Genomic DNA, 57,671 nt, shown 5'->3' with positions numbered 1-57,671 from the left:
TGCTGAAAGCGCTGATCGCTGAAGGAGTAGATACTATCTTCGGTTATCCGGGTGGGCAGGCGATACCAATTTACGATAGTTTATACGATTACAGAGATCAGTTAAAACATATTCTGGTGCGCCACGAACAAGGTGCAACACATGCTGCACAGGGATATGCCCGTGTTTCCGGAAAAGTGGGAGTAACGGTGGTTACTTCGGGTCCCGGGGCAACCAATACCATCACTGGTATTGCCGATGCGCTGATGGACAGTACACCGATGGTGGTGATTGCCGGCCAGGTTCCGTCTCCGCTGCTTGGAACAGATGCTTTCCAGGAAGTTGATGTGATCGGTATCACACAACCGATTACCAAATGGGCTTACCAGATACGCCGCCCGGAAGAAATTGCTTGGGCCGTTTCCCGTGCTTTCTATATCGCATCGACTGGTCGCCCGGGACCTGTGGTACTGGATTTGGCGAAAGATGCACAGGTGGGTTTGGTAGATTATGAGTATCAGAAAGTGGATTATGTTCGTAGTTACCAGCCTGAACCGGATATCAGGGAGGAACGTATCGAGGTGGCTGCTTCATTGATAAATAATGCCAAAAAGCCATTCTGTCTGGTAGGGCAGGGGGTTATCCTGGGAGGAGCCGAAGAAGAACTGAAAGAATTCTTGTTGAAAAACGATATACCAGCCGGTTCTACCGTATTGGGCTTGTCTGCATTACCTTCGGACTTCCCATTAAATAAAGGTATGTTGGGGATGCATGGAAATGTCGGACCGAACCGCAAGACAAACGAATGTGACGTGCTGATTGCTATCGGTATGCGTTTCGATGACCGTGTAACCGGCGACCTGAAGACTTATGCCAAGCAGGCAAAGATTATCCACCTGGATATCGACAATTCGGAGATCGGAAAGAATGTGCCGGTCGACGTGAAAGTGCTGGGAAATGCCAAGCATACGATTCCGATGATTACGGCTTTACTGGAAGAACGGAAGCGTCCGGAATGGAATGCTGAATTCGAACCAGATGAAAAAGAGGAATATAATAAGGTAATAGAAAAAGAACTCTATCCTACCGAAGGCCAACTGAAAATGGGCGAAGTAGTCCGTAAGGTTTCCGAAGCAACCGATAATGATGCGATTCTGGTTACGGATGTAGGTCAGAACCAGATGATGGGTGTTCGCTATTTCAAATATAAACAAACACGCAGCGTAGTTACTTCAGGAGGTTTGGGAACGATGGGCTTTGGCCTTCCCGCCGCCATTGGAGCGAAGCTGGGAGCGCCTGACCGTACGGTCTGTTTCTTTACCGGCGACGGTGGTATCCAGATGACTATCCAGGAGTTGGGAACTATCATGCAGGAAAATCTGAATGTAAAGATCATCGTTCTTAACAACAATTTCCTGGGAATGGTACGCCAGTGGCAGGAGCTGTTCTTCAACGAACGGTATTCGAATACCATCATGAAGAATCCGGATTTTGTAGCGATAGCCAAGGCTTTTGGTATTGCTTCCCGTGCGGTAGATAAACGGGAAGACTTGGATGAGGCGATTGCTGAAATGTTGAATCACGATGGTGCCTATATGTTGGTTGCCAATGTGGAAACTTGTGGTATGGTATATCCGATGGTTCCGGCCGGAGGAAGCGTGACAAACATGATTTTGGGTGATAAGTAAGGAGGAGAAACTATGAATACAAAACAATTATATACCGTTATTATCTTTTCGGAAAACACTGTTGGTCTTCTGAATCAGATAACTGTTATCTTTACGCGCCGGCAACTGAACATTGAGACGCTTTCTGTTTCTCCCTCTGCTATAAAGGGAATACATAAGTTTACAATTACTACCTTTGCCGACGAGGATACGATCGACAAGGTCGTAAAACAGATTGACAAGCGTGTGGATATCCTGAAAGCCTATTATAATACGGATGAAGACCTGGTTTACCAGGAAATCGCTCTTTATAAACTGAGTACCGAACTCTTTATCAAGATGGGGACGGTTGAGGATCTGATCCGTAAGTACAATGCCCGTATCCTTGAAATGAATGAGGATTGTGTGGTGTTGGAAAAGAGTGGTCATTATGATGAGACACAGGCTTTGTTTAAAGAATTGAGTGAGACGATCGGTGTCCTGCAATTTATCCGTTCCGGACGCGTTGCTATAACGAAGAGTAAGGTAGAACGTCTGAGCGACATGTTATCTGCAATGGAAAAGAAGTTGCAGGAAAAACATGTCTGAGAATAATAAGGAAACATTTTGTAAATAAAGTAAATTATGGAGAAGAACAAAGTAGGAGAATTTCATTTCGTAACAGAGTCTTATCTGATGGACTTCCGGGGACGTATTACAATCCCTATGATCGGAACTTATTTGTTGCATGCTGCTTCTTGCCATGCCGCCGACCGTGGATTCGGATATAACGATATGACCGAAAGGCATACCGCCTGGGTTCTTTCCCGTCTGGCTATCGAGATGACTTCTTATCCTGCCATGTCTGAATCCGTAACTTTATATACCTGGGTGGATGAGGTCGGTAAGTTGTTTACCAGCCGTTGCTTTGAACTGGTGAACGGCGAAGGCAAGACCTTTGGCTTTGCCCGCTCTATCTGGGCGGCTATCGATATGGAAACCCGCCGCCCGACCTTGCTCGATGTGGAGGGCCTGAGTGCTTATATCACCGACCGTCCCTGTCCGATTGAAAAACCGGGTAAAATTGCTCCGGTGGAAAACAACACTTCCGGCGAACCTTACCGTGTGAAGTACAGTGACCTAGACGTAAACGGCCACCTGAACAGTATCAAATACATGGAACACCTGCTCGACTTGTTCGATATCAGCCTGTTCCGAGAAAAAGAGATAAGCCGTTTCGAAATAGCTTATCAGTCCGAAGGAAAGTATGGGATGGAGCTGACTCTCCATAACCAGGAAGTATCCCCCGGTAAATATAATATGGCAATCTGTAACGACGGCAAAGCCATCAGCCGCGCTGCCGTTACCTGGATCTGAAAAACAAATTATTTTATATACATTTTAATAGTAAAAAGAAAATGGCAGTAATGAATTTTGGCGGCGTTGACGAAAACGTAGTAACCCGCGAAGAATTTCCGTTGGAAAAGGCAAGAGAAGTATTGAAAGACGAAACAATCGCTGTAATAGGTTACGGCGTACAAGGTCCTGGCCAGAGCCTGAACCTGCGCGACAACGGTTTTAACGTAATTGTAGGACAACGTAAAGGTGGTAAGACCTGGGAAAAGGCTGTTGCTGACGGTTGGGTACCGGGCGAAACACTGTTCGATATCGAAGAAGCATGCGAAAAAGCAACTATCATCCAGTATCTGCTTTCAGATGCTGCTCAGATTGAAGTTTGGCCACGCATCAAAAAATATCTGACTCCGGGTAAGGCTTTGTATTTCTCTCACGGATTCGGTATCACTTACAAAGAACGTACAAACATCATCCCTCCTGCTGATGTAGACGTAATTCTGGTCGCTCCGAAAGGTTCAGGTACTTCACTGCGCCGTATGTTCTTGCAGGGTCGTGGTCTGAACTCAAGCTACGCAATCTTCCAGGATGCAACAGGCAAAGCATGGGATCGCGTGATTGCACTGGGTATCGGTGTCGGTTCTGGTTACTTGTTTGAAACAACATTCAAGAAAGAAGTTTATTCTGACCTGACTGGCGAACGTGGTACTTTGATGGGAGCTATCCAGGGATTACTGTTGGCTCAGTACGAAACTTTGCGTGAAAACGGTCACGAACCTTCTGAAGCATTCAATGAAACAGTAGAAGAACTGACTCAGTCATTGATGCCGTTGTTCGCAGAAAACGGTATGGACTGGATGTATGCTAACTGTTCAACAACTGCACAGCGTGGTGCTTTGGATTGGATGGGCCCGTTCCACGATGCTACAAAACCGGTGTTCCAGAAACTGTATAACGAAGTTGCCTGCGGTAACGAAGCACAGCGTTCTATCGACACAAACAGCAAGCCTGACTATCGTGAAGGTCTGGAAAAAGAACTGGCTGCTCTTCGCGAAAGTGAAATGTGGCGTGCAGGTGCTGTTGTTCGTAAACTTCGTCCTGAAAACAACTAATAAATGGTGATACATTAATAGTTAAACATTTTGTGATATAGAAACGGCAATCCGGCTTTTCGGGTTGCCGTTTTTTTATGGTTTATGTAATGTGTTAATGGTTAAAAAATGTTTTTGGTTGCAACTGTTATTGATTTTTCATCCCAATATGTATGTCATTGTTTGAATGTGGATTTTAGATAAAAAAATCAATTAAATGGTGGTTAAAATATATTTATTAGAGCAATAAATATACATAATTATGCTTGTATTAAATAATGATAAGTTATATTTGCTGATGGAGATACTGTAGTTTGTAGAGTGGGAATATAGAAGAGTGTTGTGTGTAATGATCAGTATATCTTTGTTTTAGTTAACTTTATTTTATTGCAATGTATGCCAGTCACTTTTATCCTAGAAAAGTGTAACCTCTAATGAAATGAACGCTATTGTGATTAATTTTATTTAATTAAAGACTTGAATTTAGCTATGTGGACCAACTCAAAACTAATTAGATCACTGATGATTTCTGTATTGTTGGGTGCGGCAGGTACGATTGCTGCCAATCCTACAGGTCCGGAAACGATGGTAGTACAACAGGGTAATAAGGTAACCGGCCTGGTAGAGGACCAGATGGGACCTGTTGCCGGAGCTTCTGTTGTAGTGAAAGGAACCACTATCGGTACGATAACCGATAGTTATGGAAAGTTTACTCTGGATAATGTTCGGCGGGGAGCGGTTATTGTGATCTCCTTCGTCGGTTTAGCCACACAGGAGATCACCTGGAACGGGCAATCTATCTTAAATGTAAAATTAAGTGATGCGACACAGGATCTGGATGAAGTGGTTGTCGTTGCTTATGGAACGGCTAAGAAATCAACCTTCACCGGATCGGCCTCTGTTGTAAAAGCTGAAAAACTCGAAAAGATTATGGGTTCCGGCTTTGCAGAAGCATTGCAGGGAATGAGCGCCGGTGTGAATGTCGTGAATGTACAGGGTAACCCCGGAGCTGATGCCCGTGTGGAGATCCGTGGTATTGCTTCCATGTCCGGAAAGGCAGATCCGTTGTATATTGTGGACGGGATGCCTTACGATGGAAAACTGAACCAGATCAATCCTACGGACATCGAATCAATGACGGTATTGAAGGATGCGGCGGCCACTTCGCTCTACGGTTCGCGTGCAGCAAACGGCGTCGTAATGATTACAACCAAGCGGGGTAAATCAGAAAAACCGCGTATTAACTTCCGCGGAGGTTGGGGTACTTCGGATAATGCTGTCAAGAATCCGAAAAAAGCCGATCCGTACCAGCAGCTGGAAAATACCTGGTATGCCTTGTATTATGATGCCCTTCTTTATGACGGCATGAATATGCAACAGGCGGGCGATTATGCTTCGTCGCAGGCATTGACCAAACAGGTAAAGGCTACAAAAGATTCGAATGGTAATCTGATTTATGTCACTCCGTTCAGACATATCAATGAAAATTACGTATTGCATGATGGCAATGGGAATCCTTACATGAATCCTAATCTGGAATATGTCTGGGATGAAGATGATTGGGATGTCTACAAAGCTATCTTCTCCCGTAAACTGCGCCAGGATTATAGTGTGGATATAAGTGGTCAGGCCAATGGTGGAAAAACAGCCTATTTCTTCTCCGGCGGTTATCTGGACGACCAGGGATATGGTAACCGGCAGTATTATAAACGTTATTCTTTCCGTACAAACCTGAGTACAGAGTTGTTCGATTGGTGGAAAGTGGCCGGTAGCCTTTCTTATTCGCGTCATCGCCAGAACCTTTCCGGTGGTGCCAGCCGTGCGGCTAACTTTACGACGACTTTGTCTTCACCCTGGTTACGTAATGAAGATAATACCGGTTGGGTAGTTTCTGAAAAAACAGGGGAACGGATGTACAGTTACGGTAAATATACCAATAACTTCTTTGGTGCCCATATCCTGAATAACTCGGGTGATTATTGGGATAATCCGAACGATGACAGTTTCGATAACAATATGGGACATATCCTGTCTGCCCAGGTAAATACAGAGTTTACTCTGCCTTTCAACCTGAAATTCCGTTCGGCTTTGAATATTGACGATTACTGGTATCGTACCATGCAATATACTTCCGCCGTACATGGTAGCGGACAGACTGCACCTTATGGTATTTCTATACTGGCAGACGGAGGTTATGCCAGCCGTTATAATTTCAATAAACGCTCCACCACCTGGAATAATGTATTGTCAGGTGAATGGGTGATCGGTGACCATACGATTTCTGGTTTGGTCGGACATGAGTGGTATACCTGGGATTCCCACTACGAACAAGGTTGGGGTGAAGGTATCATGGAACTGGGTAAATATGAATTGTCGAATACCACCAAGAACTTCGGTGTTTCCGGCGGACGTGATAAATACTCTCTGCTTTCGTTCTTTGGTAAAGTCGATTATAACTTCTTGAATAAGTATTACTTGTCCGCTTCGCTTCGTGAGGATGGTTCTTCCCGTTTCAGCTCTGATCATCGCTGGGGTACATTCTGGTCGACAGGCGGTTCATGGCGAATATCGAAAGAAGGTTTTATGGAAGACCTGAAATGGATTGATAACCTTTCGTTGCGTGGTAGTTACGGTACGACTGGTAATGATAAGCTGATCGTGCGTGAATCGAATGGTAAGGCAGGGGATGAAGTCCTTTACGGATACCAGGGTACTTATGAAAGTGATGACCTGTATCTGAAATCCGGTTTAAAACCATCTACCTATCCGACACCGGACTTGAAGTGGGAAAGTAATCAGCAATGGAATATCGGTTTGGATTTTTCCGTATTCAACCGACTTAGCGGTACAGTGGAATATTATTCCCGTACTTCCCATGATTTGTTGTATTATAAGGAACTGCCTCTGTCTGCCCAGGTTGGTAGTGCATCTGGGTATAATATGAATATCGGTGACCTGCGTAATAGCGGGATTGAAATCACATTGAATGCGAATATCCTTACAACGAAAGATTTCAGATGGGATATCGATGCCAACATGAGTACGCTGAAAAATGAGGTGACTTATTTGCCTACAGGTCCTTACACCTATTCCGGTACGGCCTGTACCTACAAGATGGAAGAAGGCAAGTCCCTGTATGAATTTATCGCCCCCCAGTACGATGGTGTTAATCCGGAAACCGGAGTACCCGGCTGGTTGATCCGCGATGGTAACGGCGGTTGGAAACGTACGGAAAAGCAGGAAGAAGTAACGACAGACGATTTTGTGTACTGTGGCTCCGCGATTCCCAAAGTGTTCGGTGCTATCACCAATAACTTCCAGTTCAAAGGGATCGACTTGTCGTTCATGTTCTATTATTCTTATGGTTCCAAAATATCGGACTATACATATAAAGAACGTATCATGAACCGTCCGGGTGTCGGTGTGATACAGGAGTTGGTTGAGGACAGATGGCGTCAGCCGGGCGATACGGATGTGCTTATCCCACGTTGGTCGTACAACCAGTATGGCGCGACGGTAAAATATGCAGATAACTTCGTGTTCGACAACCACTACTGGCGTCTGAGAAACCTGACATTAGGCTATACGCTGCCTAAGAGCCTTACCCGCAAGGCCCTGGTAGAAAACCTGCGTGTTTATGTAACCGGTAATAACCTGTTGACTTTCGGTCCTGCCAAAAAACGCTACACAGACCCCGAAACAGGTATAATGGGTAACAGTTATAACGGTAATGCTGAAACCGATAACGGTATTCAGGGTTCGAGAAGACTGTATATGGTCGGTATTCAAATCACATTGTAAACGTAAAAAATGATATTTATGAAACGATTTATAAATATATCCTTCCTGTCCCTGGTTTTTGCTGGTATGGCCCTGACCGGATGTAACGACGACCTGACAACCAGCTCCTATGTGAAAGTAAACGATGAAGATGTACTGGGGAATGTCTCCCAGTTGGAAAAAGTATTGACTTCAGCCTATAAGCAGCTGTATTTTAATACCGATAAAGGCGACCGTGTGTATGCTGGTCTTCCCGGATTCCAGATGTATGTCGATGCGAGTGGTGCCGACGTGATCAGCCATACCAATATGGGAGGTGATCAGGTAACAGCATACCAGTATTCCAACTCAAAAACACAGGCTGACGGAAATGCCTCAAAAATCTGGTCGATGTGCTATAATGTGATCAACCGTGCCAATATCATCCTGACCAATGTGGATGCCGCTGCCGGTGATGAGACACAGAAGAAACATATCAAAGGTCAGGCGCTGGCGATGCGTGGAATCCAGTATTTCCATCTGATCCAGAATTACCAACAGACGTATGCGATAGCTAAAAGCAAGCGTGGGGTGATCCTGCGTACCTCTTCCGATGATGAATCCCATAAAGGTTTTTCTACCGTAGAGGAAGTCTATACCCAGATTGTGTCCGACCTGACGACGGCTAAAACATTGCTTGCCGATTATAATCCGGACGATATGTGGCTGATCAACTCCAAAATATGTTCGGGAATCCTGGCCCGTGTTTACCTGGTGATGCAGAACTGGGACGGCGCTTACAACGAAGCCAAGATCGTCTACGACCAGCACAGCCAGTTGATGACCCGCGAACAATACCGTTCCGGTTTCGACGATATGATCTCCGGCAATTATGCGGAAGTGGTATGGGCCATGAAATATACAGCCGATAATAACCTGGGCGGTAGTACGCAGTTCAATTTCTGGTATAACCAGGATGCCAGCTACGGTGAGGGTTATGCCGACGGCCCTATCTATTCGTTCCTTGACTACTTCGTGGATGAGCAGTTTGTGAAACTGTTTGAAGAAAAAGAAGACCGTTACCAGTTCTGGAAACGTACGAACAATGCGAATACGGAAATCAATACAAAATGGGCTTTCGACAAATACAAGCATTATGGTGAAGACGGCGGAAGCGTTATTCAAAGCGCTACCCGTCCGGAAGTCTGCCTGATGCGCGGAGCAGAAATGCTGCTGATCATGGCCGAAGCTGCAGCCCAAAAGGGTAATTCCGGTGAGGCCCTGAATCTGCTGAACCGTTTGCAGGTGGCGCGTAATGCTACCCCGACAACCAATGCTGGAGGCGAAGCTTTGCTGGAAGACATCTATGTGGAACGCCGTAAAGAGTTGATCTGTGAAGGACAAGCCGGTTTTTATGACTTGGTGCGCCTGCAAAAGAGATTGGTTCGTATCGGTGAATCAACTACCAATCCTGCCGGACATTACGTATGGGGCATGCAGTATCTGAACGGATATAATGCGCTCGATCCGCAACCGATAGGGACGCTGGAGTCGAACGATTACCGTTTCTTCTGCCAAATCCCGCAAATGGAAATCCTGAATAATGATGCGATCTCCGAATCAGATCAGAATCCGTGGAGCGGGCAGTAAGTTTCATCTGTTGTAAATAAATAAAAGAGAGGAAGGTGTTTATTACATGCCTCCCTCTCTTTTATTTGTAACATTTGATGTTCACTGTTTTACTTTTTGTCCTTTAGCACTTCCTGTAACATGGCCACCTTCTCCTGCTCCGCTTTCAATAAACGTTCGTATAATTCAACGACTTTTTCTAAGGGGGTAAATGTAGGATTATAATTCTGGCAATTAGCATTATCTTGCCAGGTGCCGGAAAAGATATTAATGGAAGTGGCTTCGCCTAGTTCCGTAATTGCTTCTTCGGGTATATCTAATGCTTTGGCAATCTTTTCGATTACTTCCGGCTCCAGATTACTTCTTTTTTCGTATGTCGAAAGGGTTGGTAGAAAATAAATCCGGTTTATCTCTCATAATAAATATCGGAAAGAGTTGCCTGATAATATTTGTACCACAGAAAAAACACATCAAAGGTCAGGCGCTGGCGATGCGTGGAATCCAGTATTTTCACCTGATCCAGAATTACCAGTAAACGTATGTCATTGCGAAAAATAGTTTCTCTTTCAACCGATAATAGTGAACATGATATCAGTGAAACGGTCGATGCAAATCAGAGTCGTATGGAAACTTCACTTCCTGTAACCAAACAGACGGCAAAATCAAAATGATATAAAAATGAATGATATATGAATATTATGAGTGTAAATGGCCTTTGGAGGAAACAGACTTATTTTTTATTTGTTCATTCTAGAAAAGGGAAGCATACATTTATTAACATAACAGATATCTGATATCGATTTTTTATCTCGTTTAAACCCAAGAAAATTTTAGTTTAAACGGGTTTCAATTTCGTTTAAACTGAGATAAATTTCTATTGTAGTGGAGTTTTTATTCGTTTAGAGAAGAAAAACACCTCAATTAGTGCTTTTAAAAAAAAGAAAATCATATGTTTTTAGACAGTTTTTATTTCCAGAGCAACCGCTTTTTGATGTGTGTGTAAAATAGCAATATGTTAATAAATTATGAATAGATGTGGTATATGGGTAACAATCATAGATAATATACATTTTTTGTGATATGAATATTGCAACAATCAGGTCAAAGCGAACAAAGGTAAGTCGGCGAGATTTCTATAAAAACAGATCGACATTTCCCTTTGCCCGTACAATTCCTTCAGCACATACATAAAATATCATTTTGACAATCCTTTAACTTCCAGGAACTCTCCTGACGCTTTGTATCCAATAGTATGTTCTCCGGATAGGACTTGGCTTTTATATCCCAAAAAGTAAATCATCAATAGTAAACAAGGCAACCGCAGCAAAAGGATGTTTCAATATAGAAATATTTGAACTATCCCGTTCCCGTGCTCGACACGGGATCGCAAAAGCACAAACCGTATCCTATATGTATCTTTTGATACTGCCTGTTCTTCTGCGGCCCCGTGTCAAGCACGGGGACAGGATAGTTCATATCTGATAAGAAATGGACCAAATTCTTTTGGTATAGTTTAATCAGTCATAAAAGGAGAGGCGTGTCTGTGAAGGTGTGCTTCTTTCCTGTAGATACCGGGATTTAATCCCGGTAGGGTTTGCCGGAATAAATGAAGAATGTATCTTTGTAGGAGATCGTTAACAACTTAAAAAGATATACCATGAATAAAATCAGTTTGCTGTTTATTTTGTCTGTATTAATCACTTTTTCTGCTTATGCCCAGGATGATATAAAGATAACGCATGCCCCTTATCTGCAAAATCTGGGAGAAAATGAAGTCACTGTTGTATGGACTGCAAACAAGCCTTCGATCGGCTGGGTGGAACTGGCTCCTGATGACGGAACTCATTATTATCAGACGGAACGTCCGAAGTTCTTTAATGCGAAGAATGGCATCAAGCTGACCTCTACCGTCCATTCTGTGCATCTGACAGGGTTAAAGCCCGGCACACGTTATCGCTACCGGGTGTATTCGCAGGAAGTGTTAAGCCATGTTGGCTGGCGGGTGATTTACGGGAATGTGGCGGCAACGTCTGTTTACGGCAAGCAACCGCTGACGTTCCTGACCAGCGATCATGGCAGGCAATCCGTGAACTTTGCCATGGTCAACGATATCCACGGAAAAAGTGATGTGCTGGAAAAACTGGTTTCCCATTGCGATCTGAAAAAGACCGATATGTTTCTGTTCAATGGCGATATGGTCTCTATTTTCAACAATGAAAAGGAAATATTCGAAGGCTTTATGGATAAGGCAACCGAGCTTTTCGCCTCCGAGATACCGATGTACTATACCCGTGGAAACCATGAAACCCGCGGTTCCTTTGCTACCGCATTCCAGGACTATTTCTCTCCGAAACAGGAGCATATCTATTATATGTTCCGCCAGGGACCTGTCTGCTTTGTTATCCTGGACAGTGGCGAAGATAAACCGGATTCGGATCTTGAATATGCCGGCATAACAGTCTATGACCAGTATCGTACGGAACAGGCGGAATGGTTGAAGAAGGTACTTGAAAGCAAGGAGTATAAAGAAGCACCGTTTAAAGTCGTAGTTTGCCATATGCCTCCGTTCGGTGGTTGGCATGGTGAGCAGGAAGTTGCCGAAAAGTTTATCCCCTTACTCAATAATGCCGGTGTCGATCTCATGCTTTGCGGCCACCTTCACCGGTATATGCGGAATGAACCGAAAGACGGTGTTCGTTTTCCGGTTATTGTAAACTCCAATAATACGGTGTTGAAAGCGGAAGCAGGCGCAAAAGAATTAAACATCAGGATACTGGACATGGAGGGGAAAGAGGTGGATAAGCTGACAATAACCAAATAAGACATATAGATGGGAGAAACATCCTCCGGCTGAACTATCAAAAATAGGAAGAATAGAATCAGTTTTGAAAATAACCTGTTGAAGCAGAGGTTCTATATTTGTACAATCATAAAAACGGTAATCATTGGTATAACCTAAATAGAATCTTTAATGAAAGGTATTTTCTTTGTCATATGTATGTGTTTTGTCTCGTTTGGAGTATCTGCCTAGGTCAGTGAGTCAGCTTTTGTAAATCCGGAGAATAAATATAAGCCTGTTCCTTTGTGGTTTTGGAATAATGCGACGGTCAATGAAAACGAATTGCTGGACCAATTCCGTCAGATGATCCGAAAAGACGGGTATGGCGGTTGTGCAATCCTTCCTTTCGGGCAAGACTTCAAGCCGGAATATCTGTCAGACGATTATTTTAATCTTTATAGCAAGATTATAGAGGAAGCCAAGAAACTGGATGTGCATATGTCCCTGTATGATGAGTATGGTTTTCCGAGTGGAAGTATGGGAGCCATCAACGCGGATGGGGTACCTCGCTTCATGAACAAATATCCGGATGCCACGATCAAGCGGCTGGACAAAGTGGAGTATAAAATAGCTGTCGGCGAATCATTCGAACAGGTCGTTCCTGCCGGAAAACTGATGTCGGTCGTTGCAATGGACACGCTGACGAAGCATCGGATTTCGCTGGAACAATATATTCGTTCCGGTAAACTCAAATGGAAAGTTCCGGAAGGAGCCTGGAAGATCATGTTTTTCGTCTGTGTGAAAGATGGCGACCCGAATGTGGATTATCTGGACCCTGAAGCCGTCAGGCTGTTTGTAAAAGAAACTCATCAGGCATATTATGACCGTTTCTCTCCCTATTTCGGGAATACGATCATAGAAACTTTTTTTGATGAACCGACCCTGTACCGGGCTAAGGGACGTATCTGGACAGACGCGTTTAACGAGAAATTTATCTCTCGTTACGGGGAATCTCCCGAATTACTGTATCCGGCATTATGGTATGACATCGGGGAGGAAACGCAATCTGCGCGGAACCGTCTGTTTGGCTTGCGTGCCCATTTGTATTCCGAAGGTTTTATGAAAATAATCGGTGAATGGGCTTCTGCCCATGGCATTTACTCTACCGGTCATCAGGATCAGGAAGAGATTGCGAATCCGGTGGGTACTTCTGGTGACTTGATGTTGTGCGGGAAATATATGGGGATTCCCGGTATTGACAAAATTGGCGGAGGCCGTCCGACCGAATTGTTTTATAAAGTGGTTTCTTCTTCTGCCTATAACTGGGACAAACGTCAGGTAATGTCCGAAACATACGGCGCTATGGGGAATATCAGTGTAAAAGAGCTTTACCACATAGCCATGGAACAATATACGAAAGGGGTCAATACGCTTATCCCACATGCTGTCTGGTATAATGATCGGAATGTTACTTTCCTGCCTGAGTTATCCTGGCGGAACGAACTGTACCGCGATTCACTTCCGGCATTTAATAAGTTCCTGTCCCGTCTCAACTATATTTTGCGGCAGGAAGGAAGACATGTCGCCGATATAGCAGTCCTTTATCCGATCGAATCTCTTCAGGGAGAACATGTGATGGATGGGGAACTGGGATTTTATGAAGGCGGGGTAATGATCCCGAATACGGATTATACACATGTCTCGGCTTTATTGACTGATACCCTCGGGCGTGATTTTACTTATCTGCATCCGGAGGTCTTATTTACAAAATGCCGTGTGAAAAAAGGATTGTTGCACCTCGACAACCAGGTGAACAAAGAAACTTTCCGGTTGATTATTATTCCCGGAGTAAAAACAATATCGTTAACGGCTTTACGACAGGTCGAGTCTTTCTTTAAATCCGGGGGGAATGTCATATTTACAACCCAGTTGCCGGAGAAATCGGTAGAACCGGGACAGGACAAGGAGGTGAAAGACATCATTTCCCGTATATTAGGTGTCAATGCTTCCTACGCAACTGCGGGTAAAGCCTTTTTCGTAGAGAAACCTGGACCGGATGCTTTAAAGACTGCAATCGAGGATTCCTATCCTGTTCCTGACGTGGCCTTTGAAGCAGGGCATGAATTGAATTACATTCATAAGGAACTGAAAAATCAGTCTGTTTATTATTTTGCCAATTTGAAAGATCAACCCTATCAGGCAAATGTCGTGTTGCGAGGGAAGCTGAAACCTGTCTTATTGAACCCTCATACCGGACAGCGGATGAAGGTGGCATATGAACATAAACGTGTTTCCGGCATGGAAACGACAACGGTTACGTTACCGGTAGAAAAGCATTCGTCCGTATTCCTTATTGATAACATTTTATAATAGAAAAATAGATACCATGAAAACAGGAAAAACTAAAGTCGGCCTGATTGGGCTGGGCCTGGATACGTATTGGCCCCAATTTGAAGGACTATACACACGTCTTTGCGGGTACCAGGACTGGATCGCATCGGAGATGTCCCGTCCGGACACCGAAGTCGTTAACGCCGGGATTGCTGATAACCCGGTAAAAGCTGTTGAGGCAGCTGAAGATCTGAAGAAAGAAGAGATCAGCCTTCTGTTTGTCTTTATCTCTACTTATGCTTTATCTTCGACGGTCCTGCCGTTGGCCCAGCGTGTGAAGGTCCCGGTTATTCTCTTGAATATCCAGCCTGTTGCGGCAATCGACTATGAATATATAAACGGATTGGGTGACAGGGGGAAAATGACCGGTGAATGGTTGGCACATTGCCAGGCCTGTTCCGTCCCTGAATTTGCCAGCGTGTTCAACCGCGCCGGTATTCCTTATGAAATCGTAAGCGGCTATTTGCAGGAAGAATATGTGTGGAAGCAGATAAACGGCTGGATCGATGCCGCTCGTGTGATAAATGGGATGAAGAATAACCGCATGGGAATCCTGGGCCATTATTATTGCGGGATGCTCGATGTGTATACCGACCTGACCCGGCAGTCGTCTGTTTTCGGTACGCATGTGGAAATCGTAGAGATGTGCGAACTGAAAGCCTACCGCGACAACGTTACCGATGAAGATGTAAAAGACAAACTGGATGAATTCAATGCTTGTTTTGAGATCGACGAGCAATGCGAAGCCGGTGAGCTGGAACGTGCCGCCCGGACATCCATAGCCCTCGACAGGCTGATCGAGGCGCACGACCTGGGTTCGATGGCCTATTATTATGAAGGCTATGCCGGAAATGATTATGAGAATATTGTGACTTCCGTCATTGCCGGGAACACGTTGCTGACCGGACGCGAGATCCCTGTTGCCGGAGAATGTGAAGTGAAGAATGTACAGGCAATGAAGATCCTGTCTTTGTTGGGCTCAGGCGGCTCTTTCTCTGAATTTTATGCCCTCGACTTCAAGGATGATATCGTTATGCTGGGGCATGACGGTCCGGCTCATTTTGCCATAGCGGAAGGAAAAGTCCGGTTGGTGCCGCTTCCGGTTTATCATGGCAAACCGGGTAAAGGATTGTCTATCCAGATGACGGTCAAACATGGCCCTGTTACTTTACTGTCCGTCTGCGAAGGGAAAGACGGTGTTTTCCTGCTGGCAGCCGAAGGGGAGTCGGTGGAAGGACCGACTTTGAAGATCGGAAATACGAACAGCCGCTATCGTTTTGCCTGTGGTGCCCGTGCTTTTATCGATGCCTGGAGCAAGGCAGGACCTTCCCATCATTGTGCGATAGGGCTTGGACATCAGATAGATAAACTGGAGAAAATCGCATTCCTGCTGGATATACCGATTATCAGGGTAGGATAGGTGGGAGACTGTTATAGGAAGGAAGTCTGAGTAATGATTTATTAATTCGAAAGCCTTTCCTCTTTCAGTTTATAAGAGAATATGTGTAAAAAATATCGTTTTATATTTGGTGGTTTAGAAAAAGGCTGTATCTTTGCAGCGTTAAATAAAAATGACAATGAAACAGAATATAGCAAATAGTCTCATTATTTCTCTAAACATTATTCTACTCTGGGAACGGGATAGGAAGTGAGACTGTACGTGCTTTTCTGATGCATGAAGATATAAAAGAGCCTTTCTCACTTCCTTGTGAGAGAGGCTTTTTTTATGAATGAACAAAAGAATATTAACAAATTTAAGATGATAAAAACTATGTCAGACAGATTATTTATTTTCGACACCACATTACGGGATGGTGAGCAAGTGCCGGGTTGCCAGTTAAACAGTATTGAAAAGATTCAGGTTGCCAGAGCACTCGAAGAACTGGGCGTCGATGTGATTGAGGCAGGATTTCCTGTATCGAGTCCGGGCGATTTCAACAGTGTGGTTGAAATATCCAAGGCCGTTACCTGGCCGACTATCTGTGCTTTGACCCGTGCGGTTGAAAAAGATATAGATGTGGCTGCCGAAGCATTGAAGTTCGCCAAACGCGGACGTATCCATACCGGTATCGGTACTTCCGATTACCATATCCGTTATAAGTTCAACTCCAACCAGGACGAGATACTGGAACGCGCCATCGCTGCCACCAAATATGCCAAAAGATATGTGGAAGATATCGAATTCTACTGCGAAGATGCCGGACGTACGGACAATGCCTATCTGGCACGTGTCGTGGAGGCGGTGATCAAAGCGGGTGCAACCGTTGTGAATATCCCGGATACGACCGGTTACTGTCTGCCCGACGAATATGGTGAAAAGATCAAATATCTGATGGAACATGTGGATGGTATCCAGCATGCAATCATCTCCACCCACTGCCATAATGACCTGGGTATGGCAACAGCCAATACCGTGCAGGGTGTCCTGAACGGTGCCCGCCAGGTGGAAGTGACCATCAACGGTATCGGCGAACGTGCCGGTAATACTTCGCTGGAAGAAGTAGCCATGATCTTCCGTAGCCACAAAGAACGTGGTATCGAAACCAATATAAACACAACCAAAATCTATGGCATCAGCCGTACGGTTTCCAGCCTGATGAACATGCCGGTTCAGCCCAACAAGGCGATCGTCGGACGTAATGCTTTCGCCCATTCTTCCGGTATCCACCAGGACGGTGTATTGAAAAACCGTGAAAGCTATGAAATTATCGACCCGAAGGATGTCGGTATCGACGATAACGCAATCGTATTGACCGCCCGTAGCGGACGTGCCGCATTGAAACACCGCCTGAGTGTTTTAGGTGTGGAACTGGATCAGGAAAAACTGGATAAGGTATATCAGGAATTTCTGAAACTGGCTGACCGCAAGAAAGATATCAATGACGACGACGTGTTGATGCTGGCCGGAAAAGACCGCACTGCCATGCACCGTATCAAACTTGAATATTTGCAGGTTACATCGGGTGTCGGCTTACAGTCTGTTGCCAGCGTCTGCCTGAATATCGCCGGTGAAAAGTTTGAAGCAGCCGCTTCCGGCAACGGTCCGGTGGATGCAGCCATCAAAGCCGTGAAGTCGATTATCCACCGCACGATGACCATCCAGGAATTTCTCATCCAGGCTATTAATAAAGGTAGCGACGACATGGGTAAAGTCCATATGCAGGTGGAATACGATGGAAACAATTACTATGGTTTTGCCGCCAATACCGATATCATCGCCGCTTCCGTAGAAGCCTTTATCGACGCAATCAACAAGTTCGTAAAATAACATAATACATAATTAGCAATGAGCAAGACATTATTCGAAAAGATTTGGGAGAAACATGTGGTGGATACTCTGCCCGACGGAACGATCCAGTTTTACATCGACCGTCTGTATTGCCACGAAGTAACCAGTCCGCAGGCGTTTGCGGGGTTACGTGCCCGTGGTCTGAAGCCGTTCCGACCGGAGCAGATTACTTGTATGCCGGACCACAATATCCCGACATTGAATCAGGAAAAACCGATCGAAGACCCTGTCTCCAAGAACCAGGTGGATACATTGGAAAAGAACGCGAAGGATTTCAATCTGACTTATTACGGTCTGCAACACCCTAAAAACGGTATCATCCATGTAGTAGGACCGGAAACAGGTCTGACTCAGCCGGGTATGACGATCGTTTGCGGTGACTCTCATACCTCTACCCACGGTGCCATGGGCGCGATTGCTTTCGGTATCGGTACCAGCGAGGTAGAAATGACATTGGCTACTCAGTGTATTATGCAGCGCAAGCCGAAGACGATGCGTATCACCATCGACGGCAAACGCAAACCGGGTGTAACGGCAAAAGATTTCGCCCTATACATTATAAGTAAGATGACGACAGGCGGTGCTACCGGTTATTTCGTTGAATATGCCGGCGAAGCGATTCGCAACACGACAATGGAAGAACGTCTGACCATCTGCAACCTGTCTATCGAAATGGGTGCCCGCGGTGGTATGATCGCTCCCGACCAGGTCACTTTCGACTATCTGAAAGATCGTGAATTCTCTCCCCGTGCCGAAGCCTGGGAAAAGAAACTGGCTGAATGGCGCGAACTTTACAGTGACCCCGATGCCAAATTCGACAAGGAAGTCGTTTTCCATGCAGAAGACATCGATCCGATGGTTACATACGGAACCAATCCGGGAATGGGAATGGGTATCCGCGAAAACATCCCGACAATGGAGAGCGTAGACGAGGCCGGCCGTATCTCTTACAAGAAATCTCTGGACTATATGGGCTTCACTGCCGGTGAACCGGTATTGGGCAAAAAGATCGACTATGTCTTCCTGGGAAGTTGTACGAACGGCCGTATCGAGGACTTCCGTGCTTTTGCCTCCCTGGTGAAAGGAAAGAAGAAAGCCGACGATGTGATCGTATGGCTGGTTCCGGGTAGCTGGCAGGTGGAACGCCAGATCCGTGCGGAAGGTATCGATAAGGTATTGACGGAAGCCGGTTTCGAACTGCGTCAGCCGGGTTGCTCGGCTTGTCTGGCCATGAATGAAGATAAGGTTCCGGCAGGCAAATATGCCGTATCTACTTCAAACCGTAACTTCGAAGGCCGTCAGGGACCGGGTGCACGTACTATCCTGGCCGGGCCGTTGGTGGCAGCGGCTGCGGCAGTAACGGGTAAGATCACCGATCCCCGGGAGTTGATGTAGTCTCCGATGCGGTAACCAGGGACGGTCTCCGGTGCGGCGACAGAGGTGTCGTTGATGTGGAGACAGTGGTGTCGCCGGTGCCGCGAAAGGGCTTTCGCGGGTAGCGCGAATAATTACAATAAATAAACCGATAAATTAAGAGAACGAAATGAAAGAAAAATTCACGATAGTAACATCGACCTGTGTCCCTCTTCCTTTGGAAAATGTCGACACAGACCAGATCATCCCGGCCCGCTTCCTGAAAGCAACCACACGCGAGGGCTTCGGCGATAATCTTTTCCGCGACTGGCGTTATGACAAAGCCGGTAACCCTAATCCCAACTTTGTATTGAACCAGGATACTTATAAAGGTCAGATTCTTGTTGCCGGGAAGAACTTCGGTAGCGGTTCCAGCCGCGAACATGCTGCCTGGGCGATTGCCGGATATGGTTTCCGGGCGGTAGTCAGCAGTTTCTTCGCCGATATCTTCAAGAACAATTCGATGAACAACGGCCTTGTTCCGGTTGTTGTTTCTCCAGAGTTCCTGGCGGAGATATTCGCTTCTGTCGAAGCCGATCCGAAAGCAACGTTGACAATCGACCTGCCCGCGCAGACAATCACCAACAACGCAACCGGCAAAAGCGAATCCTTTGACATCAATGCCTATAAAAAAGATTGCCTGGTAAATGGCCTGGACGATATCGATTACCTGCTGGCTAATAAGTCGAAGATAGAAGCGTACGAAGCAAATAGAAAGTAAGATGGTAGAAATAATGGATACAACCCTTCGGGACGGGGAACAAACATCGGGTGTCTCTTTTGCGGCTCACGAAAAGCTCAGTATTGCACAGATGCTGCTGGGGGATCTGGGAGTAAACCGCGTGGAGATTGCCTCTGCTCGCGTATCGGACGGAGAGTTCGAAGCCGTGAAGCGAGTGGCTGCCTGGGCTGAACGTACCGGAAATCTGCATAAGCTCGAAGTATTGGGCTTTGTGGATGGCGACGCCTCGCTCAACTGGATCGAATCGGCCGGTTGCCGCGTGGTAAACCTTCTCTGTAAAGGTTCGTATAAACACGTAACCGAACAACTCCGCAAATTGCCCGAACAGCATATTGCAGATATCCGTTCTGTTGTATCGCTGGCTACCGAAAGAGGTATTGAGGTTAATATATATCTGGAAGACTGGTCGAACGGGATCAAAAACTCTCCCGATTACGTCTTCCAGCTGATCGATGCGTTGAAAGACCTGCCGATCCGACGTTTTATGCTGCCCGATACGTTGGGCATCCTGAATCCGGGCAATACGTACGAGTTCTGCAAACAGATGCTCGACCGTTATCCCGAACTGCATTTCGATTTCCATGCCCACAACGATTACGACCTGGCGGTAGCCAATGTCTATTCGGCAGTCCGGGCAGGAATACACGGTGTCCACACCACGATCAACGGCCTGGGCGAACGGGCGGGAAATGCACCGCTCAGCAGCGTGATCGCCGTGATAAAAGATCATCTGAACGGTCAGACAAGCGTGCGGGAAGAAAAGATCAACGCCGCAAGCCGTCTGGTCGAGACCTATTCCGGCATCCATATCGCCCCGAACCGCCCGATCATCGGCGAACATGTCTTTACGCAATGTGCCGGCGTTCATGCCGATGGCGACAGCAAAAACAACCTGTATTGCAACGACCTGATCCCCGAACGTTTCGGCCGTGTCCGCGAATATGCCCTCGGAAAGACTTCCGGCAAGGCGAATATCCGCATGAACCTGGAATCGTTGGGAATCGACGTGGACGACGAGTCCATGCGTAAGATCACCGAGCGTATCATCGAACTGGGCGACAAGAAGGAAATGGTGACGACGGAAGACCTGCCATATATTATCAGCGATGTGCTTCATCACGATGCAATGGCGGACCAACGTATCCGTATATTAAATTATTCCTTATCTTTGGCGCAGGGACTGAGGCCGGTAGCCACGCTGAAAATAGAGATCGACGGCGAGGCATACGAAGAGTCGGCATCCGGCGACGGCCAGTACGACGCGTTCGTCCGTGCCCTTCGCAAGATCTATTCCGACCTGGGTCGCCCGTTCCCGATGCTGACGAACTATTCCGTATCCATTCCCCCCGGAGGTCGTACCGATGCCTTTGTGCAGACGATCATCAGCTGGAATTATGCCGGGATAGATTTCAAAACCCGCGGCCTCGATGCCGACCAGACGGAAGCCGCCATCAAGGCGACGCTGAAGATGCTGAATAAGATTGAACAATAAATATAGGAGGTATTAGTTATGAACAGAAAACTGACCATTGCGCTGGTAGCGCACGACAATCGTAAAGCTGACATGGTAGAATGGGCTGTACACAATGCAGAATTCCTTTCCCACCATCTTTTAGTATGTACCGGTACAACCGGCGGACTGATACGTAATGCTTTCGACGAGAAAGGTATTGCTGCCGAAGTAATCTGTATGCATTCCGGGCCGTTAGGCGGTGATGCAGAAATTGCTGCCATGGTGGTACGCAAGGAGGTGGATCTGGCGGTCTTCCTGATCGATGACCTGAACGCGCAACCGCACGAAGCTGATATTCAGATGTTGCTTCGCCAGTGTCGTGTTCATAATGTGCCTATTGCTTGTAACCGTTACAGTGCCGACCTGATGATTACGAGCACCCTGTGGGACGATGATAGTTACGTCCCTATGGAACCCAAATATGTGCTATTTAAAAGAGACTAAAATAACAAACTGAAATGAAATTAAACATCGCAGTCCTTCCCGGCGACGGTATCGGTCCCGAGATTGTAGAACAAGGCATGAAAGCCGTTAAAGCCGTATGCGAAAAATATGGCCACGAACTAAGTTACAAACACGCTCTGGTGGGAGCGGTTGCCATCGATGAGACCGGCAACCCGTATCCGGATGAAACGCACGAACTTTGTATGCAGAGCGACGCCGTTTATTTTGGTGCGATCGGTTCTCCGAAATATGATAATAACCCTTCCGCAAAGGTACGCCCCGAACAAGGACTGCTGGGAATGCGTAAGAAGCTGGGACTTTTTGCCAATATCCGTCCGGTAACAACGTTCCCGTCGCTGTTGCATAAATCTCCGCTTCGTGCCGAACTGATCGAGGGAGCAGACTTTATGTGTATCCGCGAATTGACAGGCGGTATGTATTTCGGTCGTCCGCAGGGTAGAAGCGAAGATGGGAACACGGCTTACGATACCTGTGTTTATACCCGTGAAGAGATCGAACGTATCGTTCGCCTGGCTTACCAGTATGCACAGAAACGCCGCAAGAAAGTAACGGTAGTCGATAAGGCGAATGTGTTGGCTACTTCTCGTCTCTGGCGTCAGGTAGCACAGGAGATTGAAAAGGAATATCCGGATGTGGAGACAGAATATATGTTTGTCGACAACGCCGCCATGCGTTTGGTTCAATGGCCGAAGAGTTTCGACGTGATGGTTACCGAAAACATGTTCGGTGATATCCTGACAGACGAGGCTTCGGTAATTACCGGTTCATTGGGCATGCTGCCTTCTGCTTCTATCGGTGTGCATACTTCCGTATTCGAACCGATCCACGGTTCTTATCCGCAGGCTGCCGGAAAGAATATAGCCAATCCGCTGGCTACTATCCTGAGTGCCGCCCTGATGTTCGAATATGCTTTCAACGGGATGGAAGAAGGCGCATTGATCCGCGAAGCCGTTGCCGCTTCCATGGAAGCCAATATTGTAACCGAAGATATCGCTGAAAATGGCAAAGCCTACAAGACCAGCGAAGTAGGGGACTGGATTGCTGAATATATTGCGAAGAAGTAATTTGATTAAAACATCCGATGGGGCGAAACATTTTTCGTCCCATTTTTATTTATCGCCATAATGACTTTTTACAGAAACGACTTCAACAGTTACAATCTCTTCATGTATGGCGTAGATGATACGATAATGTTTGTCTATACGTCTACTCCAAAAACCGGAAAGGTTGCCTTTTAATTGCTCTACCTGTCCGGTTCCGGTGGTCGGATGCTCTTCTAACTCCTGGAATAGTGAAAAAATTTTGGCTAGATCTTTCTTCTTTCCTGATTTCTTCCATTGGAGTAGCTGTTTTTGGGCTTCATCCGTTAACTTCAGTTTATAGCTCATACGCCTAACAAATTTTTGATATCATCTATTGTATAAGCTGTAACTCTGCCCTGTTTTGCATCTTCAATGCCACGCATGACAGATGCCATATTCTCCGGATCATCAAACCACGGGTCACCGCTTGGGCTCGGATTTGTTGAAACTTCTATACTCAAAGAATTTGCTTTGGTTTCCAACAGATTTTCTATGAAAGCCTTTACGCTTTTACCTTGTGAAGCAGCCATAATGGACAGCTTTTTCAAAGTGTCTACAGACAAATCTATATTTTTCCTTTTCTTTTCGATTGCTATTCTTGCCATAATCTTTTATATTTTCCACAAAGGTAGAAAATATACATCATATATACAATGTATACATATTGGGTGGCTCGATATCTTGCGAAGAAATAGGTTGTAACCCATTGGAGCTGACATAAAAAGTCGGAATGAAGGAATGCTGATTGTGAGTTTATTATTTTGTCATCTTCATCAACTCGTCGATGATTGTCTGGTCATAGCCCATTTCCTGTGCTTTCAGGAAATCTTTTGCGGCGGATTCTTTTTCATACTGGGCCAGTTTCACTTTTCCTCTCAGCACATACAGGGAAGCGCTGGGAGTACTTTCAATAAATACCTTGTTAATATCTGCCATGGCGCGGGCGTTCTTGCCCATCATGAAATACACATCGGCACGACCTTCATACAATAGCCAGTCACGGGGCATCTGGCTGATCAGGTAGTTGAAGATTCTTTCACTTTCCTCATAGTTACCACGCATCTTTTCAAGAATGGCATGTCCCAGACGGGCACGGACGGACTTTTCGTTCATCTCGAGTATTTTATCGAAATCCTGTTCCGCCCAGATATAATTCTTCTTTTGGATATAGATCAGTCCGCGGCAGTAAAGAGCCTCTTCGTTTGTCGGTTCCACGATCAGTAAGGCATCGTAATCATTCAGCGCTTTCTCCGTTTCTCCCAGCTCGGAGTAGAGAGAGGCGCGGTTCTCCAGGATAGTCGGATTGTTGGGACGTCCGCTGAGTGCGGCCGTATAGGAAAGCAGCGCATCCTGGAGCTTGCCCTGGCGGCGTTGGATACTGCCGAGGTTTGTCAACAAGGCATAGTTCATAGGGTTTCCCGGTTCCAGGCGCATGGCGGCCCTCAGGCTTTCTTCGGCAGACACCAGGTCTTTCTTATCCAGAAAGTCGTAACTTTTTTCAATCAGTTCCTCATACGATTGGGCAAAACAGTTAGCTGTTGCCATGATAAAAGTGATGAATATTAGCAGTAATCTCATTCTCTTGTTTTTATCTGTTATTTGATCGTCGCAAAGCTACGCAAATATCTTGTTCTGCCGCCGGATTAAAAAAACTTTATACCTTTGCCACATTTTATAAGACTTTTCGATGCTTTGATTGTTATAAGATAAAAGTGTTTAATTAAAATAGATAGAAATATGATATTATTAGATGTGTTGGCTTCCAATCCGAAATTGGAAGGTTTTATCAATTCCCTGATAGAGCAGGGTAGTCATTTAGGGTGGACAATTATTAAAGCGATCATTGTTTTCGTTGTAGGACGTTTCATTATCCGCATGATTAACAAACTTGTTCGCCGTATTTTAACGAAACGTGATTTTGATCCGTCTGTTAAAACATTTGTAGGAAGTCTGGTGAATGTTACGTTGATGATCCTGTTGATCATTTCCGTTGTAGGGGCGTTGGGAGTACAGACGACTTCGTTTGCTGCATTGCTCGCTTCTGCCGGTGTCGCTATCGGTATGGCGTTGAGCGGAAACCTGTCGAACTTCGCCGGCGGGCTGATTATCCTTTTGTTTAAACCGTATAAGGTCGGTGATTATATCGAATCGCAGGGTGTAGGCGGTACGGTGAGGGAGATTCAGATCTTCCATACTATTTTGCTTACGGCAGACAATAAAAATATCTTTATTCCGAACGGCTCATTGAGCAGCGGCGTGGTAACCAATATCGGTAATGAGCCGACGCGTCGTGTGGAATGGACTTTCGGTGTGGAATACGGAAGCGATTACGAGCATGTAAAGAGAGTGATCGAATCCGTTCTTGCACAGGATGCACGTGTTTTGAACGAACCGGCTCCTTTCATAGCCTTGAGTGCGCTGGCTGATAGCAGTGTCAATGTCGTTGTGCGTGTATGGGTAAAAAGTTCCGATTACTGGGGCGTTTATTTTGATACCAATAAAGCTATTTATGCAACCTTCAATGCTGAGGGTATCGGGTTCCCGTTCCCGCAACTGACGGTGCATCAGGCAAAAGACTGATTTTGTCCTTAAAATAAATCTTTTTGTTCAATAACCGTTGGGGTTCGTCTGACGGGCGGTAATACGTTTAATAGTTGAACAAAAAGATTTATCTTTGTCTATCAATTTAAAAGTGAATAACAGAAAATGTTTTTAAGGTAAAAATACAAAGAACTTTATTTTATTACTTTAGTATTAATTATTTGATTATAAAAAAAGAAAAAGGCTCGACCGTTATGGCGAGCCTTTTTCTTATGAATTCAGACGGTCTACCGTCTTGACTCCTTTGACTGATTTTATTTTCTTGACCAGCATATTCAGCGAATTGGTATCTCTCACCAGTACGGCAAAGTTACCCTGGAATATCCCGTCTACCGAATCTATGTTCAACGAACGGAGCGTGACGCCATTCTCTTTTCCGATCACCGAGGTGATGTTGGTGACGATCGCGATATCGTCCCTGCCGACAACGCGAAGGGTTACCACATATCCGTTGTCACCTTTTCCGCTCCATTTTGCACGGATGATACGGTAACCGAAACGGCTGAACATCTCCTGCGCGTTCGGGCAATCCATCCGGTGGATCTTGATGCCCTGGGTGGAAACGAATCCGAATACTTCGTCGCCGTAGATCGGGTTACAGCATTTTGCCAACTTGTATTCAATCCCTGTCAGGTTCTTGTCGATGACCAGAACATCCTTGTTGGTGGATATTTCCTCCACTTCGGTGGTCGTGATGTATTCGCCGGCACTACGGGTTTCCGAACGGTCGTTGGTCTCGGTTTCCTTGCGGACAAACTCCTGATATTCGTCGATCACATTGTTCGGGTCGAGGCGTTCTTCGGCTATTTCGATGTAGAAGTCGGTGACGGTCTTGAATCCTTTCTTCTTGATGTAACGCATCAGATGAGGTTCTTCCATCTCGATCTTCCGATTTTTGAAACGGCGTTGGAGCATCTCCTTGGCAAAGTCGACCGCCTTGGCTGTCTCTTCACGGAGGGCCTGTTTGATCTTTACACGGGCTTTGGAGGTGACGACGATGTTCAGCCAGTCGCGTTTGGGCGTCTGAGTTGGAGAGGTGACGACCGAAACCGTATCCCCGTTGTTCAGTACATATTTAATAGGTACGTTCTTTTCATTTACCTTGGCGGAAACGCATTTGCATCCCAGCTTTGAATGGATGGCAAAGGCAAAGTCGAGCACGGTGGCCCCTTTCGCCAGTTTGATCAGTTCGCCGGTCGGTGTGAAGACATAGATTTCGTCCTTATACAGGTCCATCTTGAAGTCCTGCATCAGGTCGAGCGGGTTGTTCTCCTTCTCTTCCAGGGCGGCACGCACGGTATTGAGGAATTCGTCCAGTCCGCTTTCGGCTTTCACGCCTTTGTATTTCCAGTGGGCTGCCAGTCCGCGTTCGGCGATCTCATCCATCCGGCGGGTACGGATCTGCACTTCCACCCATTTGTTTTGCGGGCCCATGACCGTGATATGCAGACTCTCGTATCCATTCGTCTTCGGAATGGAAATCCAGTCTTTCATACGGTTGGGGTTAGGCTGGTACATGTCGGTAATGATCGAATATACCTGCCAGCATTCCGAACGTTCTTTTTTAAGTGGAGTATCCAGCACGACACGGATCGCGAACAGGTCGTATATGCCTTCAAACTCGATCTTCTGCTTTTTCAGCTTGTTGTTGATCGAGTGAATGGATTTGGTACGTCCTTTGATATCGAACTGTAAGCCGGCTTCCTGCAACTTTTTCTTGATAGGTGCGATGAATTCGGCTATATAAATGTCACGTGAACGTTTGGTCTCATTCAGCTTTTTCTTGATGAAATCATACTGTTTGGGATCGGTATACTTCAGCGACAAGTCTTCGAGTTCGCTCTTTATTTTGTATAGACCCAGGCGATGAGCCAGGGGAGCATACAGATATGAGGCTTCGGTGGCTAGCCGCAGGCGGTCGTCTTCCTTCAACTGTTTGCCCAGGCGCATCAGGCAGAGGCGGTCGGCAATCATGATCAGTATCACCCTGACATCTTCTGCAAAAGAGAAGAGCAGGTGATGGAAGTTCTCAGAATTAACGGCCGTATTGCGGGCATACAGATCGGAAGTCTTCAGCAGGCGCTGAATGATCAGCGTGACATCTGCGTCGAACGTCTTTTCGACCTCTTCCAGTGTAATGACCTTTTTCAGCACCGGACGATAGAGCAGGAGGGCGATGACCGAAGTCCGTTTCAGTCCGATCTCCGTTGTTGCGATCAGTGCAGTATTAATATTGCGAATCAATCCGTTGATGCCGTTCTTGTCTCTTCCGTAACAGTCGAGTGCGACAACGCGCTGCATCAACTCTCTCATTTTCCGTATATCCTCTCTATGTAAAAAGGAGTAGAGGCTACGTACCAATTGTCTGTATTTTGAGAAGAAATCTTTTCTTTCTTCTTCCGTAAAGAATGGTTGTATGTCCATAGTTGCATCTTATTTTTTACTGCCCATTTGAGGACAGGCGGTAAAACATACTGTAAAAGTATCTTTTTTCCTCGAATATCAATGCTATTCTAACAGTATTTTTATACATTTGCGAGAAGCATAGACGGAAAATGCTATGCCACAATGCGAAGAGTACTAATTTTAAAAGATATACTATGTTAAACGCAAACGATTTAAAGCAATTGGCTGATAAAGGAATCAGCGAACAGCAGATTGAAGAACAACTGGCTTGCTTCGTCAAAGGTTTCCCTTATCTGGAAATAGCCGCATCCGCATCGGTAGAAAAAGGTATAATGGTTGTATCGCAGGAGGACCAGGCAACTTATATGGATGCATGGGATGCCTATCTTGCTAAAAATAAACGGATCCTGAAATTTGTACCTGCTTCGGGTGCTGCCAGCCGTATGTTTAAGAACCTGTACGAGTTTCTGTCAGCCTCTTACGATGTGCCGACCTGTGATTTTGAAAAGAAATTCTTCAGCGAGATTACCCGTTTCGCTTTTTATAATGCATTGAATGCGGTTTGCCTGGCAAACGAAGAGAAAGATATTCCGGCACTGATCGCTGCCGGCAATTATAAGGCGGTGGTTTCCAATTTGCTGGATGCCAAAGGGTTGAATTACGGACAGTTGCCTAAAGGTCTGTTGTTGTTCCACCGGGCAGGTGAAACGATCCGTACTGCCATGGAAGAACATCTGGCTGAAGGTGCCATGTATGCCAAGAACAATGCCGGTGAAGTAAATATCCATTTTACCGTATCTCCCGAACATAAGGCTTTGTTTGAACAGTTGGTGTCAGAAAAGAAACAGGCATACGAAGAAAAGTTCTCGGTAGGCTATGATCTTTCCTTCAGTGTACAGAAGCCGAGTACGGATACGGTTGCCGCCGATATGGAGAACAATCCTTTCCGCGACAAGAATGGAAAATTGTTGTTCCGTCCGGGCGGTCATGGTGCTTTGATCGAGAATCTCAATGATATCGATGCAGATGTCGTTTTCGTAAAGAATATCGACAATGTCGTTCCCGACAGTTTCAAATGTTCGACTGTTATCTTTAAGAAAGTGATAGCCGGTGTACTGGTTACTTTGCAGGAACGTATATTCAATTATCTGAACCTGATCGAAACAGGAAAATATTCACATGACCAGGTAGAAGAAATGATTCATTTCCTACAGGATGACCTGTGTATCAAGAATCCGGATACGAAGTTGCTGGAAGATGCCGAACTGATTCTCTATATCAAGAGCAAACTGCTCCGTCCGTTGCGTGTTTGCGGTATGGTGAAGAATGTAGGCGAACCGGGTGGCGGTCCGTTCCTGGCACAGAATCCGGATGGCACTGTCTCTCCGCAAATCCTGGAAAGTTCGCAGATCGACCTGAAAGATCCGGCAAAGAAAGCGATGTTCGAACAAGGTACCCACTTCAATCCGGTTGACCTGGTATGTGCATTGAAGAATCATAAAGGAGAAAAATATAATCTGCCTGATTATGTAGATAAAAATACCGGTTTCATCTCTTACAAGAGTAAAGATGGCCGCGAATTAAAGGCATTGGAACTTCCCGGTTTGTGGAATGGTGCAATGAGCGACTGGAATACCGTATTTGTAGAAGTTCCTATCGAGACTTTCAATCCGGTAAAGACGGTTAACGACTTACTACGGTCCGAGCATCAATGATCGGATCGATACCATAGTTAGTATTTAAATTAAACATTCGAAAAGGCGGACTTGTGAGAGCCCGCCTTTTTCATTCTGCTTATATCTTCGGTAACTCCCAGGGGGCACGATACTCTTTGCAGAGATATTTATCAGCTTCTGTGTCATGGAAACTTGTTCCGTCCCACGAAAGTTTCTTTCCGGTCCGGTAAGCAATGTTACCCAATTGAGAGAATTTGGCGATATGTGCGCCGATCTCGATGCTAGCATTACAATTACGGTTGCGCGATTTGATACATTCCAGATGGTTCTTGACGTGCAGGTTCAAGCCGCCTTCTCCGTAAGCCTTATTCAGAGCGACTGCTTCCATGCGGGCCTTGCCGTTCACCTTTTCAGGGATGACTTCCCAACCGCCGCGGTCGATAACCAGTGTGCCGTTTTCTCCTACAAAACCGAGTCCGTGGTTACGTCCGTAAGCACCGTCGTCAATACCGATGGCATGGTCCCACATCACGGTGAAGTCATCGAATGTATAGATCGTTTGCAGAAGGTCGGGTGTTTCGCAGGCATCGTCCGGATAACCGAATTTGCCGCCCGAAGCCATGATAGAGTTCGGTGCCGTCACATTCATGCCATAGAGGGCGTAATCGAGCAGGTGGACACCCCAGTCTGTCATCAGTCCTCCGGCATAGTCCCAGAACCAACGGAAAGTGAAATGGAAACGGTTACGGTTGAACGGGCGTTTGGGTGCCGGACCAAGCCACATGTCATAATCAACACCTGCCGGAACCGGTTCGTCGGCAACAACCGGAATGGAAGGACACCATCCCTGATAAGAGAATACACGTACAGTACGTATCTTTCCCAACTGCCCGCTATGTACGAAAGCCATTGCGTCCTGCCAGTGAGGGTCGCTGCGTTGCCACTGTCCGACCTGTACGACACGGTTGTATTTCTCGGCAGCACGTACCATGATATTACATTCTTCGATACTGTTTCCCAGCGGTTTTTCGCAATAAACATCTTTTCCGGCTTCGCAGGCGGCAACCATCTGGAGGCAGTGCCAATGGTCGGGAGTACCGACGATAACGACGTCCACATCTTTGTTGTCGATCAGCTTCCGCCAGTCTTTATAAAGGTGTTTTACCTTCTTTCCGGTTAGTTTTTCCGTCTCGGCAGCCCTGTTATTTAACACATTTTCATCAATATCCGCTAAAGCGATACATTCGACTTCCGGATTGCGGAGGAAAGCCTGTAGGTCGGAATACCCCATTCCTTTGCAACCGATCAGTCCGACCCTGATCTTATCGTTTGCACCGACTGAGTTACTACTAGCTTTAATAAAGAAAGGGTTCATCGAGAGGCCGGCTCCCAGAAGAGCGGCCTGCCGGATAAAATCTCTGCGTGTTGTCATGGTCTGAATGAATTAATGGTGATGATACACAATTGTTTGTAAAACACCAAAAATAGGAAGAAAGCCTGGGTTTGCCCAATAAAATATGTAATAAAAACATAATATTGCAGACAAATCCGAAAAAGGGAAGTAAATTTGCAGTCACTTTATGGAAAAAGTAATTATTGGATTATTCACTAAAAAAGAAACAAAATGAAGCTGACACGCTTATTAACCTGTCTTTTTTTAAGTATTATGGGAATGTCCTGTATCCAGGACGAGGCGCCGAATGCAGAAGCTGATATTCTGACTTGTACAGTACCAGCCGACATATTGCGTCGCGATCCTATTATTACAAATGATAAGATTACATTGATGGTTAAATCAAATACTGATTTGTCGAAACAATCGCCTGAATTTACCCTGACGCCAGGGGCCTCTATTTCACCGGCTAGCGGAACGACGCTCGATTTCAGCGAACCGCAGTATTACACTGTCGTTTCGGAAGACGGACAATGGAAGAAACGCTATGAGGTGAGTTATGTGATAACCGGTATCGGTACACAATATAGTTTTGAAAAGGTCAGACATGAAGGTACAGCAGGTTATGATGTCTTCTATGAAACAGATGATAAAGGTAACACTATAATGGATTGGGCAAGCGGTAATCCCGGATTTGCACTGACGGATATGAAAGCTCCCCGCGATACCTTTCCAACACTTTCTTTTGATAAAGGCTATAAAGGTCATTGTGTAAGGTTGGTAACTCGTTCGACCGGTAATTTCGGTTCGGATTTGAAAATGCCGATTGCTGCCGGAAACCTGTTTATGGGGACATTCGATATTATCAGTGCTATTACAAATGCCTTGAAAGCAACTAAATTCGGTATGCCGTTCGAGTATGTACCGACTTATCTGACCGGATATTATAAGTACAAGGCAGGACCGGATTTCTCCGAATCAGGAAAGATCGTTCCCGGTAAAAAAGATATGTTCGATATCTATGCGATCTTTTATGAGACGACCGATGATGTGAAGATGCTGGATGGAACTAACAAATTCAGCCATCCCAACTTGATCTCCGTCGCACGGATCGAAGATGCAAAAGAGACGGATGAATGGACACAGTTCTATCTGCCGTTTAATATGCGACCAGGTAAAACTATCGACCGGGATAAGTTGAAAGCAGGAAAATATAATGTGGCGATTGTGTTTTCTTCCAGTATAGAAGGTGATTTGTTCAACGGAGCAGTTGGCAGTACATTATATATAGATGAAGTCGAACTGATCCATTCAGTGGAAGAATAAACATAAAACAGTATGAAAAAACAATTAATTATAAGTATCCTGGGTTTATTATTGCTGACTAGCCATAGTCTGTTTGCCCAGAAAGACCGGAATGCCGGTATCATCAATTCATATCTGATCGGGTTGGAATATGAGGTAAAAGCCGGATTCAGTATCGGAGGTACGTCTCCATTGCCATTGCCGAAAGAGATACGTTCTATTGACAGTTATAACCCGACATTGCAGATTGCTATCGAGGGGAATGTAACGAAGTGGCTTAATCCGGCGCGTACCTGGGGTATTATGCTTGCTTTACGCCTTGAAACGAAAGGTATGAAAACAGATGCCCGTGTAAAGAATTACAGCATGGAGATCATCGGTGACGGTGGTGAACGTATGAAAGGCTTTTGGACCGGACAGGTAAAGACAAAAGTAAATAACTCGTATCTGACTGTTCCTGTGCTGGCTGCCTGGCGGGTTTCTCCACGTTGGAAGTTGAATGCCGGACCGTATGTTTCCTATCGGATGGAAGGCGATTTTACGGGTGATGTGTACGACGGCTACTTGCGTGAACTCGATCCGACCGGTAACAAAGTCGTATTTGAAGACGGTAAAAGTGCTCCTTACGATTTTTCCAAAGACCTGCGTCGTTTTGCATGGGGGCTACAGCTGGGAGGCGAATGGAAAGCCTTCAAACACTTGAATGTGTATGCCGATCTGACTTGGGGTATGAACGATATATTCAAGAAAGATTTTAATACGATTACTTTCGCCATGTATCCGATCTATCTGAATATGGGCTTCGGTTATGCATTTTAAGTTATAATACAATATCATATCAGCGGGAATATTTCATCAAATATTCCCGCTTTTTTTTATTTATTTCAATAAATTCTATACATTTGCAGTATTGATTTTTTAAGACCAATATAATTTAATACCATGAAAGAGAACGAGAAGAAAGGAATTTCCCGAAGAAAATTCCTCGGCTTGTCCGCACTGGGACTAGCCAGTTTTACAATCCTTCCCAGCTGGTCGATCAATGGAGTGCGCATCGCACCGAGTGATCGGGTTGTTTTAGGCTTTATCGGACTGGGGCAGCAAGGTTTATCCGATTTTACCAGTTTTTCCAATTGTCCGGGCGTGCAGGTTGCTGCCGGTTGTGACGTAGATTCCATGAAACGTGAGCGTTTTGTGCGTAGAATTACGGCCTGGCAGAAGCAGCAGGGCGTGGCGCCGCGTTGCGACAGCTATGAGTTTTATGAGGAAATGCTGGAACGTAAGGACATCGATGCGATCGAGGTGGCAACTCCCGACCACTGGCATGCTTTGACTACTATTCATGCCTGTCAGGCGGGAAAAGATGTTTATTGCCAGAAACCGCTGGCTTATACAATTGCCGAAGGTCTGGCGATGGTAAAAGCCGTCCGCGATAACAAGCGGGTGCTACAGGTGGGAAGCCAGCAACGTTCGAGCGAAGAGTTTCAGAAAGCGATCGAGTTGGTTCGTAATGGAGCGATCGGTCATGTAGAGAAAATATATGCCCGTGTCGGTGCACCTCCAAAACCGTTGGATCTGCCGGAAATGCCTGTGCCGGGAAATCTGAACTTCAATCAATGGATGGGACCGCTGAATGATCCGAAGGTACACTATCATCCGGATCTTTGTCCTCCGATCTCTCTCGATCCGGAGCAGAACGAACAGTTGTGGGGAGCCTGGCGTTGGTATCAGGAAACCGGTAATGGCTTTACGGCCGACTGGGGTGCCCATATGTTTGACATCGCTCAGGCTGCTATCGGTATGGACGGTTCCGGCCCGGTAGAATTTACTCCGGCTGGTTATAACGGACAGAAATATGCATCCATGAAATATGCTAACGGTATTGTGATGACCGAACAGCCTTATCGGGAAGATAATGAGAATGCTCAGGGTATCCAGTTTATCGGTGATAAAGGATGGCTGAAGGTAGCACGCGGTTATATCGAATGTTCGGATCCTTCCTTGTTGAAAGCTAAGAAGAAAGAAGTCGGTAAAGGAGAGTATGAAGTAAGTTCGCCTCATATGCAGAACTTTATCGATTGCGTTCGTTCACGTGAGAATCCGATTGCTCCGGTAGAGGTAGGTTGCAGCACTAATACGCTTTGCTGTCTGGCAAATATTTCCCGCGAACTGAATCGTCCGGTAAAATGGGATCCGGCTACATTGAGTTTCGTGAATGATAAGGAAGCCGCTGCACATCGGTTGTACTGGTATCAGTATCGCAATCCTTATACATTGCCTTACTGGAAATAAATGGGGGGTAATTATAGAAAAAGGTGAGCTATCCCGTTCCCGTGCTTGACACGGGATCGCAAAGGCACAAACCGTATCCTATATGTATCTTTTGATACTGCCTGTTCTTCTGCGTCCCCGTGTCAAGCACGGGGACAAGATAGCTCACTTTTGATAAATATCGAATCTAATCTTCTCTTTCGCTATCGCATTCTTTTGTTGTAGCCTTACTATTCCTGTATTGCGATGGCGGCATGCCTTTGAGCTGTTTGAACAGCGTGCTGAAATGGCGGGGATACTCGAATCCTACAGTTTCGGATATCTCTGTGATATTCATGGAAGAGCCAACCAGTAGCTGGCAGGCTTTATCTATGCGGATCATATTGATATAATCGTTAACTCCCATATTGGTTAAGGCCTTTAGCTTGGCGTAGAGTGGCGTACGGCTCATTCCCATCTGCGTGGTAAGGAATTTGACATCGAGTTCACGCGATGAAAGGTTGTCGTAAATCAGCTTGTTCAGTTTCAGCATGAACTCCTCGTCCAGGTTGTTTGTCTGTGAAGGGGTTGCTTCCGGAGGAAGTAAATGGCTTTCTTTATACTTCTGCCTGATCGCTTCCCGGTTTTTCAGCTGGTTACTGATGACTGCCAGTAATAATTCCATATCGAAAGGCTTTGCCAGATAAGCGTCCGCTCCCAGTTTGTATCCCATTGTCGTGCTGTCCAGATCCCCCCTGGCAGTTAGGAGTATAACGGGAATATGGCTGGTTGCCATGTCTTCCTTGATCTTTTTACACAATTCATAACCGTTCATCTTCGGCATCATAATGTCGCTGACAATGATGTCCGGATGCTTCTGGTTAATTATTTCAATGGCCTCTTCTCCGTCGCCTGCCACATAGACATTTTTGAATGATTCCTGTAAGGATTCTTTCAGGAACGAACTTAATTCCTTCTTGTCTTCTACGATGATGATAGAATAATGGTTTGTAGAGAATGTTTCCGTTTCGGATGGGGATTCAACCGGGAACCATACGTCTTGCCGGTTTTCTTTTTCTATGTTTTCATTCTCGGCATCGAGTGGCAGTTCAAAGAAGAAAGTGGCTCCGCAGTCTTCATTGTTCATGGCACCGATCGTTCCTTTGTGCCTTTCTATCAGTGCTTTGGAGAAAGAGAGTCCTATCCCGCTTCCCGACTGGTCGTGGTTACCCTGATAGTAGCGGGTAAAGAGTTTATTGGCATCGAGATTGCCCAGACCGATTCCCTGGTCGGCTACGCTTACCCGGATTTTATCATCCAGTAATTCGCTGGATACGGTGATCGTTGTGTCCGAAGGGCTGAACTTCAGCGCATTCATTAATAAGTTCGATAAGACGGTCGTACATTTGGGACCGTCGAACGAAACTTGTCCGATATGTTCATCCAGTTGGTAGTCTATCCGGATATGGCGGGCTTCCAGTTCGCTTTCAAAATCTTTGGCGACGGAAATAATCCATTCGTTCAGTTGATGGGGCGTTTTGTGCAACGTATTCTTCGCCTCCTTCAGGCTGCTCATATCCAATACCATATTGATGGTGTTCCGCATGTCCAGCACCTGTTTGTATATGCCGGATAATTGTCCTTTCAGATTTTCCGGTTCATTCCAGCTGTTTTTGTCGAGTATCCTTTTCAGAGGTGCGTAAATCAGTGTTAGCGGGGTACGCAGTTCATGGCTGATGTTGATGAGGAAGCGTACCTTTTCCTCATTCATCTTATTGGTGTGCTCTTTCATCTGCCATTTCATTTTCCGGTTTCTGCGCCGCCTTGCTATGCGTTCGGACCAGAAAAGAAAGAGGATTAACAGGATGATGAAAATGACAAAGACGTAGGGGCGTTGATACCAGGGAGGTGTTACCGTGATATGAAGTACTTCGACCGGTTCGCTCCATTCCCCGCTTTTTGAGTTGCAGGACACCAGGATGGAGTAGTTGCCCGGAGCCAGCATACGCAGTGAAAGGACATGGTTGTATGTTTCGGTGTATTGTTGATCGGTTCCGTTAATCATATAACGGTATAGTTTGCTGCGGAACACATCTTTTTCCATCGAGATGACTTTTATTTCAATGGAGCTGTGCGTATGAGGAATCGTTATCCGGTTACGGCCGTTTTCCAACTGGTCGATACAGGAGTTCCCGTTCAGCAACACATCCATCAGCCTGACTTCGGGCAGCGGCTCTTCTTTGGTCGGTATGTTTTTATTGATACGCAGCAATCCGGAGGCGCCACCCAGATAGATATAATCGGAGATGGACGAAACCTGGTATTTATAGATGAACTCATTCGTCGTATAACCGTCCGATTCTCCCCAGGAGGCGAAACGTTTCTTTTTGAGATCGTATGAGAATAACATGTTGCGGGCACCGATCCAAAGACGTTCCTGTTCGTCCAGTAGTAAGGTAGAGACACTGTTGAACAGTTTGGTTTCAATCTTGGTGAATTCCTTTGTGTTAGAATCGAAATAACCGAAACCATACTCCGTCCCGATCCAGAAAATACCGTTCTTGTCGCGTGCTACCGCTTTGATCGCTTCATGTCCACCGATACTGAGGAGGACATGAAGCGTGTCGCTGCCGTGATATACTTCATACAGGTTGTTGCTTTGGATGATAAAGGCTGATTTATCGTCGGCACAAACCATTTTCATCGGACCTACGGCCAGCTTCTTCCCGTCTATCTTCAGGAAAGAGAACTTCCCGGTCCGGAAACTATGGCTGACTGCATTTTTACCCAGAAAATAAGCCCATTCGTCGGTAACCCTATAAGCCAGTGAGGCATTTCCTCCGTGAAACTGGTCGACCGTCGTGGCTTCGTCGATCAGATAGAAGGGCCGGTGGTAGTTTCCTGTTTCTTTATTAAAGAGATACATACCTTTGGTATATAGGGAAACGAGCAATTCTGAGTCCGAATAATCTGTAATAGATACGACTTTATCTCCGTAAGTGGATGGATAATGTTTGAAGGTATCGGTATAAGGATCGTATTGGTTGATACCGCCTCCGTCTGTCCCCAGCCACAAGCGTCCCCGTTTGTCTTCGTGGATACTGATGACTGATATATCGCTCAATCCGTTGGTATTGTTGCGCGGAACATCCGTATATGTTTTCATGAAAACTTCTTTGATACCGATCATACCGCCTCTGACTGTCCCTACCCAGATATTATCCTGTTTGTCTTTATAGATGCATTTGACGGAATTTACCGGAAGCGTGTTCCTGTCTCCCGGCGTATGGACAATGGCTGTAATATCGGAGGTGTTTTCCAGATCCATAATATTGATTCCTCCGCCATCGGTCGTTATCCAGAGTTTGTTATTTATCTCCAGAAAGTCAAGTACCAGGTTATTATTTAATTTGGAATTTCCCGTATGGATATGGTAAAGCTTTTTTCCATCCGGAGCGTAACAAACGAAGCCTTTATTATAGGAGGAAAGATAAAGCCTTTTCTTACTATCCAGATAAACCGCATTCAGGTCTCCCGTTTGGATCGGATAATCGGTAGGAGTTATCTGATCGGTAACCGGGTTGTATCTGAGGATACCGTTTCTGCGTGAGATAAGCAATACTTCGTCTTTGTCCCAGGGACGAATATAATAAGGTATAAAATCGGATGAGTCTTTTTGAAGGACGGGCCTTTTATGAAGAGTCCGACTTTTGCCGTCATAGATATATACTCCTTCATCAGCAGTGAAAAGGATGGAACCGGAGAATGTATGGAATGAATTTGTTATGATTATCTTATCTTCGAATTTGACAGGACGGAATGAGTCGCTGCTTTTATCGTATAAGGTTAATCCGTTATTGGTGGAAACCCAGATATTGTTCAATGAATCTTCCGCAATGAAATAGATCGTATTTCCCGGCAGGGAATAAGGGTTATCCTTTTCATGGAAATAACTTTTCATACCGTAACGGTCAAAACAGCTTAACCCGGAAGCTGTCCCGATCCAGATCAATCCTTTATTATCTGCCAGTATACAATTCACTGTTGTTTGCGATAAACCTTTGTCCAGATTCAGCTGCTGGAAAAAATAGCTGGGGGTTGCTCCTTTTGTATATCCTATACAGAAGTAAAACAAAAACAGGAATTGTAATAATTTTATAATAGGGATGCTTCTCATCGTACTTTATTTCTAATAAGTGCAAATGTAATAAAACCGATCTAAAATAGAAAACATTCAGTGTAAACAGAACTTTGGGATGGTTTTTGACATGAAAAGTACGATTGTTGACATCGGTATGTCTCGGAAAGTGCAACTTTGCCTTTGCAAATATTAACTAAACAGAGCGTGCTTATGAAATAGGGTTAATTCGATGTTATTGGATATAGGTGAATTTGAAAAAACTTACCTGTCTTGAGAATTAAATTATGTTGTTTACTAAATTTATTGTTTTATGAAAAAATCTTTTCTAACATTCTTACTGATGTTGTTTTGCTTGGCAGGTTTTGCTCAGCAAACAGTAACGGGGGTTATCCTCGAAGAGGCAACTTCCGAACCTTTGGCCGGAGCAGCTGTTCAGGTGAAAGATTCACAGAACGGTACGATTGCCGATGCCGATGGCCGTTTTTCTATCTCGGTATCACCCGGACAAACATTATTAATATCTTATATTGGTCTGATCCCTCAGGAAATCCTGATAAAGGAAGGCATGAAGGATTTAACGATCAAGATGCTTAGTGATGCGGTTGATATTAATGAAGTAGTTGTTGTCGGTTATGGCGTGCAGAAGAAAGTGAATCTGACCGGTTCCGTATCTTCCGTTAAGGGAGATGTGCTGGAACGTCGTCCTGTTGCCGATGCCGTACAGAGTTTACAAGGGATGGTTCCGGGTTTGCTGGTAAGCAATTCCGATGGTGGCCGTCCGGGTGGAGCCGGTACTTTGACATTACGCGGACAAGGTAATCTGGATAATAATGCGGCCCCTTACGTCCTGGTCGATGGTGTGGAAATGAGCCTCACCGATGTAAACCCCAGTGATATTGAAAATATATCCGTATTAAAAGATGCGGCTGCTTGTGCTATCTACGGTGCACGTGCCGCTTACGGTGTGATTCTTGTCACGACAAAGAAAGGGGAAGAAGGTAAAACGCGCATCAACTACCAGGGTACGGTCGGTTGGAGTACACCGACTGTTCTGCCGGATATGGTCAATTCGTATGATTTTGCACAATACTGGAATGCCGGTGTAACCAATGCTGGTTCTCCGCGTTTGTACAGCGATGAGAAACTAGCTTTGTTACAGCAGTATATCAATGATCCGAGCAGTGTCGATCCGTGGTTCGAACTGCCTGCCAATTCCAATATGAACCCGGCTTTCGAAAACTCGGAGTCTGGTGTTGGTAATGTGAACTATTTTGATTTGCATTATAAGAACTGGGCGTTTAAACAGAATCATAATATCAGCCTGAGCGGTGGTGGTAAGGCTGCACAATATTATATTTCAGGTGGTTACTATTCGGAAGACGGAATCCTCCGTTATGCCGATATGGATTATAAACGGTATAATTTTGCTGCCAATGTTACTTCGCAGCTGACTAGTTGGATGAAGTTGAAAGTGAATACCAAATTCATGCATTCCGACCAGAATACTCCGTTTGGTGACGGTGGTATCAGCGAAGGTTTCTATCATTCACTGGCTCGTTTCCGTCCCACAGTTTCTCCGGTCGACCCGAACGGTCATTTCACGGAACTGACAATGATTCCTTATCTGCAGAGCGGAACCTATACAAATACACAGCGTGATAATATGAATATCACTGCCGGTTTGGATATTCAACCTGTTAAGAACTGGTTTATATTCTTCGACTATACCTATAAATTAGGAAATAAAGAATACGAAGCACTAAATGTCAGTCCGCTTATTTATGGTGCCGACGGTGTCAGTACTTCAAAAGGTGTTCGTGCGGAATTGGGTATGTCTCCTGATGGTAAGTTTACCCGTAGCTATGACCGTACACGTTATCAGTCGATCAATTTGTATACAAATTATCTTTTCAGCTTGGCTGAAAAGCACAACTTTACAGTAATGGCTGGTTTTCAGGAAGAAGATTATGAGTTCAGTCTGATGAAGAACTCCATTACCGGCCTGTATTCGACCAGCAATCCGAATGTCGGTATGGGAACCGGCGACAAGACTGTCATCGATACCCGTAACGGTTGGGCAACCCGCGGTTTCTTCGGACGTATCAATTATGATTATGACGGACGTTATCTGGTTGAACTGAACGGACGTTATGACGGCTCTTCCCGTTTTGCCTCAGGCAATCGTTGGGGATTCTTCCCTTCCGTCTCTTTGGGATGGAACATTACCCGCGAACAATTCATGAGTTCTGTGACTGATGTACTGTCAAACCTGAAACTGCGTGCTTCCTATGGTTTGCTGGGTAACCAGGCCGGTGCTGCCTTGTATACTTTTGCCGCAACAATGGAGTTGAACAATAAGTTGGGCAATTATATTTTCTCTGACGGACGTCATATCTTTACACGGGCTCCGGGTGTTGTGAATCCGACTACTACCTGGGAAAAGGTGGAAAGTAAGAATATCGGTCTCGACTTTGGATTCTTAGGGAACTCTTTGACCGGTACACTCGATGTTTTCCAGCGTGATACAAAGGATATGTTAGGGCCCGGCGTCGACTTTCCGGATATTTTCGGAGCAGATGCACCTAAGACCAATAATGCACGGATGAGAAACCGCGGTTGGGAGCTTGCCCTGAATTATCGCGGACAGATCGGTAGCGATATTCAGTATACGATCGGTGGTTCATTGTCGGATGCAACTTCAGAAGTAACGGAATATGCCAACCCGACCGGAACAAATCCGAAAGAAAACTGGTATACCGGTAAAAAGGTGGGCGAAATCTGGGGGTATCGTGCCGACGGTCTGATCCAGACACAGGAAGAAGCAGATGCTTATAATGAAAAGTATGACTTGTCATTTATCAGTGGTAAACCCTGGACTCCGGGTGATGTGAAATATCGTGACCTGAATAATGATAATAAGATCAATAACGGGACAAATACATTGGATGATATGGGCGATATGACGGTAATCGGTAATACGACTCCGCGTTATCAGTACACAGTTAACGGTTCTATCAGTTGGAAAGGCATTAGCCTGAGCATGATGTTCCAAGGAGTTGGCAAACGTGATTGGGATCCGGGAACAGGCGCTTACTTCTGGGGAAGCGGTCCCTATGCACAGGTAACTGTGTTTAAGGAACATCTGGATTTCTGGAGTGAATCGAATCCGGGAGCTTATTATCCGAAGCCCTATATCCATACGGCAGGCGGTGTTGTTCCGTTCCGTGATAAAACAATGACTACCAGCGACCGGTATATTCAGAGTGGTGCTTATTGCCGTTTGAAAAACCTGACAATCAGCTATGACCTTCCTGCTATCTGGACGAATAAAGTAGGTATGCAGAAAGTTCAGGTATTCTTCTCTGGTGAAAACCTGCTGACCTTTACAAAACTGAAAGGTATGTTTGACCCGGAAGCGATCTATACAAAGAACGACTACACCAGTGAGGGTGGTAAGAACTATCCGATGAACCGTGTAGTATCTGTAGGCTTGGTTGTTAACTTATAATTTAGAGATCATATGAAAAAAAGAAATATATTTTTAGGCGTGATTCTGGCTTTCAGCCTAACATCCTGCTTCGATATGGATAAAATGCCGGAAGGCGTACTTTCGACTGCGCAGCCTTTCAGCAGTACAGGTGAAATGAGAAATTATCTGGACATGTTTTATCAGATAGGCAATCCGAAATATGAAGATGATAAAATAAAAGTAAATTTTGGTAACGGCTTGCGGGGACAAGACTTCGGTGCCGGTGGTAGTGGTGACGGTATTGCCGGTTCTGATATAAATAGTGATAATATGTCATCCAGTTCTGTTAGCTCGCGTCTGGTGGGGGAGACTACTTTGAGCGGTGCAGCCAAACTGACCAATTATACGGCTATCCGTAATTTGAACTTTTTATTAGCCAATTTAGATAACTGTGTGGAACAGGGAAGTCCCGATTATGATCAGTATGTCGGCGAAGCCTATTACTTCCGGGCCTGGTACTATTACAGGATGTTTGTGGATTATGGGCCATTGACATGGGTAAGTACTCCGCTTGACCCTAATGAAGAAGAGATGCAGTTACCTCGGGATAGCCGGACCGTAGTGGCGGATAGCATTTTGGCCGACCTGGACAAGGCTATTTCTTATTTGGGTATACAGAATAATAGTGCTTCCATGCGTGTCCATAAGGATGTTGCCCGTGCATTGAAGAGTGAAGTGGCTCTTTTCGAGGGTACCTGGGAGAAATATCATAAGGCAAAAGGCGATAAGTTTTTTGATCCTTCCGTAACGGATGAAAAGATTCGCGGGTACTTTACACAGGCTGCCGATGCCGCCAAAGATGTAATGGATCGCGGAGTATGGAAAATATATTCTACTGGTAACGAACTGGATGACTACCGCCAGATGTTTCAAACCACCGACTTATCGGCTAATTCCGAAGTACTTTGGTTTAAAATGTATGATGGCGATCAGGTGGGTAACAGTGTAAATCGTTATCTGAACCAGGGAGGAGGTAGCATCGGTGTTACTGCATCTTTGATCGATGATTATCTGACAAAAGATGGCAAACCGTTTATCGGTGCAGCATTGGTAAATGCAAAGAAGGTGTTTGGTGATGAGTTATTGCCTACCGTACGTGATCCGCGTTTGTCGCAGACGATCTGTACACCCGGACAACAACTGCGTCCGGATGATTTGCCTCCTTACTATGTCGTTCCGCCACTGATTGGTACTTCGTCTTACAATCAGAATATGACAGGTTATTCTTTACTGAAATATGTACAGATCGATTATACCGGTAGCCTGGATGCTGAAGCTAAAGGAGCAACCCCGGCAATCCAGTTCCGTTATGCCGATATCCTGTTAAATTATGCCGAAGCGTTGGCCGAGTTGGACGGAGCGGCCAATTCTCAGAAAATAATTGTAGCTTTGCAACCGTTACGTGACCGCGTCGGTATGCCTGCCGTAGATTTTGATCGGGAGTATAATCAGGAGGCTGATTATCCGTTCCGTCATCTGGATAAATATATTCAGGCTGTCCGTCGTGAACGTCGTATCGAGAAAGCCTGTGAAGGCCGTCGTCTGGAAGATATTCTTCGTTGGGCTGCTGCCGAAGAACTGATCGTTGGCAAATGGCCGAAAGGTGCCTTATTTACTGGAAGTAACCTGGAAAACCATCCCGCATTTGGCGGTAAGTTGGTTTACGACCAGGCTTCCGGAAACAATCTCTTCCTGACAGGTAAACCGGGTGACGCACTTCGTTACGTTGTGCCCAGCAACCCGGCAGGTTATGAACAGGGATGGCGGTTTAATATAGGCCGCGACTATTTGTTGCCTATTCAACCTCGTATGTTGTCTTTGACAGGAGGTAAATGGGAACAGAACCCGGGATGGTAATCTAATTTATACAAGTATATAGAATATGAAGAACATTAGGTCTAAAGTATTATTCTCATTAACGGGAGCAGCGGTGTTAGCATCGCTGCCTTCCTGTAAAGAGAAAAAAGCAGGGGCAGAGGAGGCTAAAAAGCCGATGAATATCCTCTACATTATGTGTGATGATCATTCGTTTCAGACAATCAGTGCGTACGATCATCGGTTCATCGAGACTCCGAACATTGACCGCATCGCCAAAGAAGGTGTCCGTTTTACCAACAGTTTCGTTGCCAACTCGTTGAGTGGTCCCAGCCGTGCCTGTCTGCTGACCGGTAAGCATAGCCATGCAAACGGCTTTACCGACAACACGAAAACATTCGACGGCGGACAACAAACGTTCCCGAAACTATTGAAGCAAGCCGGTTACCAGACCGCTATTGTCGGTAAATGGCACCTGACATCCGAACCTACCGGATTCGATTACTGGAACATATTGATAGGACAGGGCGATTATTACAATCCTTATTTTATCGATAACGGAGAAAAGAAACAAATAGAAGGATACGCCACCAATATAACAACCGATCTGGCTATCGACTGGATGGACCAGAAAAGGGATAAGAACAAACCGTTCTGCCTGCTCCTGCATCATAAGGCTCCTCACCGTACCTGGATGCCGGATACCTGTGATCTGGACTTATATAATGATGTTGTTTTCCCGATACCGGAAACTTTCTACGACAAGTATGAAGGCCGTATTGCCGCTTCGCAGCAGGAAATGAGTGTCATTAAAGACATGGATCTGGTGTATGACCTGAAACTGGCTGACAAAGAAAACGAGATCCACTCCAATCCGGGATTGGAAAAAGCCGGACGTAATATGTACAACCGGATGACTCCGGAACAGAAAGCCGCCTGGGACAAGCATTACGACCCGATCATCAAAGAGTTCAAGGAAAAGAAACTTTCCGGCAAGGCTTTGGCAGAATGGAAATACCAGCAGTATATGCACGATTATATCCGTGTCATCCATTCGGTAGACCGTAATGTAGGCCGCGTATTGGATTATCTGGAAAAGAACGATCTGTTGGATAATACGATTATCGTCTATACATCCGATCAGGGATTCTATATGGGTGAACACGGTTGGTTTGACAAACGTTTCATGTATGAAGAATCTTTCCGCACACCGATGTTGGTTCGCTATCCGGGTGGCATAAAGGGTGATATTCCTGAAATGGTTCAGAATATCGACCATGCCGCTACCTTCCTCGAACTGGCAGGCGCTCCGGTTCCTGAAGATATCCAGGGTGATTCTTACCTGCCGTTGCTGAAAGGCGAGCATCCGAAAGACTGGCGTACTTCCTTGTATTACCATTATTATGAGTTCCCGGCCGAACACATGGTAAAACGTCATTATGGCGTACGTACAGACCGTTATAAATTAATGCATTTCTATAATGACATCGACGTATGGGAACTTTACGACCTGCAAAACGACCCGATGGAAATGAATAACATTTATAATAAACCCGGTACGGAAGAAATCACCAAACAGTTGATGGACGAACTGCACAAATTGCAGAAACAATATAACGATCCTATCGAATCGGAATTAGCAAAGAAAAGCTAACAGAATAAGTGAAATAGGTAAAGGAGATGTGGATAGTTGAACCCCTGGAGTCGAACAAAAAGGCTTCAGGGGTTCTTTTTATATATATCGTATAAATGCTTTATTCGCTTAAACATCTCAATAAAAGTTTATCAAAATAAATCCTTCATTCCTTCATCTATATGATATCTTGTTGGTTATCTTTATGTTACTGATAATAAATGATGAACAAGATGAAGGAAATGGCTTTGTTAACAGGTAGAAAAGAAGTAGGAGTCCGGTAATAGATAATTAGGTATATCCTAATAGATTGCTATTCTGTAGGTTATATATGCGTTGTTGTTTGTCATATGTCGAACGCTTGTTTGATAGTTGTGTGATAAGCGTTCGACAGATGGCAAACAAGTGTCCGATAATTGAAAAACAAGAAAGAAGAAAGCATATCAGGACTAAGGGTTCACTGGCTCTGTATTAGAATAAGATATGCTGACAGATAATCTTTCGGTAGATATTTACCTTTTTATGGTATTGGAAGCTATCAATTATTAGCTAAAAATCAGGGATTGAAAAGCGTTTCCTTCATTTTGTTCATTATTTATAAGTTGTAACACAAAGATAACCAATAAGATATCATATAGATGAAGGAATGAAGGATTTATTTTGATGAACTTTTATTGAGGGAATATGTCAATATTTATGATATGACTCACTTCTTATCAAAAGTGAGCTATCTTGTCCCCGTGCTTGACACGGGACCGCAGAAGAACGGGCAGTATCCCAAGTAGTCCCGTGACAATAAATGCCCAGATATTAGGTACACGCGATTGGGCTTCCAAAGTATAATCACCAGGTAACAGCCGGTAGGCGTCTATCTTCCAATAAGGAGTTTCTCCTTCATGTAGGGTGGTATTGGTTGTTATCAACTGGCCTGGCATATTGAGTTCGTATTTTATCTGGTGGTTGAATAATTCTATCGGACGGCATTTCTCTTCAAATAACCGGTTTATCTGATCTTTGTCTTTCTGCTGATATGCAGTGGTGAAATGGTCCGTCTGGTAGAAAGTGTCGAGTAGCCGATACATATCTATCGAGTCAAGGTCTGTATCTTCTCCTTTACTCATGGCCGATTTTTTGATGGCATCTTTGTCTGCCTTCAGCTTTGAGATAAAGGTTTTATTACCGAACTTAGCTTCCCATTCCTCAATAGTTTCAAGGCGGATTTCAAACAAACTCTCATTATACCATTTTACGAAACGATCTGTCAAGTCATTCAGCTTATCGTTTAGCTCAAGTCCGTTCATTCCCCTGACTTGAGTCAGGTCACCTTGAAAGAGCAGTTCTTGTTCTTGTTTACTCAGGTAATGTTCAAGGGGGATGGGGCCTCTTTCTTCAATTTGACGGTAGTTGCAGGTGAATGTATAATAGGTATAAAACCATCTGAAATGTTTTTCCAGCTTTTCCTGCGGAACGGCTAACGGTTCCATCCATTTCTTTTCAGGAGTGAGCCGGAGAGGGGTATCCCATATATTCCATGTGCGTTTGACTTTTACATTCAATTGCTCCTCTTTACCGAATGAGTCGCTTTTCTTTCCTAAGATGACAAAAGGGATGCTGGGATTCAAAGGAATCTGTTGCCAGTCCTGGATGGAGAACAGGAAAGGAGAGTGTGAGCCGTCGCCCGCCATAAAAGCGGAATCTCCGTGTGCATATACTTCACGGTCAATTTGTCCATCCGGATAAATATGTGTCACCATCCGGTGGTTGGAAGAACAGGAGGCCATAAGAAGCAGTCCTGAAATGATTGATATATATCCTTTAGTTTTCATCTTTTGTTCGTTTTAGTGAATGATGGTTTCTACAGAAATTCTCTTGGACAGGAAGGAGGCTTTTCTTTTTGATAGTTTCTCTATATATTCCTTCCATTGTTCGGATAGATAGCGGCTTTTTTCGAGTAAGCTACTTTCTGGGTTCCAACTATCGGGTAGGGAGTAGGCTTTTCCTTGCCAGATAGCATTATTCGCATAATATTGCTCCGGATACTGTTTGTCTTGTGAAAAGAAAATGGTTTCGCTTATCAGAAAACAAAGCAGGAGAGCTGCTGCAATACCGGATATTTTGCTGACCGATAGTAATATCCTGTTTGTTTTACTTTTTCCTTTTGCTTCTTTCAAAAGGGACGTTCCGGAAGAGCTGACAAATGATATTTTGTTCAAAATATCATTTGTCAGCTCTTCCGGAGCATTCAAGACTGGTTCGGTATTTTTTAGTTTGTCCAGCCATTTTTCGTATGTTTGATCTTCTCTTTTCATAGGTTGTTCTCCATCTGATTTATTTTCATTCGTATCTGTTTGCGTGCCTGGTAAAGATTGCTTTTGATCTTTTCGGCAGACATACCGGTGATAGCTTCTACTTCGGATACTTCAAGACCCTCGACTTCCCTTAGGGTAAACACCAGTTTTTGTTTCGGAGTGAGTTCCTCAGTGAACCGAAGTATCAGGTTCTTTAAGTCTTTGTTTATAAGACTTTGTTCCATGTTCTCATCAGAAGATAAGGAGAGATTGTCGACGGATGGCCCTTGCATACTTCCCGAAGGGGTATGTTGCAGAAAGCGCAGGCGGTCGTAACAAATGTTTCCGGTAATTTTATAGAGCCAGGTTGAGAAACGGTATTCCCGGTTATACTTGTCAAGATTCAACCAAACTTTTATAAATGTTTCCTGTACCATGTCTCTAGCCTCTTCTTCATTACAGAGTAAGCGAAATGCCAGTCGGAATACAAGTTGCCGGTATTCTGTGACTAATAGGGCAAAAGCGGTCATGTCCTGCTTTTTGCTTTTATCTATTAGTACTTGTATTTCTTCTTCATTCATCATACTTCTTGTCCGTTTATAATATGATACGTAAAAAAGGGGAGATGGTCGAATTATTTTAAATAAAAAAAGAGACCCACTTCTAAAGTGAACCTCTTTGCCTTTGTGTGGAGCATATCGGACTCGAACCGATCACCTTTAGACTGCCAGTCTAACGCTCTAGCCAGATGAGCTAATGCCCCGTTGTTTTATTTTCGAGTGCAAATATAGAGTATTTCCTGATATTAGCACTATCTTTGTATAAGAAATTTAAAGAAAAAGAATATGATCGTTTATAATACAACATTTAATATAGAGAATGATATCCTTGCCGAGTGTCTTGAATATCTGAAAAAGAGTTATATACCCCGTGCGGCAGCTAGCGGGTTTCTGCGGACACCTTATCTGCGTCGTATTTTACAGGACGAGACGGAGGATGCAACCAGCTATTCGGTTCAGTTTCATGTAAAGAATCCGGAAACGCTGGAGTATTGGATGCAGTCCGAAGGCCGTGACCTGCAACAGGAGCTAGTGAACCGTTTCGGAACAAAGCTGGTGGGCTTCAGTACCTTATTGGAGGAAATAGACCTGGAGTCATGACGAAAAACCGTGTCATATTGGGTATCGACCCCGGAACAATCGTGATGGGATACGGTGTTCTGAAGATTGAAGGAAATAAACCGAAGCTCGAAGCTATGGGCATTCTTCAACTGAATAAGTACGAAGACCATTACTTGCGTTTGAAAAAGATATTCGAACGGGTACTGGCCCTTATCGACCAGTATCACCCTGACGAATTGGCAATCGAAGCACCGTTTTTCGGGAAGAACGTACAGAGTATGTTGAAGTTGGGAAGGGCACAAGGTGTCGCTATGGCAGCTGCATTGGAACGCGAAATTCCTATCTTTGAATATGCACCATTGAAGATCAAGATGTCTATTACCGGTAACGGGAATGCTGCCAAAGAGCAGGTGGCGGGAATGTTGCAACGTTTCCTGCATATCCCTCAGGAGTCGATGTTGCCTCAGCTGGATGCAACCGACGGATTGGCAGCTGCTGTTTGTCATTATTTCCAGACAAATAATCCGATTTCGGAGAAGAAGTATAGCGGATGGAAAGATTTCATGGCAAAGAATCCCGGTAAAGTACGGAAGTAAGTAGAGATTACAGCATAAAAAAACTCCGGTCCTTGGTTAACAGGAACCGGAGTTTTTTTATTGAGGAAAGAAATTATCTTTTACCAAGTTCATGATCCAGAAGGATGGCATGATGTTCGCCGTACATCTTCAACTTGTCGACGATTGCTTTTGCTGTCGATTCTTCTTCAACCTGTTCGCGAACGAAACCATATAAAAAGTCTTTGGCTGCATGATCGTTGTCTGCTTCAGCAATATCGACCATCTTGTCAATCAGTTCTGATACATGTACTTCGTGTTTGTAGACATGTTCGAATACTTCCAGTGGAGTACCCCATGCAGTCGGAACGACATTGATCTGGTTGATGACGATGTCGCCTCCGCGGTCGATAGCGAAATCGATCATTTTGTGGGCATGTTCCATCTCTTCTTCAGCCTGTTTCCGCATCCAGTGTGCACAACCGTTCAGTCCTGCTTTCTGGAAATAGATTGACATCGACAGGTACAGGTTTGAAGACCACATTTCAGCTTCTACCTGTTCATTGAAAGCCTTTGATAAGTTCTTACTTAAGATCATAATATTTTACTTTTATTGAGTTGTATTTGTATAAAATTGGTCACAAAAAGTGTGCCAGACTATTTTATACAATACCTTGTGCCATCATGGCCTTGGCAACTTTCATGAAGCCGGCAATGTTGGCACCTTTCACATAGTTCACATAATTACCGTCTTTACCGTGGGCGACACATTGTTCGTGGATGGCGCCCATGATCTGATGCAATCTGGCATCCACTTCATCGGCAGTCCAGGAGATATGCATGGCATTCTGTGTCATTTCCAGTCCAGAAGTAGCTACGCCGCCGGCATTAACCGCTTTGCCCGGGGCAAATAGTTGTTTGTGTTCGATAAACAGGTCGACTGCTTCGGCTGTACATCCCATGTTGGAAACTTCGGCAACGCATAATGTTTTGTTCTCGATCAGCTTACGTGCATCGTCGGCATCCAGTTCGTTCTGTGTGGCGCAGGGTAGGGCGATATCCACTTTCTGTTCCCAGGGCTTCTTACCGGGATAGAAAGTAGCGTTGGGATATTCGTCGGCATAAGGAGCTACGATATCGTTGCCACTGTTACGCAGTTCCAGCATGTATTCGATTTTATCACCCGAAATACCGTCCGGATCATAAACATATCCGTCCGGACCGGAGATGGTTACGACTTTGGCTCCCAATTCGGTCGCTTTCTTTGTTGCTCCCCAGGCCACATTTCCGAAACCGGAAACGGCAACTGTCTTACCTTTTATATCTATGCCGTGAGTTTCAAGCATTTGATGTACGAAATATAAAGCACCGTATCCGGTTGCTTCCGGACGAAGGATCGAACCTCCGAACTCCATGCCTTTACCTGTGAAAGTACCAGTGTTTTCGCGGGCCAGTTTCTTGTACATGCCATACATATAACCGACTTCACGTCCGCCAACGCCAATGTCGCCTGCCGGAACATCGCGGTCCGGTCCCAGGTTACGCCATAGTTCCATGATGAAAGCCTGGCAGAAACGCATGATCTCTGCGTCGCTTTTGCCACGGGGAGCAAAATCGGAACCACCTTTACCACCGCCCATCGGCAGGGTTGTCAGGGCATTTTTGAATGTTTGCTCGAAGCCCAGGAACTTCAGGATAGATAAGTTTACCGACGGGTGGAAACGGATTCCTCCCTTATACGGGCCAATCGCATTATTAAATTGTACGCGATATCCTAAATTAACTTGCACTTCACCTTTATCGTCTACCCAAGGTACACGGAAAGTAAAAATGCGTTCGGGTTCAACCAACCGTTCGATGATTTTGGCTTTTTCGAACTCTGGATGCTGGTTATAAACCTCTTCTATTGATAAAAGAACTTCTTTCACGGCCTGCAAGTACTCTTTTTCACCCGGGTGCTTTGCTTCCAGTGCAGATAAAATAACTTCTGTCTTCATAGCGTTTTTTGCTTTTAGGAATAACAATGTGTAGGCAAATGTAGCGAATCCTATGGAATGACCAAGTGTTTTGCTTACTTTTTGATAGTGAAAATTATGTTTTTGATGCATATTTTGGAATAGAGAGGGGAGGTAGAGCTTCTGAAAGAGGTTGTTCGTTTGAAGTTTTTCGGTTATTTGTGGTGATTGGGATATGATTATGTAACCTACCTAGCATATTTTTCCTTATTTTTGGGCGCATATAATTCTATGAAATCATTATGAGCGGAATACCGGACTTTCAGAACCTTGTGTTTAAAGACACATCATTCGCCAATCTAATGAATAAGCGTATATATAATGTACTGCTTATCGCTACAAAATACGACGCCTTTATGCTGGAAGACGACGGACGGGTAGATGAACAGATATTCAATGAATATACCTCACTCAGCCTGCGTTATCCTCCCCGTTTTACCCAGGTGACGACGGAAGAAGAGGCGCTTGCCGAACTAAAAGATCGTAATTTCGAATTAATCATCTGTATGCCGAATATGGATAACCGCGATATTTTTGCGGCGGCAAAGGAGATAAAGATACATTATCCGAATATCCCGATCGTGGTGCTCACGCCTTTCTCGAAAGAGGTCTCCAAACGTATTGCCAATGAAGACCTGAGTGCGATAGATTACGTATTCAGTTGGCTGGGCAATGCCGAGCTGCTGTTGGCTATCATCAAACTGATCGAGGATAAGATGAATGCGCCCGACGATACGGCTAGTGTCGGGGTACAGATCATCTTGCTGGTGGAAGACTCCATCCGTTTCTATTCGTCCGCTTTGCCCCATCTGTATAAATTCGTCTTGGAACAGAGCCAGATGTTTGCGAAGGAGGCATTGAACGGTCACCAGCAGACGCTTCGAATGCGCGGTCGTCCGAAGATTAAGCTGGCCCGTACTTATGAAGAGGCTGTCCGTATTTTCAATCAATACCGGGATAATATGCTCGGTATCGTTTCGGATATGAGCTTTATGCACGACGGGGTGAAAGATCCCTATGCCGGGTACAAGTTCGGACAGTATGTCCGCAAGACCGGATTGATCATTCCTTTTGTGCTGGAATCGTCCGAGTCGAGTAATAAAGTATATGCCAAAGAGTTGGGAGCCTCGTTTATCGATAAGAATTCGAAAAGCTACCCGCAGGATTTGCGTAAGAAGATCATGCAGCGTTTCGGGTTCGGTGACTTTGTGATCCTGAATCCGCAGACGAAGGAAGAGATTATGCGTATCAAAGATTTGAAGGACTTGCAAAAGAAAGTGTATCAGATTCCCGACGATTCGCTGGTCTATCACCTTTCGCGCAACCATTTCTCCCGTTTCTTTTATTCGCGTGCCATGTTTCCGCCGGCAGAAGTGTTGAAGCGGGTCGATGTTAGCGATTATAAGGATATGGATGAAGCACGCAAGCTGATATTCGACCTGATCGTACAGTACCGTCGCATGAAGAACTCCGGTGTCGTGGCTATTTATCAGAAAGACCGTTTCGACGAATACAGTAACTTTGCCCGTATCGGTGACGGTTCGTTGGGAGGAAAGGGTAGAGGACTGGCCTTTATGGGCGCTATGGTTAAGCGTTATCCCAAACTGGAGACGGAGAACTTTAACACGAATATCCCGAAGACCGTTGTGATCTGTACGGATATTTTCGATGAGTTCATGGAGACAAACGAACTTCTGCCCGTCGCCCTGAGTGATGCGGATGACGAAACGATACTGAAATACTTCCTTCGTGCCAGTCTGCCGGCCAGTTTGATCGATGATCTGATGGCATTCTTCGATGTGGTGAAAAGCCCGATAGCCGTCCGTTCATCCAGTTTGCTGGAAGATTCGCATTATCAACCTTTCGCCGGGATTTATTCTACCTATATGATTCCCCGGTTGGAAGATAAATATGAAATGCTCCGCCTGCTGAGCGATGCGATCAAGGCGGTTTATGCTTCCGTCTTTTACCGTGACAGTAAGGGATATATGACTGCTACGTCCAACCTGATTGATCAGGAAAAGATGGCAATTGTTTTGCAGGAAGTGGTGGGAAACCGTTACAACGATCATTTCTATCCGACTATCTCCGGCGTGGCCCGTTCGCTGAATTTCTACCCGATCGGTAATGAAAAGGCGGAAGACGGAATTGCCAATATTGCCCTCGGTCTGGGTAAATATATCGTAGATGGCGGACAGACGTTGCGTTTCTCTCCCCGTCATCCGCACAATATCTTGCAGATGAGTACGATGGATTTTGCTCTCCGTGAGACGCAAACCCGTTTCTATGCACTCGACCTGAAGAACCTGGCAGAACAGTTCTCTATCGATGATTCGTTTAACTTGCAACGATTGGGACTGAAGGAAGCCGATGCGGACGGTTCCCTGAAATATATTGTTTCCACTTATGATCCGTATGACCAGATTATCCGTGACGGTTATTATCCCGGTGGTCGTAAGATCCTGTCGTTCGTAAATATTCTCCAACACGACGTTTTCCCTCTGGCGAAGACGTTGGATGAGTTACTTCGCATCGGGCAGGCCGAGATGGGACGTCCTGTCGAGATCGAGTTTGCCGTAAATGTCGATCCGAACAACCACGACAAGGCAACCTTCTATCTCCTTCAAATTCGTCCGATCGTCGATAATAAGGAAATCATGGATGAAGACCTGACGCAAGTCGGTAATGAGGAAACGATCCTTTCGTCCACCAGTGTGCTCGGTCATGGCATCGTGACGGATGTGCAGGATATTATCTATGTAAAGAGCGGTGCTTTCAACTCGTCGAACAACCAGTTGATTGCCTATGAAATAGAAAAACTGAACCGTCGTTTTACGGAAGAAGAGAAGAATTACGTGCTGGTCGGTCCTGGACGTTGGGGAAGCAGTGACCATTGGCTGGGGATTCCGGTGAAGTGGCCGCATATTAGCAATGCCCGTGTAATCGTGGAGTGCGGTTTGGAAAATTATCGTGTTGACCCAAGCCAGGGAACGCATTTCTTCCAGAACCTGACATCCTTTGGTGTCGGATATTTCACCATCAACCCGTTCAAAGGAGACGGCTGGTTTGACGAGGAGTATCTGAATGCCTTGCCGGCTGTCGAGGATACCGAATATCTGCGGCATATCCATTTCGACAAGCCGATCGTCATTAAGATGGACGGAAAGAAGAGTTTGGGTGTGGTACTTAAGCCGGAATGATAAAAGGAAGACGGAGCTTTGCTATAAGGCTCCGTTTTTTATCGTATTTTGACTACTTCGTGAAGAATAGGAGTCTCACAAGTCTCAAGAGTCTCACCCCCATTTTTGAAAATGCGTCTTTTTTCGAAATGATGCGTAATTTATTCATATATAATAATATAAGGTCTATTTTGAGGATGAAAATCAAGCATGGAAATCTTTTTTTACTGTTTGCTCCGGACATTTTCAATGAGTAGTTACCCGTTCTTTCACCGATGCCTACCCGTTTTGTTTCCGGTGCTTATTCGTTCTTCATACTATGCTTACTCAATATGACTGTAATAACCATATTCCAATAAAAGAAATTTGTCCAGGACTTTAATAAAAAAAGGAACAAATTGAAGAGGTAAAGAAAGAAAAAAGTGAATGTAATATATTGTGTTTTAGGAGCATAAGTAAATTTGTGTTTGTGCGGACAAGAATGCGTAAAAAGAAAAAGGGGGGGTGAGACTGATGAGACTTGTGAGACTCTTTTCAATTACTCCTTTGTTTTTGTAACGAAGAAAGTGTGTCATCTGTGTGCATGTTTAGTGCATTTTTGACACAATTCCTTCGTTGAATATAATGTAGATCGGTTAGTCTTTCTTTTTAATAAAGTCTGATGGATAATTCACCTTGTTGATGATTTCATTGCCTTTCAGGTGTATCCAGGTTTTGAAACCATTTTCACCTTCTGTCATTTCGATCACGCGGGCACCGTTTGTCAGGTTGTTGTAAACAGTGTTGCCACCGGTATAACGACCGTAAGCCAGCAGGATGCCTTTCCAGTAAACGGCATAATCGTCGTCGTGGTCGTGACCAACGAATACACCTTGTATGTCGCCCATTTCTTTCATGGAAGCGAACAGTCCGGAGTTGAGTTGCGGGGCGCAAGCCTTTTCCTTACGTGTTCCTACCAGAATGGCTGTTTCGTCGGAAGCCGCCTGGTTGTATTCCGGCAGAGCGATATGGAAGAATGCCAGTGAAGGAATCGGGGTACCTCCGTTCTGTTTGGTGTATTTGGCACTGTTCTCACGATACCATTGGATCTGGTCGAATTTGATATAATCGTATCCGCCGATGCCGTTGATCTGGGAGTATGAATGTGAATCCATGCAATAGAGGATGGTAGCATCCTTACTTCCATCCGATGATTTGATCGGTAGGATATAATTGCTTGCTCCCGATACACCTTTTACAGAATCTGTCAGGTTGTAAGGGATCGTTTTAATGATGTCGAATAGCTCGGTGCGTGTCAGACCCTGCTCGTTGTCGTGATTACCGAATGTGATTCCAAAAGGAATCTTACGGTCGGAGGCCAGTTTTAAGACTTTCCGCATGCCTTCTTCGGCTGGTTTTCCGTAGATCACATCGCCGGTGAAAAGAACCAGGTCCGGTTTTTCAGCATCCAGCACTTCATTGATCCTTTCAATCGAAATGGCCGATTTAGGATTCTCATATATATAATGTACGTCAGTAAACTGGACGATCTTGAACTTTCCGTCTTTATTGAACTTCAGTGACGGCTGTTGGGCATTACCGTTCAACAGGCCACCCAACAGGAATAATGCACTTATAAATAACTGTTTCATTGTTTTCTCTTATTTATTTGAATACCGGCATCGGACGTCCGATCCATACCTGAGGCTGAGTCAGACCTAATAATTTAGCCAGTGTGGAGGCACAGTCGAATTGCATCATGCTGATGTCGTCAAAGCAATAGCCTTTCTTTACGTTCTTTCCTGCAATGATGAACGGAGTTTCCATCTCCTGCATAGTCTTGCCTCCGTGTCCTTTGTTGATACCGCCGTGGTCGGCTGTGATAACGAAAATAGTTTCATCCATCATGCCGGCTTTTTTTACTGCTTCAACGATCTGTCCGATATAGCCGTCCAGTTCTTTCAGCGTTTTGTAGTAAGAAGGGGTGTCATGTCCGTCTGCATGACCTACATGATCCGGATTATCAAAAATTACGGCAAACAAATTGGGCTTTTTTTCAGTAATATATTTAACAGCCATTTCAGTCAGAGCCGTTGGATTTTTATTGTAATCCGGTCCCTGGGCATGATAACTGAGTGCCAGTGTGTCTACCAGATATTTGATGCCGTCCCAGTCATAGATACAACCGATCTCTGCTTTCGGGGCGGCGTCGCGGTATAGCTGGAATACTGTCGGGAAGATGCCGTGCTGATTCAGTTCGCGTGAAGGAAGTTCAGGTGTTTTAGAGCCCCATTCGGTATATCCGTGAATCTCCGGACCTGCTCCCATAAACATGGAAGCCCAGTTCACTGCACTGGATGAAGGTAAAACGGAACGTTTTTTCAAGGTATAAGAACCGTCTTTCATAAACTGCTTGGTGACGGGCATCTCTGCTTTTTCCACACTATAAGCACCCCAGCCGTCCAGGCCGATCCAGATTACGTGTTTGGCTTTTGGTTTGGCAGCAAAAGCCGAACTGATTGTAACGATGGCTAAAACCAGAATAAGTAATAAATTTCTTTGTTTCATATGTAAATAAATTGCGCTCCCTATCTCAAGAGAGCCGTTTAAACCATTAATAAATTGATTTTTTTAGAGTTCAGACAAAACAAAAGA

Annotated in this window: 39 protein-coding genes, 1 tRNA gene and 1 pseudogene (1 of these 41 only partly in view); 26 read left to right on the top strand and 15 right to left on the bottom strand. The window is 45.1% G+C overall.

Annotated features, from left to right (window positions below; translation table 11 throughout):
- From ilvB to HMPREF1535_RS02645, 6 genes are all read left to right on the top strand, one after another.
- Positions 1–1,667 carry the 3' portion of a biosynthetic-type acetolactate synthase large subunit gene (ilvB, locus tag HMPREF1535_RS02670; protein WP_046145219.1) on the top strand. 31 nt of this gene lie to the left of the window's left edge, so the window shows 1,667 of its 1,698 coding nt (coding positions 32–1,698); the start codon falls outside the window, past its left edge; its stop codon occupies positions 1,665–1,667.
- Between the two features lie 12 nt (positions 1,668–1,679).
- A complete protein-coding gene (gene ilvN / locus HMPREF1535_RS02665; protein WP_010802211.1) occupies positions 1,680–2,234 on the top strand; it encodes an acetolactate synthase small subunit in 555 nt (184 codons plus the stop codon).
- 36 nt (positions 2,235–2,270) lie between these two features.
- Positions 2,271–3,002, top strand: coding sequence for an acyl-[acyl-carrier-protein] thioesterase (locus tag HMPREF1535_RS02660; protein ID WP_046145218.1), 732 nt, complete (start codon positions 2,271–2,273; stop codon positions 3,000–3,002).
- Positions 3,003–3,043: 41 nt separating this feature from the next.
- Positions 3,044–4,090: a ketol-acid reductoisomerase gene (gene ilvC, locus HMPREF1535_RS02655; protein WP_046145217.1), complete on the top strand. Its 1,047-nt coding sequence runs from the start codon at positions 3,044–3,046 to the stop codon at positions 4,088–4,090.
- 501 nt (positions 4,091–4,591) lie between these two features.
- Complete coding sequence (locus HMPREF1535_RS02650) at positions 4,592–7,870, top strand: SusC/RagA family TonB-linked outer membrane protein (protein WP_244275555.1); 3,279 nt, start codon at positions 4,592–4,594, stop codon at positions 7,868–7,870.
- An 18-nt stretch (positions 7,871–7,888) separates the two neighbouring features.
- Positions 7,889–9,478 carry a RagB/SusD family nutrient uptake outer membrane protein gene (locus HMPREF1535_RS02645; RefSeq protein WP_007654482.1) on the top strand — a complete coding sequence of 530 codons (1,590 nt, stop codon included), beginning with the start codon at positions 7,889–7,891 and terminating at the stop codon, positions 9,476–9,478.
- A gap of 89 nt (positions 9,479–9,567) precedes the next feature.
- On the opposite strand, the pseudogene HMPREF1535_RS26445 reads toward HMPREF1535_RS02645, so the two are convergent.
- Positions 9,568–9,843: pseudogene (locus tag HMPREF1535_RS26445) on the bottom strand (helix-turn-helix domain-containing protein); the annotation flags it as partial.
- Positions 9,844–11,114: 1,271 nt separating this feature from the next.
- Between HMPREF1535_RS26445 and HMPREF1535_RS02635 the strand changes: the two are divergent.
- The 9 genes from HMPREF1535_RS02635 (at position 11,115) to leuB (ending at position 23,113) form a co-directional block, all read left to right on the top strand.
- Complete coding sequence (locus HMPREF1535_RS02635) at positions 11,115–12,278, top strand: purple acid phosphatase family protein (RefSeq protein ID WP_046145215.1); 1,164 nt, start codon at positions 11,115–11,117, stop codon at positions 12,276–12,278.
- A 261-nt stretch (positions 12,279–12,539) separates the two neighbouring features.
- The gene (locus HMPREF1535_RS02630) at positions 12,540–14,606 is read left to right on the top strand and encodes a glycosyl hydrolase (protein ID WP_244275554.1); all 2,067 of its coding nucleotides are present in this window, start codon (positions 12,540–12,542) and stop codon (positions 14,604–14,606) included.
- Positions 14,607–14,622: 16 nt separating this feature from the next.
- Positions 14,623–16,047: an L-fucose/L-arabinose isomerase family protein gene (locus HMPREF1535_RS02625; protein WP_046145214.1), complete on the top strand. Its 1,425-nt coding sequence runs from the start codon at positions 14,623–14,625 to the stop codon at positions 16,045–16,047.
- Between the two features lie 351 nt (positions 16,048–16,398).
- Positions 16,399–17,895 (top strand): 2-isopropylmalate synthase, encoded by a 1,497-nt coding sequence (locus tag HMPREF1535_RS02620; protein WP_007654474.1) that lies wholly within the window; start codon positions 16,399–16,401, stop codon positions 17,893–17,895.
- A gap of 18 nt (positions 17,896–17,913) precedes the next feature.
- Positions 17,914–19,311: a 3-isopropylmalate dehydratase large subunit gene (gene leuC, locus HMPREF1535_RS02615; RefSeq protein WP_007654472.1), complete on the top strand. Its 1,398-nt coding sequence runs from the start codon at positions 17,914–17,916 to the stop codon at positions 19,309–19,311.
- Between the two features lie 148 nt (positions 19,312–19,459).
- Complete coding sequence (gene leuD, locus HMPREF1535_RS02610) at positions 19,460–20,050, top strand: 3-isopropylmalate dehydratase small subunit (protein ID WP_007654471.1); 591 nt, start codon at positions 19,460–19,462, stop codon at positions 20,048–20,050.
- 1 nt (position 20,051) lies between these two features.
- Positions 20,052–21,563 (top strand): alpha-isopropylmalate synthase regulatory domain-containing protein, encoded by a 1,512-nt coding sequence (locus tag HMPREF1535_RS02605; protein WP_044214770.1) that lies wholly within the window; start codon positions 20,052–20,054, stop codon positions 21,561–21,563.
- Between the two features lie 18 nt (positions 21,564–21,581).
- Complete coding sequence (locus HMPREF1535_RS02600; protein ID WP_007654467.1) at positions 21,582–22,028, top strand: methylglyoxal synthase; 447 nt, start codon at positions 21,582–21,584, stop codon at positions 22,026–22,028.
- A 14-nt stretch (positions 22,029–22,042) separates the two neighbouring features.
- Complete coding sequence (gene leuB, locus HMPREF1535_RS02595; RefSeq protein ID WP_007654455.1) at positions 22,043–23,113, top strand: 3-isopropylmalate dehydrogenase; 1,071 nt, start codon at positions 22,043–22,045, stop codon at positions 23,111–23,113.
- Positions 23,114–23,158: 45 nt separating this feature from the next.
- Here leuB and HMPREF1535_RS02590 read toward each other — a convergent pair whose 3' ends face one another.
- The 3 genes from HMPREF1535_RS02590 to HMPREF1535_RS02580 form a co-directional block, all read right to left on the bottom strand.
- On the bottom strand, positions 23,159–23,437 hold the full coding sequence (locus tag HMPREF1535_RS02590) for a Txe/YoeB family addiction module toxin (protein ID WP_007654453.1): 279 nt from the start codon (positions 23,435–23,437) through the stop codon (positions 23,159–23,161).
- The gene (locus HMPREF1535_RS02585) at positions 23,434–23,736 is read right to left on the bottom strand and encodes a hypothetical protein (RefSeq protein ID WP_046145213.1); all 303 of its coding nucleotides are present in this window, start codon (positions 23,734–23,736) and stop codon (positions 23,434–23,436) included. Before HMPREF1535_RS02585 ends, HMPREF1535_RS02590 begins: the two co-directional genes overlap by 4 nt.
- Before the next feature lie 151 nt (positions 23,737–23,887).
- On the bottom strand, positions 23,888–24,709 hold the full coding sequence (locus HMPREF1535_RS02580) for a tetratricopeptide repeat protein (RefSeq protein ID WP_007654450.1): 822 nt from the start codon (positions 24,707–24,709) through the stop codon (positions 23,888–23,890).
- A gap of 159 nt (positions 24,710–24,868) precedes the next feature.
- On the opposite strand from HMPREF1535_RS02580, the gene HMPREF1535_RS02575 reads away from it, so the two are divergent.
- The gene (locus tag HMPREF1535_RS02575; RefSeq protein ID WP_007654449.1) at positions 24,869–25,711 is read left to right on the top strand and encodes a mechanosensitive ion channel family protein; all 843 of its coding nucleotides are present in this window, start codon (positions 24,869–24,871) and stop codon (positions 25,709–25,711) included.
- Between the two features lie 231 nt (positions 25,712–25,942).
- Here the strand turns inward: HMPREF1535_RS02575 and HMPREF1535_RS02570 are convergent, their stop codons facing one another.
- On the bottom strand, positions 25,943–28,156 hold the full coding sequence (locus tag HMPREF1535_RS02570) for a RelA/SpoT family protein (RefSeq protein WP_007654446.1): 2,214 nt from the start codon (positions 28,154–28,156) through the stop codon (positions 25,943–25,945).
- Between the two features lie 176 nt (positions 28,157–28,332).
- Between HMPREF1535_RS02570 and HMPREF1535_RS02565 the strand changes: the two genes are divergently transcribed.
- Entirely contained in the window at positions 28,333–29,853 is a 1,521-nt protein-coding gene (locus tag HMPREF1535_RS02565; RefSeq protein WP_046145212.1) for a DUF4301 family protein, read from the top strand.
- 79 nt (positions 29,854–29,932) lie between these two features.
- Here the strand turns inward: HMPREF1535_RS02565 and HMPREF1535_RS02560 are convergent, their stop codons facing one another.
- A complete protein-coding gene (locus tag HMPREF1535_RS02560) occupies positions 29,933–31,246 on the bottom strand; it encodes a Gfo/Idh/MocA family protein (RefSeq protein WP_046145211.1) in 1,314 nt (437 codons plus the stop codon).
- 192 nt (positions 31,247–31,438) lie between these two features.
- Between HMPREF1535_RS02560 and HMPREF1535_RS02555 the strand changes: the two genes are divergently transcribed.
- The 3 genes from HMPREF1535_RS02555 (at position 31,439) to HMPREF1535_RS02545 (ending at position 34,804) form a co-directional block, all read left to right on the top strand.
- Positions 31,439–32,533 carry a PCMD domain-containing protein gene (locus HMPREF1535_RS02555; RefSeq protein ID WP_046145210.1) on the top strand — a complete coding sequence of 365 codons (1,095 nt, stop codon included), beginning with the start codon at positions 31,439–31,441 and terminating at the stop codon, positions 32,531–32,533.
- Positions 32,534–32,545: 12 nt separating this feature from the next.
- The gene (locus HMPREF1535_RS02550) at positions 32,546–33,331 is read left to right on the top strand and encodes a porin family protein (RefSeq protein WP_007654440.1); all 786 of its coding nucleotides are present in this window, start codon (positions 32,546–32,548) and stop codon (positions 33,329–33,331) included.
- Positions 33,332–33,454: 123 nt separating this feature from the next.
- Positions 33,455–34,804, top strand: coding sequence for a Gfo/Idh/MocA family protein (locus tag HMPREF1535_RS02545; protein WP_007654439.1), 1,350 nt, complete (start codon positions 33,455–33,457; stop codon positions 34,802–34,804).
- Positions 34,805–34,970: 166 nt separating this feature from the next.
- On the opposite strand, the gene HMPREF1535_RS02540 is transcribed toward HMPREF1535_RS02545, so the two are convergent.
- Positions 34,971–38,939 carry a hybrid sensor histidine kinase/response regulator transcription factor gene (locus HMPREF1535_RS02540; protein WP_046145209.1) on the bottom strand — a complete coding sequence of 1,323 codons (3,969 nt, stop codon included), beginning with the start codon at positions 38,937–38,939 and terminating at the stop codon, positions 34,971–34,973.
- A gap of 274 nt (positions 38,940–39,213) precedes the next feature.
- On the opposite strand from HMPREF1535_RS02540, the gene HMPREF1535_RS02535 reads away from it, so the two are divergent.
- From HMPREF1535_RS02535 to HMPREF1535_RS02525, 3 genes are read left to right on the top strand one after another with little or no spacing between them, the layout of a single operon-like run.
- Complete coding sequence (locus tag HMPREF1535_RS02535) at positions 39,214–42,411, top strand: SusC/RagA family TonB-linked outer membrane protein (RefSeq protein WP_007654437.1); 3,198 nt, start codon at positions 39,214–39,216, stop codon at positions 42,409–42,411.
- Positions 42,412–42,423: 12 nt separating this feature from the next.
- Positions 42,424–44,289 carry a RagB/SusD family nutrient uptake outer membrane protein gene (locus tag HMPREF1535_RS02530; protein ID WP_046145208.1) on the top strand — a complete coding sequence of 622 codons (1,866 nt, stop codon included), beginning with the start codon at positions 42,424–42,426 and terminating at the stop codon, positions 44,287–44,289.
- A gap of 25 nt (positions 44,290–44,314) precedes the next feature.
- Positions 44,315–45,901, top strand: coding sequence for a sulfatase family protein (locus HMPREF1535_RS02525; protein WP_046145207.1), 1,587 nt, complete (start codon positions 44,315–44,317; stop codon positions 45,899–45,901).
- Between the two features lie 695 nt (positions 45,902–46,596).
- Here the strand turns inward: HMPREF1535_RS02525 and HMPREF1535_RS02520 are convergent.
- The 4 genes from HMPREF1535_RS02520 to HMPREF1535_RS02505 all read right to left on the bottom strand — a co-directional run bounded on the left by HMPREF1535_RS02520 (position 46,597) and on the right by HMPREF1535_RS02505 (position 48,931).
- Complete coding sequence (locus HMPREF1535_RS02520; protein WP_046145206.1) at positions 46,597–47,706, bottom strand: hypothetical protein; 1,110 nt, start codon at positions 47,704–47,706, stop codon at positions 46,597–46,599.
- A gap of 12 nt (positions 47,707–47,718) precedes the next feature.
- Positions 47,719–48,189: a hypothetical protein gene (locus HMPREF1535_RS02515; RefSeq protein ID WP_046145205.1), complete on the bottom strand. Its 471-nt coding sequence runs from the start codon at positions 48,187–48,189 to the stop codon at positions 47,719–47,721.
- Positions 48,186–48,752 carry an RNA polymerase sigma factor gene (locus HMPREF1535_RS02510; RefSeq protein ID WP_007654431.1) on the bottom strand — a complete coding sequence of 189 codons (567 nt, stop codon included), beginning with the start codon at positions 48,750–48,752 and terminating at the stop codon, positions 48,186–48,188. The genes HMPREF1535_RS02515 and HMPREF1535_RS02510 overlap by 4 nt, the downstream gene beginning before the upstream one ends.
- Before the next feature lie 105 nt (positions 48,753–48,857).
- A tRNA-Ala gene (locus tag HMPREF1535_RS02505) sits at positions 48,858–48,931 on the bottom strand.
- 82 nt (positions 48,932–49,013) lie between these two features.
- Between HMPREF1535_RS02505 and HMPREF1535_RS02500 the strand changes: the two genes are divergently transcribed.
- Both HMPREF1535_RS02500 and ruvC read left to right on the top strand, forming a co-directional pair.
- The gene (locus HMPREF1535_RS02500) at positions 49,014–49,328 is read left to right on the top strand and encodes a DUF4286 family protein (RefSeq protein WP_046145204.1); all 315 of its coding nucleotides are present in this window, start codon (positions 49,014–49,016) and stop codon (positions 49,326–49,328) included.
- Complete coding sequence (gene ruvC / locus HMPREF1535_RS02495; RefSeq protein ID WP_046145203.1) at positions 49,325–49,885, top strand: crossover junction endodeoxyribonuclease RuvC; 561 nt, start codon at positions 49,325–49,327, stop codon at positions 49,883–49,885. The genes HMPREF1535_RS02500 and ruvC overlap by 4 nt, the downstream gene beginning before the upstream one ends.
- Positions 49,886–49,958: 73 nt before the next feature.
- Here the strand turns inward: ruvC and HMPREF1535_RS02490 are convergent, their stop codons facing one another.
- Together HMPREF1535_RS02490 and gdhA are read right to left on the bottom strand one after the other, a co-directional pair.
- A complete protein-coding gene (locus HMPREF1535_RS02490) occupies positions 49,959–50,441 on the bottom strand; it encodes a ferritin (RefSeq protein WP_007657301.1) in 483 nt (160 codons plus the stop codon).
- Positions 50,442–50,505: 64 nt separating this feature from the next.
- Positions 50,506–51,840, bottom strand: a complete 1,335-nt coding sequence (gene gdhA / locus HMPREF1535_RS02485) for an NADP-specific glutamate dehydrogenase (RefSeq protein ID WP_007657303.1) — start codon at positions 51,838–51,840, stop codon at positions 50,506–50,508.
- 260 nt (positions 51,841–52,100) lie between these two features.
- On the opposite strand from gdhA, the gene HMPREF1535_RS02480 reads away from it, so the two are divergent.
- Positions 52,101–55,058: a PEP/pyruvate-binding domain-containing protein gene (locus HMPREF1535_RS02480; protein WP_010802272.1), complete on the top strand. Its 2,958-nt coding sequence runs from the start codon at positions 52,101–52,103 to the stop codon at positions 55,056–55,058.
- Between the two features lie 614 nt (positions 55,059–55,672).
- On the opposite strand, the gene HMPREF1535_RS02470 is transcribed toward HMPREF1535_RS02480, so the two are convergent.
- Both HMPREF1535_RS02470 and HMPREF1535_RS02465 read right to left on the bottom strand, forming a co-directional pair.
- Entirely contained in the window at positions 55,673–56,668 is a 996-nt protein-coding gene (locus HMPREF1535_RS02470; RefSeq protein WP_046145202.1) for a metallophosphoesterase family protein, read from the bottom strand.
- Positions 56,669–56,681: 13 nt separating this feature from the next.
- The gene (locus tag HMPREF1535_RS02465) at positions 56,682–57,584 is read right to left on the bottom strand and encodes an alkaline phosphatase family protein (protein WP_007657316.1); all 903 of its coding nucleotides are present in this window, start codon (positions 57,582–57,584) and stop codon (positions 56,682–56,684) included.
- Positions 57,585–57,671: the final 87 nt, after the last annotated feature.

Origin of the sequence: Parabacteroides goldsteinii DSM 19448 = WAL 12034 (assembly GCF_000969835.1) — a bacterium.
GTDB lineage: Bacteria > Bacteroidota > Bacteroidia > Bacteroidales > Tannerellaceae > Parabacteroides > Parabacteroides goldsteinii.
Note: the sequence above shows the minus strand (reverse complement) of the source record. Positions and strands in the feature narration are given on the sequence as shown.

Bases quoted from the DNA above. Each gene is read 5' to 3' on its own strand.
- HMPREF1535_RS02510 (WP_007654431.1), bottom strand. From the start codon at position 48,752: ATGATGAATGAAGAAGAAATACAAGTACTAATAGATAAAAGCAAAAAG.
- HMPREF1535_RS02580 (WP_007654450.1), bottom strand. From the start codon at position 24,709: ATGAGATTACTGCTAATATTCATCACTTTTATCATGGCAACAGCTAAC.
- HMPREF1535_RS02480 (WP_010802272.1), top strand. From the start codon at position 52,101: ATGAGCGGAATACCGGACTTTCAGAACCTTGTGTTTAAAGACACATCA.
- HMPREF1535_RS02605 (WP_044214770.1), top strand. From the start codon at position 20,052: ATGGTAGAAATAATGGATACAACCCTTCGGGACGGGGAACAAACATCG.
- HMPREF1535_RS02525 (WP_046145207.1), top strand. From the start codon at position 44,315: ATGAAGAACATTAGGTCTAAAGTATTATTCTCATTAACGGGAGCAGCG.
- HMPREF1535_RS02560 (WP_046145211.1), bottom strand. From the start codon at position 31,246: ATGACAACACGCAGAGATTTTATCCGGCAGGCCGCTCTTCTGGGAGCC.
- HMPREF1535_RS02660 (WP_046145218.1), top strand. From the start codon at position 2,271: ATGGAGAAGAACAAAGTAGGAGAATTTCATTTCGTAACAGAGTCTTAT.
- HMPREF1535_RS02575 (WP_007654449.1), top strand. From the start codon at position 24,869: ATGATATTATTAGATGTGTTGGCTTCCAATCCGAAATTGGAAGGTTTT.
- ilvN (WP_010802211.1), top strand. From the start codon at position 1,680: ATGAATACAAAACAATTATATACCGTTATTATCTTTTCGGAAAACACT.
- HMPREF1535_RS02635 (WP_046145215.1), top strand. From the start codon at position 11,115: ATGAATAAAATCAGTTTGCTGTTTATTTTGTCTGTATTAATCACTTTT.
- HMPREF1535_RS02530 (WP_046145208.1), top strand. From the start codon at position 42,424: ATGAAAAAAAGAAATATATTTTTAGGCGTGATTCTGGCTTTCAGCCTA.
- HMPREF1535_RS02465 (WP_007657316.1), bottom strand. From the start codon at position 57,584: ATGAAACAAAGAAATTTATTACTTATTCTGGTTTTAGCCATCGTTACA.
- HMPREF1535_RS02500 (WP_046145204.1), top strand. From the start codon at position 49,014: ATGATCGTTTATAATACAACATTTAATATAGAGAATGATATCCTTGCC.
- HMPREF1535_RS02590 (WP_007654453.1), bottom strand. From the start codon at position 23,437: ATGAGCTATAAACTGAAGTTAACGGATGAAGCCCAAAAACAGCTACTC.
- HMPREF1535_RS02520 (WP_046145206.1), bottom strand. From the start codon at position 47,706: ATGAAAACTAAAGGATATATATCAATCATTTCAGGACTGCTTCTTATG.
- leuD (WP_007654471.1), top strand. From the start codon at position 19,460: ATGAAAGAAAAATTCACGATAGTAACATCGACCTGTGTCCCTCTTCCT.
- HMPREF1535_RS02650 (WP_244275555.1), top strand. From the start codon at position 4,592: ATGATTTCTGTATTGTTGGGTGCGGCAGGTACGATTGCTGCCAATCCT.
- HMPREF1535_RS02555 (WP_046145210.1), top strand. From the start codon at position 31,439: ATGAAGCTGACACGCTTATTAACCTGTCTTTTTTTAAGTATTATGGGA.
- HMPREF1535_RS02550 (WP_007654440.1), top strand. From the start codon at position 32,546: ATGAAAAAACAATTAATTATAAGTATCCTGGGTTTATTATTGCTGACT.
- HMPREF1535_RS02585 (WP_046145213.1), bottom strand. From the start codon at position 23,736: ATGGCAAGAATAGCAATCGAAAAGAAAAGGAAAAATATAGATTTGTCT.
- HMPREF1535_RS02625 (WP_046145214.1), top strand. From the start codon at position 14,623: ATGAAAACAGGAAAAACTAAAGTCGGCCTGATTGGGCTGGGCCTGGAT.
- HMPREF1535_RS02600 (WP_007654467.1), top strand. From the start codon at position 21,582: ATGAACAGAAAACTGACCATTGCGCTGGTAGCGCACGACAATCGTAAA.
- HMPREF1535_RS02470 (WP_046145202.1), bottom strand. From the start codon at position 56,668: ATGAAACAGTTATTTATAAGTGCATTATTCCTGTTGGGTGGCCTGTTG.
- HMPREF1535_RS02570 (WP_007654446.1), bottom strand. From the start codon at position 28,156: ATGGACATACAACCATTCTTTACGGAAGAAGAAAGAAAAGATTTCTTC.
- ruvC (WP_046145203.1), top strand. From the start codon at position 49,325: ATGACGAAAAACCGTGTCATATTGGGTATCGACCCCGGAACAATCGTG.
- HMPREF1535_RS02515 (WP_046145205.1), bottom strand. From the start codon at position 48,189: ATGAAAAGAGAAGATCAAACATACGAAAAATGGCTGGACAAACTAAAA.
- gdhA (WP_007657303.1), bottom strand. From the start codon at position 51,840: ATGAAGACAGAAGTTATTTTATCTGCACTGGAAGCAAAGCACCCGGGT.
- HMPREF1535_RS02540 (WP_046145209.1), bottom strand. From the start codon at position 38,939: ATGAGAAGCATCCCTATTATAAAATTATTACAATTCCTGTTTTTGTTT.
- HMPREF1535_RS02565 (WP_046145212.1), top strand. From the start codon at position 28,333: ATGTTAAACGCAAACGATTTAAAGCAATTGGCTGATAAAGGAATCAGC.
- ilvC (WP_046145217.1), top strand. From the start codon at position 3,044: ATGGCAGTAATGAATTTTGGCGGCGTTGACGAAAACGTAGTAACCCGC.
- HMPREF1535_RS02490 (WP_007657301.1), bottom strand. From the start codon at position 50,441: ATGATCTTAAGTAAGAACTTATCAAAGGCTTTCAATGAACAGGTAGAA.
- HMPREF1535_RS02645 (WP_007654482.1), top strand. From the start codon at position 7,889: ATGAAACGATTTATAAATATATCCTTCCTGTCCCTGGTTTTTGCTGGT.
- HMPREF1535_RS02535 (WP_007654437.1), top strand. From the start codon at position 39,214: ATGAAAAAATCTTTTCTAACATTCTTACTGATGTTGTTTTGCTTGGCA.
- leuB (WP_007654455.1), top strand. From the start codon at position 22,043: ATGAAATTAAACATCGCAGTCCTTCCCGGCGACGGTATCGGTCCCGAG.
- HMPREF1535_RS02545 (WP_007654439.1), top strand. From the start codon at position 33,455: ATGAAAGAGAACGAGAAGAAAGGAATTTCCCGAAGAAAATTCCTCGGC.
- leuC (WP_007654472.1), top strand. From the start codon at position 17,914: ATGAGCAAGACATTATTCGAAAAGATTTGGGAGAAACATGTGGTGGAT.
- HMPREF1535_RS02620 (WP_007654474.1), top strand. From the start codon at position 16,399: ATGTCAGACAGATTATTTATTTTCGACACCACATTACGGGATGGTGAG.